This window comes from Bartonella sp. TT121SHDZB, from assembly GCF_042193415.1.
Lineage (GTDB): Bacteria > Pseudomonadota > Alphaproteobacteria > Rhizobiales > Rhizobiaceae > Bartonella.
Genome location: NZ_JBHILR010000005.1, coordinates 57672 through 115342, shown reverse-complemented (window position 1 = coordinate 115342; position 57671 = coordinate 57672). Strand labels below are relative to the sequence as shown.

47 protein-coding genes (2 of these 47 cut by a window edge) are annotated in these 57671 nt (G+C 37.2%); 25 read left to right on the top strand and 22 right to left on the bottom strand.

From position 1 onward, the window contains the following. The 3 genes in view from recO to panB are tightly spaced (at most 43 nt apart) and all read left to right on the top strand, a layout consistent with a single transcriptional unit that may run on beyond the window. Positions 1 to 33, top strand: the 3' end of a protein-coding gene (gene recO, locus ACFIKI_RS04690) for a DNA repair protein RecO (protein WP_375665924.1). The gene continues 699 nt to the left of window position 1, outside the view; only the last 33 of its 732 coding nucleotides appear in the window; its start codon lies beyond the left edge, outside the window; it ends in the stop codon at positions 31 to 33. Between the two features lie 43 nt (positions 34 to 76). Continuing rightward, positions 77 to 937, top strand: coding sequence for a pantoate--beta-alanine ligase (gene panC, locus ACFIKI_RS04685; RefSeq protein ID WP_375665922.1), 861 nt, complete (start codon positions 77 to 79; stop codon positions 935 to 937). After that, on the top strand, positions 934 to 1749 hold the full coding sequence (panB, locus tag ACFIKI_RS04680; RefSeq protein ID WP_375665920.1) for a 3-methyl-2-oxobutanoate hydroxymethyltransferase: 816 nt from the start codon (positions 934 to 936) through the stop codon (positions 1747 to 1749). The genes panC and panB overlap by 4 nt, the downstream gene beginning before the upstream one ends. Positions 1750 to 2116: 367 nt before the next feature. On the opposite strand, the gene ACFIKI_RS04675 is transcribed toward panB, so the two are convergent. Beyond that, positions 2117 to 2737, bottom strand: a complete 621-nt coding sequence (locus tag ACFIKI_RS04675; RefSeq protein ID WP_375665918.1) for a YfbR-like 5'-deoxynucleotidase — start codon at positions 2735 to 2737, stop codon at positions 2117 to 2119. Further along, positions 2730 to 3602: a YgfZ/GcvT domain-containing protein gene (locus ACFIKI_RS04670; protein ID WP_375665916.1), complete on the bottom strand. Its 873-nt coding sequence runs from the start codon at positions 3600 to 3602 to the stop codon at positions 2730 to 2732. Before ACFIKI_RS04670 ends, ACFIKI_RS04675 begins: the two co-directional genes overlap by 8 nt. Positions 3603 to 3666: 64 nt before the next feature. Here ACFIKI_RS04670 and ACFIKI_RS04665 point away from each other — a divergent pair, with 64 nt between their 5' ends. Then, the gene (locus tag ACFIKI_RS04665; RefSeq protein ID WP_375665914.1) at positions 3667 to 4995 is read left to right on the top strand and encodes a dihydroorotase; all 1329 of its coding nucleotides are present in this window, start codon (positions 3667 to 3669) and stop codon (positions 4993 to 4995) included. 409 nt (positions 4996 to 5404) lie between these two features. Here the strand turns inward: ACFIKI_RS04665 and ACFIKI_RS04660 are convergent, their stop codons facing one another. Further along, positions 5405 to 5773 (bottom strand): TIGR02301 family protein, encoded by a 369-nt coding sequence (locus ACFIKI_RS04660; protein ID WP_375665912.1) that lies wholly within the window; start codon positions 5771 to 5773, stop codon positions 5405 to 5407. 497 nt (positions 5774 to 6270) lie between these two features. Here ACFIKI_RS04660 and cysS point away from each other — a divergent pair, with 497 nt between their 5' ends. The 5 genes from cysS to pssA all read left to right on the top strand — a co-directional run bounded on the left by cysS (position 6271) and on the right by pssA (position 12152). Beyond that, on the top strand, positions 6271 to 7779 hold the full coding sequence (gene cysS / locus ACFIKI_RS04655; RefSeq protein ID WP_375665910.1) for a cysteine--tRNA ligase: 1509 nt from the start codon (positions 6271 to 6273) through the stop codon (positions 7777 to 7779). 39 nt (positions 7780 to 7818) lie between these two features. Next, positions 7819 to 8490 carry a DUF421 domain-containing protein gene (locus ACFIKI_RS04650; protein WP_375613046.1) on the top strand — a complete coding sequence of 224 codons (672 nt, stop codon included), beginning with the start codon at positions 7819 to 7821 and terminating at the stop codon, positions 8488 to 8490. Positions 8491 to 8604: 114 nt separating this feature from the next. Beyond that, entirely contained in the window at positions 8605 to 10527 is a 1923-nt protein-coding gene (locus tag ACFIKI_RS04645) for an ABCB family ABC transporter ATP-binding protein/permease (RefSeq protein WP_375665909.1), read from the top strand. A 78-nt stretch (positions 10528 to 10605) separates the two neighbouring features. Continuing rightward, a complete protein-coding gene (locus ACFIKI_RS04640; protein ID WP_375665908.1) occupies positions 10606 to 11304 on the top strand; it encodes a phosphatidylserine decarboxylase in 699 nt (232 codons plus the stop codon). A gap of 8 nt (positions 11305 to 11312) precedes the next feature. After that, on the top strand, positions 11313 to 12152 hold the full coding sequence (gene pssA, locus ACFIKI_RS04635; protein WP_375665905.1) for a CDP-diacylglycerol--serine O-phosphatidyltransferase: 840 nt from the start codon (positions 11313 to 11315) through the stop codon (positions 12150 to 12152). A 63-nt stretch (positions 12153 to 12215) separates the two neighbouring features. Here the strand turns inward: pssA and ACFIKI_RS04630 are convergent, their stop codons facing one another. The 9 genes from ACFIKI_RS04630 to rpsF all read right to left on the bottom strand — a co-directional run bounded on the left by ACFIKI_RS04630 (position 12216) and on the right by rpsF (position 21136). Continuing rightward, a complete protein-coding gene (locus ACFIKI_RS04630) occupies positions 12216 to 12965 on the bottom strand; it encodes an SDR family NAD(P)-dependent oxidoreductase (protein ID WP_375665988.1) in 750 nt (249 codons plus the stop codon). Between the two features lie 2 nt (positions 12966 to 12967). Further along, positions 12968 to 14458, bottom strand: a complete 1491-nt coding sequence (gene purF / locus ACFIKI_RS04625; RefSeq protein ID WP_375665903.1) for an amidophosphoribosyltransferase — start codon at positions 14456 to 14458, stop codon at positions 12968 to 12970. Positions 14459 to 14543: 85 nt separating this feature from the next. Continuing rightward, positions 14544 to 15119, bottom strand: coding sequence for a CvpA family protein (locus ACFIKI_RS04620; RefSeq protein ID WP_375665902.1), 576 nt, complete (start codon positions 15117 to 15119; stop codon positions 14544 to 14546). Between the two features lie 120 nt (positions 15120 to 15239). After that, positions 15240 to 16637: a DNA repair protein RadA gene (radA, locus tag ACFIKI_RS04615; RefSeq protein ID WP_375665900.1), complete on the bottom strand. Its 1398-nt coding sequence runs from the start codon at positions 16635 to 16637 to the stop codon at positions 15240 to 15242. A gap of 6 nt (positions 16638 to 16643) precedes the next feature. Then, positions 16644 to 18134, bottom strand: coding sequence for a replicative DNA helicase (locus ACFIKI_RS04610; protein ID WP_375665898.1), 1491 nt, complete (start codon positions 18132 to 18134; stop codon positions 16644 to 16646). Positions 18135 to 18729: 595 nt separating this feature from the next. Next, positions 18730 to 19326 carry a 50S ribosomal protein L9 gene (gene rplI / locus ACFIKI_RS04605; RefSeq protein ID WP_375665896.1) on the bottom strand — a complete coding sequence of 199 codons (597 nt, stop codon included), beginning with the start codon at positions 19324 to 19326 and terminating at the stop codon, positions 18730 to 18732. A gap of 25 nt (positions 19327 to 19351) precedes the next feature. Further along, on the bottom strand, positions 19352 to 20332 hold the full coding sequence (locus ACFIKI_RS04600) for a hypothetical protein (protein WP_375665894.1): 981 nt from the start codon (positions 20330 to 20332) through the stop codon (positions 19352 to 19354). Between the two features lie 148 nt (positions 20333 to 20480). Beyond that, entirely contained in the window at positions 20481 to 20729 is a 249-nt protein-coding gene (gene rpsR / locus ACFIKI_RS04595; RefSeq protein ID WP_375665986.1) for a 30S ribosomal protein S18, read from the bottom strand. After that, positions 20729 to 21136, bottom strand: a complete 408-nt coding sequence (rpsF, locus tag ACFIKI_RS04590) for a 30S ribosomal protein S6 (RefSeq protein WP_375665892.1) — start codon at positions 21134 to 21136, stop codon at positions 20729 to 20731. The genes rpsR and rpsF overlap by 1 nt, the downstream gene beginning before the upstream one ends. Positions 21137 to 21480: 344 nt before the next feature. Here rpsF and ACFIKI_RS04585 point away from each other — a divergent pair, with 344 nt between their 5' ends. From ACFIKI_RS04585 to gmk, 7 genes are all read left to right on the top strand, one after another. Beyond that, positions 21481 to 22068 carry an undecaprenyl-diphosphatase gene (locus ACFIKI_RS04585; protein ID WP_375665889.1) on the top strand — a complete coding sequence of 196 codons (588 nt, stop codon included), beginning with the start codon at positions 21481 to 21483 and terminating at the stop codon, positions 22066 to 22068. Between the two features lie 77 nt (positions 22069 to 22145). Further along, on the top strand, positions 22146 to 23090 hold the full coding sequence (gene fabD, locus ACFIKI_RS04580; RefSeq protein ID WP_375665886.1) for an ACP S-malonyltransferase: 945 nt from the start codon (positions 22146 to 22148) through the stop codon (positions 23088 to 23090). An 18-nt stretch (positions 23091 to 23108) separates the two neighbouring features. Further along, positions 23109 to 23846, top strand: a complete 738-nt coding sequence (gene fabG, locus ACFIKI_RS04575) for a 3-oxoacyl-[acyl-carrier-protein] reductase (protein ID WP_375665885.1) — start codon at positions 23109 to 23111, stop codon at positions 23844 to 23846. Between the two features lie 264 nt (positions 23847 to 24110). Then, positions 24111 to 24347: an acyl carrier protein gene (locus ACFIKI_RS04570; RefSeq protein WP_375665883.1), complete on the top strand. Its 237-nt coding sequence runs from the start codon at positions 24111 to 24113 to the stop codon at positions 24345 to 24347. 101 nt (positions 24348 to 24448) lie between these two features. Continuing rightward, a complete protein-coding gene (gene fabF / locus ACFIKI_RS04565; protein ID WP_375665880.1) occupies positions 24449 to 25711 on the top strand; it encodes a beta-ketoacyl-ACP synthase II in 1263 nt (420 codons plus the stop codon). A 97-nt stretch (positions 25712 to 25808) separates the two neighbouring features. Further along, positions 25809 to 26918 (top strand): endolytic transglycosylase MltG, encoded by a 1110-nt coding sequence (gene mltG, locus ACFIKI_RS04560; RefSeq protein ID WP_375665878.1) that lies wholly within the window; start codon positions 25809 to 25811, stop codon positions 26916 to 26918. Positions 26919 to 27218: 300 nt separating this feature from the next. Further along, positions 27219 to 27896, top strand: a complete 678-nt coding sequence (gmk, locus tag ACFIKI_RS04555) for a guanylate kinase (RefSeq protein ID WP_375665876.1) — start codon at positions 27219 to 27221, stop codon at positions 27894 to 27896. Between the two features lie 29 nt (positions 27897 to 27925). Here the strand turns inward: gmk and rsmA are convergent, their stop codons facing one another. The 6 genes from rsmA to lptF all read right to left on the bottom strand — a co-directional run bounded on the left by rsmA (position 27926) and on the right by lptF (position 35467). Beyond that, a complete protein-coding gene (gene rsmA, locus ACFIKI_RS04550; RefSeq protein ID WP_375665874.1) occupies positions 27926 to 28756 on the bottom strand; it encodes a 16S rRNA (adenine(1518)-N(6)/adenine(1519)-N(6))-dimethyltransferase RsmA in 831 nt (276 codons plus the stop codon). Further along, positions 28747 to 29760 (bottom strand): 4-hydroxythreonine-4-phosphate dehydrogenase PdxA, encoded by a 1014-nt coding sequence (gene pdxA, locus ACFIKI_RS04545; RefSeq protein ID WP_375665872.1) that lies wholly within the window; start codon positions 29758 to 29760, stop codon positions 28747 to 28749. Before pdxA ends, rsmA begins: the two co-directional genes overlap by 10 nt. Continuing rightward, a complete protein-coding gene (locus ACFIKI_RS04540; protein ID WP_375665869.1) occupies positions 29760 to 30716 on the bottom strand; it encodes a SurA N-terminal domain-containing protein in 957 nt (318 codons plus the stop codon). The genes pdxA and ACFIKI_RS04540 overlap by 1 nt, the downstream gene beginning before the upstream one ends. A gap of 102 nt (positions 30717 to 30818) precedes the next feature. Further along, positions 30819 to 33188 carry an LPS-assembly protein LptD gene (locus tag ACFIKI_RS04535; protein ID WP_375665867.1) on the bottom strand — a complete coding sequence of 790 codons (2370 nt, stop codon included), beginning with the start codon at positions 33186 to 33188 and terminating at the stop codon, positions 30819 to 30821. After that, complete coding sequence (gene lptG / locus ACFIKI_RS04530; RefSeq protein WP_375665865.1) at positions 33189 to 34280, bottom strand: LPS export ABC transporter permease LptG; 1092 nt, start codon at positions 34278 to 34280, stop codon at positions 33189 to 33191. It lies immediately after the preceding gene. Next, positions 34277 to 35467, bottom strand: coding sequence for an LPS export ABC transporter permease LptF (gene lptF / locus ACFIKI_RS04525; RefSeq protein ID WP_375665863.1), 1191 nt, complete (start codon positions 35465 to 35467; stop codon positions 34277 to 34279). Before lptF ends, lptG begins: the two co-directional genes overlap by 4 nt. A 405-nt stretch (positions 35468 to 35872) precedes the next feature. Between lptF and ACFIKI_RS04520 the strand changes: the two genes are divergently transcribed. Genes ACFIKI_RS04520 through ACFIKI_RS04510 form a run of 3 tightly spaced genes read left to right on the top strand, consistent with a single transcriptional unit; the run spans position 35873 to position 36748 of the window. Then, the gene (locus ACFIKI_RS04520; RefSeq protein WP_375622184.1) at positions 35873 to 36319 is read left to right on the top strand and encodes a DNA polymerase III subunit chi; all 447 of its coding nucleotides are present in this window, start codon (positions 35873 to 35875) and stop codon (positions 36317 to 36319) included. Then, a complete protein-coding gene (locus ACFIKI_RS04515) occupies positions 36319 to 36495 on the top strand; it encodes a hypothetical protein (RefSeq protein WP_375665861.1) in 177 nt (58 codons plus the stop codon). The genes ACFIKI_RS04520 and ACFIKI_RS04515 overlap by 1 nt, the downstream gene beginning before the upstream one ends. Then, positions 36485 to 36748 (top strand): hypothetical protein, encoded by a 264-nt coding sequence (locus ACFIKI_RS04510; protein ID WP_375665984.1) that lies wholly within the window; start codon positions 36485 to 36487, stop codon positions 36746 to 36748. The genes ACFIKI_RS04515 and ACFIKI_RS04510 overlap by 11 nt, the downstream gene beginning before the upstream one ends. On the opposite strand, the gene ACFIKI_RS04505 is transcribed toward ACFIKI_RS04510, so the two are convergent. Further along, positions 36745 to 38034 (bottom strand): MFS transporter, encoded by a 1290-nt coding sequence (locus tag ACFIKI_RS04505; RefSeq protein WP_375665860.1) that lies wholly within the window; start codon positions 38032 to 38034, stop codon positions 36745 to 36747. The genes ACFIKI_RS04510 and ACFIKI_RS04505 overlap by 4 nt on opposite strands. Before the next feature lie 572 nt (positions 38035 to 38606). On the opposite strand from ACFIKI_RS04505, the gene bafA (ACFIKI_RS04500) reads away from it, so the two are divergent. The 4 genes from bafA (ACFIKI_RS04500) (at position 38607) to ndk (ending at position 51181) form a co-directional block, all read left to right on the top strand. Further along, a complete protein-coding gene (gene bafA, locus ACFIKI_RS04500; RefSeq protein ID WP_375665858.1) occupies positions 38607 to 44123 on the top strand; it encodes a BafA family autotransporter in 5517 nt (1838 codons plus the stop codon). 362 nt (positions 44124 to 44485) lie between these two features. Then, a complete protein-coding gene (gene bafA, locus ACFIKI_RS04495) occupies positions 44486 to 47050 on the top strand; it encodes a BafA family autotransporter (RefSeq protein WP_375665857.1) in 2565 nt (854 codons plus the stop codon). A gap of 831 nt (positions 47051 to 47881) precedes the next feature. Beyond that, positions 47882 to 50356 carry a BafA family autotransporter gene (bafA, locus tag ACFIKI_RS04490; protein ID WP_375665856.1) on the top strand — a complete coding sequence of 825 codons (2475 nt, stop codon included), beginning with the start codon at positions 47882 to 47884 and terminating at the stop codon, positions 50354 to 50356. 402 nt (positions 50357 to 50758) lie between these two features. Beyond that, the gene (ndk, locus tag ACFIKI_RS04485) at positions 50759 to 51181 is read left to right on the top strand and encodes a nucleoside-diphosphate kinase (RefSeq protein WP_375622178.1); all 423 of its coding nucleotides are present in this window, start codon (positions 50759 to 50761) and stop codon (positions 51179 to 51181) included. A 327-nt stretch (positions 51182 to 51508) separates the two neighbouring features. Here ndk and pgsA read toward each other — a convergent pair whose 3' ends face one another. The 3 genes from pgsA to ACFIKI_RS04470 all read right to left on the bottom strand — a co-directional run bounded on the left by pgsA (position 51509) and on the right by ACFIKI_RS04470 (position 55401). Beyond that, entirely contained in the window at positions 51509 to 52090 is a 582-nt protein-coding gene (pgsA, locus tag ACFIKI_RS04480) for a CDP-diacylglycerol--glycerol-3-phosphate 3-phosphatidyltransferase (protein ID WP_375622177.1), read from the bottom strand. A gap of 72 nt (positions 52091 to 52162) precedes the next feature. Continuing rightward, complete coding sequence (uvrC, locus tag ACFIKI_RS04475) at positions 52163 to 54142, bottom strand: excinuclease ABC subunit UvrC (RefSeq protein ID WP_375665855.1); 1980 nt, start codon at positions 54140 to 54142, stop codon at positions 52163 to 52165. Positions 54143 to 54537: 395 nt separating this feature from the next. Beyond that, the gene (locus tag ACFIKI_RS04470; protein ID WP_375665854.1) at positions 54538 to 55401 is read right to left on the bottom strand and encodes a 23S rRNA (adenine(2030)-N(6))-methyltransferase RlmJ; all 864 of its coding nucleotides are present in this window, start codon (positions 55399 to 55401) and stop codon (positions 54538 to 54540) included. 1639 nt (positions 55402 to 57040) lie between these two features. Here ACFIKI_RS04470 and tatA point away from each other — a divergent pair. Beyond that, entirely contained in the window at positions 57041 to 57343 is a 303-nt protein-coding gene (gene tatA / locus ACFIKI_RS04465) for a twin-arginine translocase TatA/TatE family subunit (RefSeq protein ID WP_375665852.1), read from the top strand. Between the two features lie 56 nt (positions 57344 to 57399). Then, positions 57400 to 57671, top strand: partial view of a twin-arginine translocase subunit TatB gene (locus ACFIKI_RS04460; protein ID WP_375665851.1) — the 5' portion only. It continues 169 nt past the right edge of the window; the window shows 272 of its 441 coding nt (coding positions 1-272); the start codon lies at positions 57400 to 57402; its stop codon lies off the right edge, out of view.

The window sequence follows — 57671 nt, the reverse complement described above, 5'->3', positions numbered from 1 at the left end:
ATACAATTGTTTAAGCGACGATTTGGTATGTAAGCGGTAATTTGTTGATCTGATAATAATTGAATAGAATGGAAAAATGAAAATTTTAAAGACAATTGCTGAAGTTCGCCGATATACTTCAGAGGCGCGACGTTTAGGTCTTTCGATTGGTTTTGTTCCAACAATGGGGGCGTTACATGACGGTCATCTTGCATTAGTACAGTGTGCAAGGGCAGAGTGTGATCGCGTATTGGTGTCTATTTTTGTCAATCCGAAGCAATTTGGACCGCATGAAGATTTTTCTCAATATCCAAGAGATTTGCAAGGCGATTGTGCTTTGTTAAAAGAAGCTGGTGTTGAATGGGTTTTTGCTCCTTCTGTCGATGAAATGTGGCCACTGGGGAATGATACAATTGTACAAGTGAAAAAATTATCACGTATTTTGATGGGAAAATTACGTCCGGGGCATTTTTGTGGTGTAACAAGCGTTGTTGCTAAACTTTTTAACATTGTCCAACCAGATAAGGCTTTTTTTGGGGAAAAGGATTTTCAACAAATTTTAATTATTCGGCGTATGGTTGAAGATTTGGCTTTTCCTATTGAAATCGTTGGAGTTCCTATTCTACGGGAGTCAGATGGTGTAGCGTGTTCTTCACGCAATCAGCTTTTAACATTAGAAGATCGTAAAGCTGCCAAAATTATTCCTGAAAGTGGAAAAGCTGCTGAAAAGCTTTATCATGAAGGTGAACGGTCGGTTGATAAATTATGCAAAACTGTTCGTGATATTTTACAACAAGAAACGCGTGCAATCATTGAAGCGATAGATTTACGGGATATGGAAACTTTATGCGTGGTTAAAGGAACATTGAATAAACCGGCGGTTTTACTCCTTACTGTCCGCTTTGGTGAGGTAAGGCTGATTGATCAATATATATTGCAAGAGAAGGGTGGAAAATGAGTGTACATAAAACCGTAAAGCGTATAACATCTTCCGAAATACGTGCACGAAAGGGACAACAGCCAATTGTTTCTTTAACAGCTTATCAAGCTTATACTGCGCGGATTGCTGATCCATATTGCGATATCCTTTTGGTTGGTGATAGCGTTGGGATGGTTGTGTATGGGTTTGAGACAACGCTTCCTGTTAATTTAGATATGATGATTTTACACGGGAAAGCCGTGGTGCGAGGGTCTCAAAAAGCTCTTGTTGTTATTGATATGCCTTTTGGGTCTTATGAGGAAAGTCCAGAGCAGGCTTTTTTAAATGCATCGCGCATTCTTGCACAAACGGGGTGTGGTGCAGTTAAGCTTGAAGGTGGTGTTTATATAGCGGAAACAATAGATTTTTTGTGTAAACGTGGCATTCCAGTGATGGGGCATATTGGTCTCACACCCCAGGCAATGAATCGTTTTGGTGGTTTCAAAACACAAGGACGCAAGGAGAGTGATTGGCAAAGAATTGAAGCAGATGGAGCAGCGATTGAAGAGGCAGGTGCTTTTGCTGTTGTTTTAGAAGCAATGGTTGAACCTTTAGCGGTGAAACTGACAGATAAGCTTTCTATCCCTACGATCGGTATAGGGGCGTCCAATCAATGTGATGGGCAAGTATTGGTTATGGAAGATATGTTAGGTTATGGTGCCCATGTACCAAAATTTGTACGCCGTTATGGAGACCTTGAACAAACCATGGAAACTGCAATCAAGAATTATGCAGAGGATGTTACATCTCGTGCTTTCCCAGCAGATAATGAGGTTTATAAACTAAAATAAATTTCAGTTTAAGATGAAAAATTTGAAAAGAAAATATGAGTTGTTTTGATAATGAACGTGCATGATTCCATATATTTTTGTATGTAATTTGAATGCTGTTTTTTTCATTACTTTTATACGTTATGAGCGCATAAATACATATTTTTTGAGGTTTCCGCTGAGAGTATGTTGTAGTAAATCTTTGGGATCGATAATATTTTTGTAAGTTACAGGTTGTAAGAATAGTAATTGTAGAAGTGCAAATTTCATAGAATAATAATAAAAAAGGCGCTGGCTTTATTTTTGTATAAATATATTTGAGCCATGAATGGGGAAAAGCCGCTCTATATTCAATTGTAATGACAAGAAATAGATAATGCGAGGAATCTTAATATGATCTTTGAGTATCTAGCTCATTAAAGCGAATTAAAAATTCTTTTTCAATTTGTTGTGTGGAATAGGGGTATAAATTGAGGTCATCGGGTAAAATATTATTAGGGGGGCCAAAATAACGAAGAGCTTCTTCTGTATTAAATCCGGCAAGCGTGATTGCTTCATAATAGGCAGCAATACGGTCGGCTTGTTTGATTTTTTTTAAAAGTTTTTGAGAAAGATCAACGGGAAGAGAAAAACGCATGTGGATGGCATCTTGGATGCGTTTTTCAGTGTGCTCATATTGTTTTCCTATGACAGCTTTAAAGGGTGAAATCATATCGCCGATGACATATTCCGGTGCATCATGAAGAAGAGCATAAAGACATTCGTTGCACTGTGATTGCGGGAAAAGTTTTTGAAATATTTGTTCAACCACAATTGAATGTTGTGCAACAGAATAAGTGTGTTCTCCACGTGTTTGACCGTTCCAACGTGCCATGCGGGCAAGTCCATGGGCAATATCTTCAATTTCAACATCAAAAGGAGAAGGATTAAGAAGATCAAGTCGCCGTCCAGAAAGCATTCTCTGCCAAGCGCGTGCTTCTCCACTTTTTAATAATTCAGCTTTAGCCATGAGCGTTTTCTATGGTATTTTCAGGAAAGGTAAAATTCATATTTTCAGCAATACTTATAGTGATAGGAATGTTTTTTACAGTAAAGAGGATGTTATGATCCATAGCATCTTTAACGTGGTCAATACGCATTAAAGCAAGAGCCTCATTTTCTACACATGTTCCCAAGTATCCAAGCACTTTTGTTCCTGCTACAATGCTAGATTGAGGAGTTAATTTACACTGACCTTTTACAATCAAAATACGGCGACGTGCTGCCCGGCGGTGGTGCATACGTGAAACAACTTCTTGTCCAATATAACACCCCTTGTTGAATGCAAGTCCATTGATTTGATCGTAATTAATATCATGAGGAAAGACTTTGCCGACTTCATAATCTTGACCACTTTCTGCAATTGCATAACGGATACGCAATTGATTCCATATGTTATGATATTCTGAAGCCAAAAAAGACATTTTACCATAGATTCGTATTATTTTTTCTTTTTCTGGGAAGCGTTTATCAACAAAACTTGAATCAAAATTTAAAGTATCTGATTCATTCTTCCAAGAAACTGTAACAAGCTCTTGGAATGGTTGTGTAATTTCTATTTTTTTACGCAGCTTATAGAGCAACAGGCGCTTGTAGAGCATATCAGCTAAAGGCATCATAATATCAATCAGATAACCATCTTCTTTTTTGCCGATAAGAAAATCAGCAAGAACTTTTCCTTGTGGCGATAAGAGGGCTCCAGGGAAAATTTCTTGTGGGCTGATTTTTTTTACATCTGTCGTTATCAGGGATTGCAGAAAATCTGTTGCTTCTTCACCTGTAATTTGAATAATTCCGCGGTTTTTTAAGCAAATGGCATTTTGTTTTTCAATCATGGTTCTTGCCTTTCTGCTCAAAGTTACATAATCGATAAGTGAGGAATATGTAAGGAGCGTGGCTATGTTTAAAACATTTGATACAATTTTTAAAGGTGCAACACTTGTGAATCATGATGGAAAAAGCAAACGTGATATTGGTATTACAAATGGACGTATTGCTGAAATTGGCAACCTTACATGCGCATCAGCTGGTGAGGTGATTGATTGTACCGGGCTTCATATTTTTCCGGGAATTATTGATAGTCAAGTGCATTTTCGCGAGCCAGGCAATGCATATAAGGAGGATTTGGAAAGTGGCTCGTATTCTGCTGTGTTAGGGGGGGTTACAGCAGTTTTTGAAATGCCTAATACCAATCCATTGACAACATCAGAAGCTACATTAAGCGATAAGGTTAAACGCGCATTTCATCGAATGCATTGTGATTTTGCATTTTGGGTTGGAGGAACACGTGAAAATGCTCATGAATTATCTGAGCTAGAAAGACTTCCTGGTGCGGCTGGAATTAAAGTCTTTATGGGGTCCTCTACCGGTGATCTTTTGGTCGATGATGATGAAAGTGTACGTCTTATTTTGGAAAATACACGCCGTCGTGCAGCTTTTCATTCTGAAGATGAGGCAAGGCTCAAAGAGCGTAAAATACTGCGTATTGAAGGGGATGCATCATCACATCCGATTTGGCGTGATGAAGTTGCGGCATTAAAATGTACGCAGCGTTTGGTAAAAATTGCGCATGAGACGAAGGCACGGATTCATGTTTTACATCTTTCGACAGAAGAAGAAATTGATTTTCTAAAAAAACATAAAGATGTCGCAACAATTGAAGTGACACACCATCATTTGACGCTCACAGCTGATGATTATAAGAAGTTTGGTACATTAATTCAGATGAATCCGCCTATTCGTGAGTCGCGCCACCGTGAAGCTCTTTGGTACGGTGTTCAGCAGGGGGTTATTGATGTTTTAGGCTCAGATCATGCGCCTCATACTTTGGAAGAAAAGCTTCAACCGTATCCCTCTTCACCTTCAGGAATGACAGGTGTGCAAACGACAGCAGCAATTATGTTGACTCATGTGAATGCAGGAAAAATATCCCTTGAGCGTTTTGTTGATCTCACGTCACATGGACCTAGTCGTATTTTTGGTATAAGCTGTAAAGGACGCCTTGCTGTTGGATACGATGCTGATTTAACCATTGTTGATCTTAAACGGGAAGAAATTATTACGAATGGCTTAATTGGTTCGCGTGCCGGTTGGACACCTTATGATGGTCAAAAGGTTAAAGGTTGGCCTGTTGGAACGATTATCCGTGGTATGCGTGTGATGTGGGAAGGTGAAATTGTCACCCCTTCACAAGGAGAGCCTGTTAAATTTATAGAAACTTTGGTGTAAACAGATTAAGCTTTATAGGTTTTATTCTCTTATGCCATAAAACATCGTTTTTTAGAGTGGGGATATAGGGCATGTTAGCTTCCTTGGTACATAATTGTTTTTTTAAGTGCGTGGTGAATATTTTCAAGCTTGTCCGTCGAGCCTTTAGTTAAGTAGATCAAATGAGTGAGGAGCCAAGAAGAATCCGTTCAACAAGAACCCAAACGATTTGCAAATCAGCTTTGCGGAGGGGGAAAAAGCCAAAGAACGATTTTGTATGAGGAAAAGACGCTATAAGAATAAAAGCGTATCGAGGCTTATTCTTTAAAAGTTTCTCTATTTTCAAAGTTGATTTATTGCTCCCTTTATTTGTGAAGGGATTATCATTGATATCGCTAAAATTGAAGGAGATACTTTTTGTATAGATTAATTATTTATAATGCATGAAGAGGTTTTCGGATAAAGTTCTTCCTTCCTCAATGTATCTTTGGTTGGCTTCAATGGCTGCTTGTGTACAATGATGATAATTTTCTGAGAAAGCACGATACGCTTCATTAAACGCTTCATAAAAATAAGCGCGTCTTTGTGGAATGGGGTGTTCTGCTGCAATCAATGCATTCATATAGTCATACCATTGGTTTGTTGGAGGCTTGCAAAGATTTTGGAGAGAATGCAATGATCCCAAAATTTCTGCTAGTCGGAGTAATTTTTTTTCATAAGGTGGAGATTGTTGTGCAAAGGTTGGCATTGAAATGACAAGAAATATTAAAATAATGATGTTCATCAATCTATTACGCATTATTTTTATTGCTTTCTTTGAATAAAACTCTGTAAAGATAAAATAATTTTGTCATGAGAACGGTGTAAAAATAGAGTTAATTGCTACATTATTCTCAATTATTGATTATAAAATATAGTGCGTAAGAGACAGTAAGGAACCCATTATAGAATATTGAAAATACTGACGAAGCTTTGTGTAGTTTAAAATTTAAGATTTTCTTTCTGTAAACTATCTATTTTTCACATAGATTTATATTGTATTACCTATAGAATTTTTTCTAAGCTCGTTTTCTTTAAGGAGGGAAAGCATTTCTAATGATAGAACGCTTTTGTCCAATCAAATAAAATGGATTATTTTTATGATAAATGATGGATACAGCCGTGAATACAATGGGAAAATGGTAAGAAGAATTTACTATAAGATAAAAGTTTTTAGCCTAAACAGCGTAATACAATAATTTGAGATAAGATACATCTAAAAGGATCGGTGCATAATATCATCCATGGAGTCAATAAATGAAAGAGTTGCGATTTTATAATACGCTGACACGTAAAAAAGAAAATTTTACACCAATAGATGCGACAAGAGTACGTCTTTATGTTTGTGGACCGACAGTTTATGATTATGCGCATATAGGAAATGCACGCCCTGTCATTGTTTTTGATATTTTATTTCGTTTATTGCGTCATGTTTATGGTAATGAGCATGTTCTATATGCACGTAATATTACAGATGTTGATGATAAAATTAATGCACGAGCAGCTTGCGAATATCCAAACTTGTCATTGAATGATGCTATTCGTCAATTAACAGAACGTACATATTCTCAGTTTCAACAAGATACCATAGCACTTGGTTGTCTGTTGCCAACCAGTCAGCCACGCGCCACTGAGCATTTAGAGGAGATGCGCTCTTTAATTGAAAGGTTGCTTGAAAAGGGGCACGCTTATGAAGCGGAAAATCATATATTATTTTCTGTAAGTAGTATAAAAAATCCTCCCCATTATGGGGCTTTTGCAAATCGTTCTTTAGATGAAATGAGGGCGGGGGCACGTATTGATGTTGCCGCTTATAAAAGGGAGGAGATGGATTTTGTTTTATGGAAGCCTTCTGTGGAAGGAGAACCAGGTTGGAAATCACCGGGCGGAATTCCTGTTTTAGGTCGTCCAGGTTGGCATATTGAATGTTCTGCAATGTCAATGGCAAAGTTATTAGCGCCCTATGGCGGTGGTTTAATCTGTGATGATCCGACCGCCAATGTTTTTGATATCCATGGTGGTGGAATTGATTTAATTTTTCCTCATCATGAAAATGAGATTGCTCAAAGTTGTTCAGCTTTTGGGACGGAGCGAATGGCTAATTTTTGGATGCATAATGGTTTTTTACAAGTTGAAGGCAAAAAGATGTCGAAAAGTTTTGGCAATTTCATAACTATTCGTTCTGTTTTAGAGAATAATTTTTTGGAGTTTAATGGTATTTTAACCGATGAAATGAAGCAAAATTGGGCTGGTTTGTCTGCGCGTTTTTCGATGTTGCAAACGCATTATCGTGAACCATTAAATTGGACTGCGCAGCGTTTAATACAATCGAGCAGCGAACTGTATCGTTGGTATGAATGGCTTCGCAGCAAAAAGAGTGAGATGAAAAACAATGAAGCAATTGATGATACTTTGATAGATGCACTTAGTGATGATCTTAATACTCCAAAAGCACTGACTCTTTTGCGAAAATTTTATAAAGAAGGAAATGCTTTGGCTCTTGTGAATGGGATGAATTTATTAGGACTGTTACGACAAGAATGGATTAAAGGAATAGACTGCCCATTATTTATGAGAAAAACTTTTCTTGATACAAAATTTATTGATCAGCGCATTGCCGAAAGACTAAGACTTATCCATAATAAAGAGTGGGAAGCTGCGGATACAATTCGTGATGAGCTTGCAGCCGAGGGGGTTCTTTTAAAAGACAGTAAGGATCCGCAGAGTGGTGAGCGCATAACTGTGTGGGAAATAAAGCGACACTAATGTCTCTATTCCAGCAGCTCCATAAAAAAGGAGAATATGATGGAGTTTTTATATCATTATGGATATATCGCGCTTAAGCTGGCTGTAGGTCTTGTTGCCTTCTTATTTATTTTAAGAACGACGGGGCGGGGGAGTCTTAGTCAAATGACACCAGTTGATTTGGTCAGTAATTTTGTCATGGGAGGTATTATTGGAGGCGTTATTTATAATCAGAATATTAGTAGCATTCAATTATTGCTTGTTTTACTCATCTGGCAAACCTTGATTACATCTTTTAATTTTATTGCACGTTATTCAGTTTTTTTTCGTCGTCTTATTGCAGGGCGGAATGTCACATTAGTTTTAGATGGAGTTTTCCAAATGGATAAGATTAAGAACTTAGGGATCAATATTAATGATCTCATTACGATGTTACGTCTTAAAGGGTGTCACTTACATGAAGCTGCTTTTGTTCGTTTGGAAACCAATGGTGATTGCACTGTCATTAAAAAGGAAGAGGGAAAGAAATCGACGATTTTAATAGAAAATGGTGAAGTTATTGATGATGGACTTAAAGAGATTGGTAAAACAAAAAAGTGGCTTCAGGCCGAATTGAAAAAAAAACATGTAAAAGTTGAAAGTTTATTCGCAGCAGAGTGGTATGAAAATACAGATCAAAATAATAAATTGTATAGTGGATTATTTCTTGTTCCTTTTTCAAAAACAGTCTAACTTCAAAAAACGGGTAGGTATAGCTTATTGGAAGTATAATAAAGAGATAAATCTATAAATAACCACAGAGGGTATTTTGCCTGTTTGTGCGGATGATAGAGAAGTAAGGACTTTATGAAACGCAATGAAATGACAAAAACTGTATCATCAGATACAGGGAAGACTCTGCACACACTTTACAATTTATGGCCCTATATGTGGCCAGTAGGTCGGTGTGATCTAAAAATGCGTGTGCTATGGGCAATATTTTATCTTGTTTTGGCCAAATTCGTTCTCATATCTGTACCGTATTTATTTAAATATTCTACGAATGTTCTTGATTCAAGCTTTCAGCTACCTGAATGGTTTCCATCCAGTTGGATTATTCCCATCATGCTCGTTTTGGCATACAATGTCGCGCGTATTATGCAGGCTGGATTAAATCAATTACGCGATTCCCTGTTTGCCACTGTTGGGCAATATGCTGTTCGTCAATTAGCTTATAAAACCTTTGTACATATTCATGAGCTATCTTTGCGATTTCATTTAGAACGCCGAACTGGTGGGCTTTCTCGTGTAATTGAGCGTGGAACAAAAGGAATTGAAGCGATCGTAAGGTTTTCAATTCTTAATACAGTACCGACAGTTTTAGAATTTATATTAACAGCACTGGTATTTTACATAAGTTACGGGTGGTCTTATCTTCTCATCGTTGTTGTAACGGTTGGATTATATACTTTGTTCACCATTAAGGCGAGTGATTGGCGCATTCGTATTCGGCAACAAATGAATACAGCGGATACTGAGGCGAATACGCGCGCTGTTGATTCTCTTTTGAATTTTGAAACGGTTAAATATTTTGGCAATGAAACTCTAGAAGCCGATCGTTTCGATGCTTCTATGGTATGTTATGAAAAAGCCGCAACAAAGATTTGGACATCGTTAAGTTGGCTTAATTTTGGTCAGGCTCTTATCTTTGGTATTGGAATGACGATCATGATGCTGATGTCAGCTTATGAAGTTTATTATAAGACACAAACTTTAGGAGATTTTGTTTTTATTAATGCACTTTTAATGCAACTTTCCATTCCACTGAATTTTATTGGTTCAATTTATCGTGATGTTCGACAAGGTTTAACGGATATTGAAGCGATGTTCGATCTTTTAGATGTTCAGCAGGAGATCGTTGATAAATCGGATGCCAAACCGTTAGAGATAAACGAAGGGACCATTCGTTTTCATCGGGTAAAGTTTTCCTATGATTCGACACGTCAGATTCTCAAAGATATTGATTTTGAAGTTCCTGGAGGAAAAACAGTTGCCATTGTCGGTCCATCGGGTGCCGGTAAATCCACTATTTCTCGGTTGCTTTTTCGGTTTTATGATGTTGATGCGGGCTCTATCACAATTGACGGGCAGGATATTCGTGACGTAACACAAAAGAGTTTGCGTGAAGCGATTGGCATGGTCCCACAAGATACGGTGTTATTTAATGATACAATTGCCTATAATATTTGCTATGGGCGTCCAAGTGCTACAGATGAAGAGATGCGCAAAGCTGCTGAAATGGCACAAATATCAAAATTTATTGAAATTTTACCGGAAGGTTTTCAGTCTATGGTAGGAGAGCGAGGTCTCAAATTATCAGGTGGTGAAAAACAACGCGTGGCTATTGCACGGACGCTTTTAAAAGCTCCCCCACTTCTTATTCTAGATGAAGCAACGGCGGCTCTTGATACGGCGACGGAACAGGAAATTCAACAAGCATTGGATATTGTAAGCCGTGGACGGACAACATTGATTATTGCTCACCGTCTTTCTACTGTTATCAATGCTGATGAAATCTTAGTTCTTAAAAGTGGTCGTATTATTGAAAATGGGACGCATACAGAGCTTTTACACAAGAAAGGTCTTTATGCTTCAATGTGGAATAAGCAGCTTGAAGCATCGCAAGCTGAAGAGAAATTACGTAAAATGCGTGAAGAAGATGAGACGAGTATTGTTAATCGTAAAAAAATAAGTAGGGCAAAATGTAATCTATATCTTTATATAGAGTGATTAATTAAATACATAAAAGACACAAGAGGAGCAAAAAGATTTATTGCTTGTTTAAGTTTACGCTGAATAGGAAATTATATGAGTATTCTACAGTCTGTCCATAATAGCTTTGTACCGATTCATAAAGAAGGTTATCCTTTTATTGTAGCGTTTTTTGTTATTTCACTCATTCTTGGTTGGATATGGAGTCCATTGTTTTGGTGTGGTCTTGTTCTTACGGTGTGGTGTATATACTTTTTCCGTGATCCAGATCGTGTGATCCCTTTGAATTCAAATTGGGTTATATCACCTGCAGATGGGCGTATTTCCTTTGTGGAATCATGTGTTCCACCTGAAGAATTAGGATTAGGGAAAGATGAAATGATCCGTATTTCCATTTTTATGGATGTTTTTTCATGCCACATCAACCGTATTCCTATAAATGGTACGGTAGAGTCTATTGTTTATCATCCAGGTCGGTTTACTAATGCTGACTTTGATAAAGCTAGTCAGTTTAATGAGCGTAATGGGGTGGTAATTGATAGCAAACATGGTAAAATTGGTATCGTACAAATAGCGGGGATGGTTGCCCGTAGGATTGTTTGTTGGTCAAAAGAAAACGATGCTGTTATCACTGGTGAGCGATTTGGATTGATTCGTTTTGGTTCTCGCCTTGATATTTATATACCAACTGAAATGAAGTTGCGTGTTGCAGTGGGGCAGACAGCAATTGCTGGAGAGACAGTTTTGGGTTCTTTTGATGATAAGAATGCCACAACAGACTTCAGATATGATTAGGACACACAATGAAAAATTTTTCGCCGTTTTCTTCATTTAATCCTGAGGGGCTGCATGATGATGTTGCAAATCGCCGGCGTTCACCTACACCAATGCGGTATGTCATTCCCAATATCATTACTATTTTAGCAATTTGCGCAGGGATGAGCAGTATTCGTTTGGCTTTTGAGCATCGCTATGAGGCTGCTATTTTAATGGTGCTTTTGGCCGCAGTTTTAGATGGTGCAGATGGTCGCATTGCACGTTTAATAGATGGTAGCTCGTCTTTTGGGGCACAGATGGATTCTCTTGCTGATGTTATAAATTTTGGTGTTACTCCTGCACTTATTGTTTATTCCTTTATCTTGAATCAAGCGTATCATATTGGTTGGGTTGCAGCCCTTGTTTATTGTGTTGCTTGTTGTTTGCGATTAGCACGTTTTAATGTGATGTTGGATAACACCAATATACCTAAGTGGCAGAAAAATTATTTTATTGGTGTTCCAGCACCAGCAGGAGCATTATTACTTTTATTTCCTACGTATTTAGGAGCTCTTGGTTTGGTACCCAATTGGGGGTGGGCATTATTTTTTAGTCTTTATACTGTAATTATTGCTTTTCTTTTGATTAGTCGTTTACCAGTATGGAATGCAAAAACAATTGATCAAAATTTGAGGCGTGATATTGTTATACCCTGCATGTTGGTCATTGTTATTTATGTCGGTTTTCTTGCCACTTACACATGGAAAACTTTATTGATTACAGCTGTTAGCTATATGATTTTTCTCCCCTGTAGTTTTATTGCTTATAATAAACGCGCGGCTCTAGAAGAGAAAAAGGCTGACACTAAAGCTATCCAAGAATCATAAAATGTTAAATTTTTTTGAGTAGCAAAAAAAGAGAGATCCAAACTATTTACCTCTCAGATGTGATCAATCAGGTATATGATAATCTACAAACCGATTTTTATGGACATTAAAGAGTTTTCCAGTTTCCTGTAAATCAGGTGATAGCAAATGGATTATTTTTTTTGCAACCTCTTGTGGTGAAGGAAGAGTTTGTGGATCTTCACCAGGCATAGCTTCAGCGCGCATGGCAGTGCGTGTAGCACCAGGGTTGACACAATTAATCTTAATAGGAGTTTGTTTAAGTTCTTCTGCCCAACAGCGGGCAATCATCTCTAAAGCAGCTTTAGAGGCGGCATAAGCTCCCCAGAAAGGACGTGCAACGTGTGCAACGCTTGAGGATAATAGGATGGCTCGTCCCGCATCAGATTCACGTAATAAAGGCTCAACGGCTTTCATTAAGCGCCATTGGCTGATAAGGTTTATTTGAAAAACATCTTCAAATACCGTATTCTCTATATGTGCTATTGGTGAAAGTGTTCCAAGGATTCCTGCATTAGCAACGATAATATCGAGTTTTTTCCAGCGTTTAGCAATTGAGATAGCAAGGGTATCGATGTTTTCCATATGATGCAAATCAAGGGGAACAAGGGTTGCGTGAGCACCTTTTTCTCGGATTTGATTGTCCAATTCAGTAAGTCCACTGACTGTTCGTGCAAGGGCAATAATATCAGCACCATATGCCGCGAGCTCGAGTGCTAAATAGTAGCCAATCCCTCTTGATGCACCTGTAATAAGTGCAACACGCCCATGGAGACTAAAGTCGCGTTTTCCCATCATTAATCTCTTGTTTTAAGAACAGATGATTGATGAATTTTGGAGAGATTTTTTTGATCAACCAGATGCGTAGGGTAATATCCAGTAAAATAATGATCAGTAAATTGTGGATCGGCGTTATTTCGTTTTTCTCCTGCTACAGCAAAATATAATCCATCCGTTGAAAGAAATTCTAATGAATCCGCTGCAATAAAATCACACATAGATTTTAAATCTGGATATTGATTTGCTAAAAGACTTTCAATTTTAGGTGTATCAATACCATAAAAGTCAGGATAAAAAATCATAGGGCTAGCAATGCGCATATGAACTTCTTTTGCTCCTGCATCGCGAAGCATTCGTACAATTTTAAGGGATGTTGTTCCACGTACAATAGAGTCATCAACCAGAATAACACGTTTTCCTTCAATCACAGGACGGTTTGCCGAATGTTTTAACTTGACGCCAAAAGCGCGAATTTGTTGTGTTGGTTCGATAAAAGTACGACCAACATAATGGTTACGAATAATACCAAGCTCGAAGGGAATTCCAATTTCTTGTGCATAGCCAATTGCGGCAGGTGTTCCTCCGTCAGGAACAGGAACCACAACATCACCCTTACAAGGGGCTTCCTGTGCTAAACGGATCCCCATGTTTTTGCGTGTTGTATAAACACTACGCCCCCCAACGATTGAATCAGGACGGGCAAAATAAACATATTCAAATAAGCAAAGTTTTTCTGGTTTTTCATTTTCTGGTTTTATAACTTTTTTAGTAATTTCGCCATTTTTTTGTATTTCACATATGATGATTTCTCCATTTTTAACATCACGGACATATTTTGCTCCAATAATATCAAGTGCACAAGTTTCAGAACAAAAGATAGGCTTGCCATCAAGTTCTCCCATCACGAGGGGTCTAATCCCTGTTGGATCGCGTGCAGCAATAAGCTTTGTACGTGTGAGCGCTAACATAGCATACCCACCTTCTACTTGCCGAATCGCATCAACAAAACGATCAGAGGACGATTCATAACGTGAGCGGGCAATGAGATGGAGAAAAACTTCTGAATCTGATGTTGATTGACAGATGGCACCAGAAGCGATGAGTTCACGACGCAATGTCAGACCATTGGTAAGATTACCATTATGAGCAATAGCAATGCCTCCAGCTTTCAATTCAGCAAAAAGGGGTTGAACATTGCGTAATGCTATTTCTCCAGTTGTTGAATAACGGGTATGTCCAATGGAGCGATTTCCTGGTAAACGCGCAAGTGTTGCAGGGTTTGTATAGTGATCACCAACAAGACCTAAATGCTTTTCTTGATGAAATACTTTATTATGATAAGAAACAATCCCAGCTGCTTCTTGTCCACGATGCTGAAGTGCATGGAGTCCAAGAGCTGTTAATGTTGCGGCATCTTCATGCCCAAGAATGCCAAAAACCCCACATTCTTCATGAAGGGTATCATCATCTAATGAAAAATCTTGACAGGAAATATCACTTTTTATCATCGTATTCTTTCAGTTGTGATATGAAGGAGTCATTAATATCAAATTTTATATCATTTAGTTCTCTTTCCTCATGAAAAGCTATTCTCTATTTTTTGAAAATCATCTTTTCATGAGAGTGTTGTTCATGCGTATGTTTATCCTTGTCTTTAAACAAATTTTCTGCTTTTTCGAGAACAGATCCAATATCTTTGGGGAGTATTTCCCAAACTTTTTGTCCCAACGAATCTAAAATAGGCCTTGTTTTTGCATTTTTTAACCAGTCTGCTTGGTGCTCAGGTTTAATTAGTGCATTAATCAGCAACATACCAATAACCATGATAAGTAAACCACGAAGTGCTCCAAAAATAAAACCAATGGCACGGTCAAGGATACCAATTCGACTATCAATAATAAAATCGGAGATCTTCATTGTAATAATTGAAGTAATAATGAGAACAATAATAAAAATTGTGACCAATGTTGCGATCAATGCAATCATTTTATTAGAGAGATATTGTTCAAAGAAAGGTAAGACAGGCTTGAATAAAAACAGTGTGGTAACAGCAGCAACTGCCCAAGAAATCAACGATAACACTTCACGTGAAAATCCTCGAAGCATAGCAAGAAAAGCGGACAACAGGATGATTACTACGACAATTCCATCAAGGATTGTTATGATCATTTGTTTGTTCCTTATACATAAAGTTGTGTTCTTTTAAGATAGTATGCAAATATATTTTTGTTATGCCATTTTTTGTTCTTATAGCAAGAATATTTTGTATTTTATAGAGTTTTTTCTATATTACTCTGCCTGTGGTGCAGACCATTTTTTACTTGCAGTAAGAGCGGCAACAAGTTCGGGAAGGTCGGAGAAAGTTTTTTGTTGAAAATTGAGAGATTTTATCATTTCGGTTGTTGTCGTGGGATGAAATGCTCCCTGAAAGCCAAGTTTTTTTGCTTCATTGATGCGTTGTGCTGAATGTGCAACAGCACGGGTAGCTCCTGAAAGACTGACTTCACCAAAATAGACATAATCCGTTGGCAAAGGGATATTGGCAAGAGAGGATACCAAAGCAGCGGCTACAGCTAAATCAGCAGCGGGTTCAGATATACGATATCCACCAGCCACATTTAGATAGACATCATGCTGTCCAAAACGAATGCCACAATGAGCTTCTAAAACGGCAAGAATCATTGAAAGACGATTTCCATCCCATCCAACAACAGCACGTCGTGGTGTTCCAAGGGAAGAAGGAGCAACAAGCGCTTGAATTTCTACGAGTATTGGGCGTGTTCCTTCCATTCCTGCAAAAACAGCAGCGCCCGGTGCTTTTTCATTCCTTTCACCCAAAAAAAGTTCAGATGGATTAATCACCTCCCGTAATCCTTTATCAGACATTTCAAAGACACCAATTTCATCTGTTGGTCCGAAACGATTTTTTACAGTTCTAAGAATGCGATAATGATGCCCTCCTTCACCCTCAAAATAGAGAACGCCATCAACCATATGTTCAACGACTCGGGGACCAGCAATTTGTCCATCTTTTGTAACATGACCAACAAGAACAACAGCGGTTCCTGTTTTCTTGGCAAAGCGAATCATTTCTTGAGCACCAATACGTACTTGTGTAACAGTGCCAGGTGATGAATCTGCTGTATCTGACCATAGAGTTTGAATCGAATCGATAATCACCATATCAAGTTTTTTATGTTCGCTTAAGGTTGCCAGAATATCTTCAACATTGGTTTCAGCAGCAAGTTTCACCTTTGTATTGTTAGCTTCAAGCCTTTGTGCGCGCAGACAAATTTGCGCAATAGCCTCTTCACCTGAAACATAGATGACATTATATCCTTTACGTGATAAAGCAGCAGCTGTTTGTGTTAGCAATGTTGATTTACCAATACCTGGATCACCTCCAACAAGGAGTGCCGATCCACGGACAAAGCCCCCTCCGGTAACACGATCAAGTTCAGCAATACCGGAATGAATACGTGGAGCATCTTCGATATCTCCAGAAAGAGATGTGAGTGTGACAATGCGTCCTTTACGAGCATTTTGCTTAGGACCACTTCCTATGCCATTATTTATAGTTTCTTCGATAAGGGAATTCCATTCTCCACAGGCGCTACATTTCCCTGCCCATCGGGAATGGACGGTTCCACAATTTTGACAGATAAATTGAATACGATTACGTGCCATGGTGGTTTAGCCAATTTGCTCTGGAAGATAATTGCTATCAGCCAGATCGCTAAAGCGTGTGAAATCAGATTGAAAGGCAAGCGGAACGATTCCTGTTGGTCCATGACGTTGTTTCGCAACAATAACATCAGCTTTTCCCATAATTTTATCCATTTCATCTTGCCATTTTTGATGTTCCAAGCTACCTAACTTGGGTTCTTCATTTTTGAGATAATATTCTTCACGATAAACAAAAAGGACGATGTCGGCATCTTGCTCAATTGAACCAGACTCACGTAAATCTGAGAGTTGTGGGCGTTTATCTGTTCTATTTTCTACTTGACGTGAAAGTTGAGAGAGAGCGATGATAGGAATATTCAATTCTTTGGCTAAAGCTTTGAGTCCCGTAGTAATTTCTGTGATCTCTTGAACACGGTTTTCAGATGAACGTTTTGATTTACTTGTCATGAGTTGGATATAGTCAATAAACAAGATATCTAAACCATGTTGTCGCTTGAGACGCCGCGCACGGGCAGCTAGTTGGGTAATTGATATTCCCCCAGTTTGATCAATATAAAGGGGTGCCTTTTGTAGTTGGTTCACTGCACGAATAATTTTTGAAAATTGTTCATCTGAAATATTACCACGCCGAATATCAGAAGAAGAGACTTCTGTTTGTTCAGAAATAATACGGGTTGCAAGCTGTTCTGAGGACATTTCAAGTGAGAAGAATCCTACAATGCCGCCTTCATTTTCTTGGATATTGGCATTACGATTATAAGCATTAGCAATATTAAAGGCAATATTGGTAGCTAGTGAGGTTTTACCCATACCAGGGCGTCCCGCAAGGATAATTAAGTCAGATGCTTGTAATCCTCCCATTTTTTCATCAAGTGTTTTAATATGGGTGGCTATCCCTGATAATTGTGAAGAGCGTTTTTTCGCAGCACTTGCCATATCGATAGCTTTTTTGATAGCCTCATTAAAATTTTCAAATCCACCTCCATATTTTCCTTTTTCTGCTAGCTCAAATAACTGATTTTCAACAGTTTCAATTTGTTGGGCCGGCGTAAGCTCTACAGGAGCATCAAAGGCTGTATTGACAACTTGAGTTCCAAGGTTAATCAAAGACCGGCGGATAAAAAGATCGTAAATGACGCGTCCATAATCTTCAGCGTTAATAATAGTGACTGCCTCTGTGGCTAAGCGAACAACATATTGGTATACAGTAATATCTCCAATTTTTTCTTCCATTTGGATATAGGGTTTGATTGTAACTGGATCTACACGTTTTCCTGTTTTAATAAGGTGAGATAAAACATGATAAATTTTTTGATGCAATGGTTCAAAAAAATGTTCTGGTTTTAGAAAATCTGAAACGCGATCAAGAGAATCATTATTGATAAAGATGGCACCAAGCAATGCTTGTTCAGCTTCAATATTATACGGAAGTTGCCGAAAAGAAGGAGAATCTTCTTTTTTTGAGGAGCTGACATTAACAATGTTAGTTTCTTCCATAATATTTTTCCACTAAAATTTCAAGTCTAGCTATTTTAGGCGATAAATTGAAAGCCGTATATTAAAAAGAATAGAGCTACAAATCTTCATTTTAAGTTAAAATCATATAATTTTTAAAAACACCCTTTGAGTGCCTCATTTAGCATGAGTACATGAGTAATATCTATTTACTATGTTTGAATTTATAATATATGATTCTTTAAGTAGCGATTTGACACTCTAAATTTAAGTATTTTGAACTTACGTGATCCTAAAATTCCAATATCGGTGTAAGTAGAATTACTTTTTTATAATTGAAATTATTTTAGATAATGTGAGGATATAATCAACTTATCGCTCATGTAAACTTTACCCTTAAGGGTAAAACTTTAAATTAGTTTTGCTTCTATGCCGGGTAAAATAAGAAGCATTTTCTCTGCTTGATATTATCATTTCTGGCATGTAATGCCTTTGTATAATATGCTTATAACTTCTTCATAAAAATTAGATTCTTTATGTATGACAGCCATAAAATACTCACTTCTTAAAACTGAGTATTTTATGACCAATATTTTAAATGGAATAAAAAATACAAAACAGAGAGTAAAAATAGAAATTAACCTTCTTGATGAGTATTGTTTATATCGTTGTCATTAATTTCCTCTGCTAATAATTCTTCCTGACTTTCTTCTAATATTTCTGCTTGAATATTATATATTTCTTCAGCAGAAGTGAGAGTTTCACCTTCTGCTTGGCGTTGTGCTTCACTAGTGGAACGTGCAACGTTAATAACCACAGAAACTTGAACTTCAGGATGTAAGCTAAGAGTGATAGTGTGAAGACCGATCATTTTTATTGGATGGTTAAGTTCAATTTGATTTCGCCCAATAGAAAAGCCTTCATCTGTTATGATTTCAGAAATATCACGCGTTGATACAGATCCATAAAGTTGTCCTGTTTCACCAGCAGAACGAATGACAATAAATGATTGACCATCAAGTTTTTCAGCAATTTTTTGCGCCTCGCTTTTGCGTTCAAGATTACGTGCTTCAAGTTGTGCACGTTGTATCTCAAAATGTTTTTTATTAGCTTCATTTGCACGTAAAGCTTTACCTTGAGGCAAGAGAAAATTACGTGCATAACCATTTTTCACTGAGACAATATCACCCATCTGACCAAGACGAGGAATGCGCTCAAGCAGAATAATATCCATAGTTTTTCCTTTCGAACAAATAAATTTAGTGAAGTTTTTTGTGTGATTGAAAGTTATATTGAATAGCAGCCCAAATACCCATCAAAAGCATCATGAAAGAGATAGGTGGAGAAAAAACGACAGTTAAAATAGCAATATAAACAAGAGAAAGTATAATAATCCGACCGTTTACCCCTTTTGTAATATTGTGAAGATACGCTAGACCGCTAATTGATATAATGACAGTATAGGCAGAGCTAAAGACACGTGTACCCAAATTAAGAGAAGTGCTTAATTCAACCATTGACGCGATAGAAACAACAATGAAAATAACAATTCCAGAAATTGGAAGGCGAAGTGTTTTGCTCCAATCATCTCGAGGTCTTTTTAGCCACTTCATATATTTGGCGGTTATCATTGAAAAATAAAGATTACCAATGAGAAAAATCAAACTATAAATTGTCAGAGTGATAGCTGCTAAAGTTGCAGCATGTGCCATTAAAAATTCACGAACAGCAAGGATATTAGCTTCTTTTAATGACTGTGATTGTTGTAGAGTTTGTACTATGTTTGCAGTGACTTTTTTTGCAACGAGAGTGGTATCTGGATGGGCTTTTATATAGAGTCCAATGAAGGTCACTATAAGAGCAATAAAGTTGGTTAAATGAAAAATAACGGATGATAATGGGTACCATATCAGTGTGTTTTCTTTTTGCGCTGGTCGTGCAAGTCCAAGAAGCCAAGAGGCATAAACAGCAGGAAGAAAAGATAACAACATAAGACCAAGAGCAATATAGATATCAGTAACTATAACAAGAATAACAGTAGCACTTATTAAGGCAACGAAGCTAGCAAATGTTCCTTGTCCGAATGCAACAATAAAAATTGGCAATGAAAGAAAGCAACCAAGAAAAAGAGAAAAAGAGGGCGCGATATTTGCAACGCTGATAATGGACATTCCTACCACAACAGCAAACAATCCCGCTAAAACGCCGGTCAATATTTCATAAGTACGATTTTTTTCCATTTATTGCTGTCCTGCTTTCTGCAGTTAGAGGTATGCCAATACCCCAACTTTGATATTTTACAGCTTTAATACACAATAAGCTATTTTTCTAAACCATACAAGAAAAGCAACTGGAGTGATTCTCCAGTTGCTAGAGCGTATTGATAGTTTACTTTATAACATATGGAAGTAAGCCTAAAAAACGAGCACGTTTGATAGCGCTAGCTAATTCACGCTGTTTTTTCTGACTAACAGCTGTAATCCGTGAAGGAACAATTTTTCCACGTTCGGAGATATAACGTTGTAATAATTTGATATCTTTATAATCAATTTTCGGCGCATTAGCTCCTGAAAAAGGACATGTTTTGCGACGGCGATGAAAGGGGCGACGTGCAGAGTTTTGATTAGTATCAGTCATCATTCTACCTCTTCTATAACATTTTCACGTTGACGACGTGGAAAACGAGGACGCTCCTCATCATGACCAATGTGACTATTGCGATCAAGATGTGAAAGCATAGCAGATTTTTCTTTTTCATGTTTTTCTACACGAACGGTCATATAACGCAAAATATCCTCATTGATGCGCATCTGACGCTCCATTTCAGCAATTGCTGTAGCTGGTGCATCAATATTGACCAATACATAATAAGCCTTACGGTTTTTTCGAATACGGTAAGCAAGAGGACGAAGTCCCCAATTTTCTACACGCCCAACTTTTCCACCTTGCGCTTCAATGACACCTTTGTAGAGACTCAAAAGTTCATCAACTTGCTGCGGTGCAATGTCTTGTCGGGCAAGGAACATATGTTCATAAAGAGCCATTGTTTTGCCTTTCTTCAATTAAATTTCACCGGTTTTAGCGCAAAGCCTCTGCGACTTGTCTTTTTTGGAAATCCAAAGAAGAAAGGACGCGTTTACAATTCGAGACATCTCAGAGCGGAGACACGGGAGGCCGGAAACATTGTATTTCCTACTGATTTTACAGCCCTCCGTTCAACCTCCGGCTAAAGTGCCGGCAACGAACACTTCATATCTACAAGTTATCTTTTAAAATAGCAAGTTTACGTACATAAAAAAATTGATTTATTAAATCTTGATATATTTTCAATATATTCTCTCTTCTACAAAGAGATGGTGCTGTACACTATAAGAATAAGGAGAGAAAAATGGGCTTTTTAAACCAGATTGATGTTACACTCTTTGAAATGTTTGTCGGCAATCATCAATCTTGGTTGATTTTAGTTTTGTTTAGTATTTTTTGTGCAAAGTTTTTAATTTATATTATTCCTCTCCATCTCTGTGCGTTGTGGTTTTGTGGTGGGGAGAGGGAGCGATGTGTCGTGCTAAGCATTTGCATGAGCATTTGTGCGTCTCTTTTCATAGGTTATCTCATTTCTCTTTTTTATTTCCATCCTCGCCCATTTGTGGTAGGGTTGACGACACCGCTTATTCAACATCGTGCAACAGCTTCTTTTCCTAGTAATCATGCCTTGACCATTGCATCTTATGCAGCTAATTTTTATTTTTACCGATACAAAGTTGCTTTTAGATTTGCCGTAGTGTTTTTATGTTTAATCTGTTGGGCGCGCATCTTTGTAGGTGTACATTATCCTTTTGATATTTTAGCAGGTATAACTTTAGGAAGTCTCATAAGTTTGAGTGTTATTCAGTTTATAGCACCATATTTTCCTAAGTATTTATATCAAATTCCGCCCTTAAAATATAATTTTAAGAGAGATATTCGTTCTAAATAAAGGACTTTGTCTTGATTTGTGCGGATGAATAAGGTCAAAAGAAAATAATTTAATTGCACAATATTAGGAGTCGATTAATGGGTGCAGCTTTTATTTTTCCAGGACAGGGGAGTCAACTTGTTGGTATGGGGAAGGCGCTTGCAGAGCAGTTTGTTGCGGCGCGGATGGTTTTTGAGGAAGTTAATGATGCGTTGGGTGAGAAATTATCAGAGATCATTTTTGAAGGACCAGCAGATGTTTTAACATTAACAACAAATGCACAACCAGCATTAATGGCTGTATCCATGGCTGTCATTCGTGTGATGGAGCAATTAGGGCTTCATATAGAAAAAAAAGTAAAGTTTGTTGCTGGTCATTCTTTAGGCGAATATTCAGCTCTTTGTGCTGTTGGTACGTTTAGTCTCACAGACACAGCAAGGCTTTTGCGTATTCGTGGCAATGCCATGCAGGCTGCTGTCGCGGTGGGTGAAGGTTCTATGGCAGCACTTATCGGTTTGGAAGAACACGTTGTAGAAGAAATTTGCGAGACTGTTTCTGGAGAAGGACTATGCCAGATTGCCAATGATAATGGTGGTGGGCAAATTGTTATTTCGGGTGAAGCAAAAGCGGTTGAGACAGCAGTAGAGATTGCATCAACAAAAGGTGCAAAACGTGCACTTCTTCTTCCGGTTTCTGCACCTTTTCATTCGTCTTTAATGCAGCCTGCTGCTGATGCCATGAAGAAAGCGCTTTTGACTGTTAATAAAATGGATCCTATTGTTCCTTTAATTGCCAATGTTTCTGTTACACCAGAAAACGATCCAGAACGTATTGCTACTCTTCTTGTCCAACAAGTGACGGGGAGGGTGAGGTGGCGTGAAACAATAGAATGGATTGGGGCTAATGGGGTTGATACGCTTTTTGAAGTTGGTTCTGGAAAAGTATTAACAGGTTTAACGCGTCGTATTAACAAGGATATAAAAGGGGTAACCATTGGAACAGTTGATGAAATAGAATCAGCGCTAGGTATGCTTGGCGTTTAATCTATAAGGAGTTTAAAAATGTTTAAATTAACAGGGCGTAAAGCTCTTATAACGGGGGCATCAGGAGGAATTGGTGAGGCAATTGCACGCTGCTTTCATGCACAAGGAGCCATTGTTGGACTTCATGGAACACGTGAAGAAAAGCTTAGAGAAGTGGCAGCAGAATTAGGGCAGAATGTTTTTGTATTTCCCGCTAATCTTTCTGAACGCCAATCGATTAAACAATTGGTTGAAGTTTCAGAAAGAGAAATGGATGGCGTCGATATTTTGGTTAACAATGCGGGAATCACTAAGGATGGTCTTTTTGTGCGTATGCAAGATAAAGATTGGGATGATGTTTTAGAAGTTAACCTAACCGCTGCTTCTCTTTTGACGCGTGAATTAATATATTCTATGATGCGCCGCCGTTATGGAAGGATTATTAACATTACATCTGTTGTTGGTGTTGTGGGAAATCCTGGACAAACGAATTATTGTGCTGCAAAAGCAGGCTTGATAGGTTTTTCTAAAGCATTGGCACAGGAAATTGCTTCGCGAAACATCACTGTCAATTGTATTGCTCCAGGATTTATTAAATCTGCAATGACAGACAAGCTTAATGAAAAGCAAAAAGAAGCCATTATGGCTGCGATTCCAATGAAGCGTATGGGAAGTGGGCAAGAAATAGCCGCTGCTGCTGTTTATTTAGCGAGCGATGAAGCAGCCTATATGACAGGTCAAACACTCCATATCAACGGCGGAATGGCAATGATTTAAGTATTTTCTTTATTCCACATTGATTTATAAGCCGTATTATTTTAGATAGTAACGATTGAAATGGAAAGATGCATCTATTTCTTTAAGATGATCGTTGATCAATTGAAGGTGAAATGTCAGATTGGTTCATTTTGTAGGGGATATCCACAGGATGTTTTAAATCATTGCTGAAATCTTTTAAAGTAATGCATCTATTGCTTGATTAGATGAGCCGATATCGTTAACCAAATTATAGGAAAAATATAAATTCGAGGATTTCAAAACATGAGTGATACAGTAGAGCGCGTTAGGAAAATTATTGTGGAACATCTTGGGGTTAATGCTGATAAAGTCGTAGAAAATGCGAGCTTTATCGATGATCTAGGAGCGGATAGCCTTGATACGGTTGAACTCGTTATGGCTTTTGAAGAAGAATTTGGTGTAGAAATCCCAGATGAAGTTGCAGAAACGATTTTTACAGTTGGTGATGCAGTCAAGTTCATTGATAAAGCTTCTGTATAATTACTAAAGGGCAAAGGCATAAATTGCTTTTGCCTGTGTTCTTCTGAGCTCTTTTGCAAAGAGAGTTTTGAGAGGTAAAGTTCAGTTCAAGGTTAGAAGTTATGAGACGTGTTGTTGTTACTGGTTTGGGATTAGTATCTCCATTAGCTGGTAATATTGAATATAGTTGGAAACGACTTCTTGAAGGAAGAAGTGGTGTCCGGCGTATCACTGAATTTGATGTGTTAGATTTGCCATGCCAGATTGCTGCGCGTATCCCCTTAGGGGATGGAACAGAGGGGACCTATAATGCTGATTTATATATGGAACCTAAAGAGCAACGTAAGGTTGATGCATTTATTGTTTATGCAATGGCTGCGGCTAACCAAGCGCTTGCAGATGCTGAATGGTTTCCTAAGAGTGATGAAGATCAGATTTGTACAGGTGTATTAATTGGTTCGGGGATTGGGGGAATTGAGGGCATTGTTGAAGCTGGTTATACGCTTCGTGATAAAGGTCCACGTCGTGTTTCTCCTTTTTTTATACCAGGTCGTTTGATTAATCTTGCTTCTGGTTATGTGTCTATTCAATATGGTTTACGTGGTCCTAATCATTCGGTTGTAACAGCTTGTTCGACAGGGGCACATGCGATTGGTGATGCAGCACGTTTGATTATGTTCGGTGATGCAGATGTCATGGTGGCAGGAGGGGCAGAATCTCCGATAAATCGGATATCTCTTGCAGGTTTTTCTGCTTGTAGAGCTCTTTCTACTTGTCGCAATGATGATCCTGAACGGGCGTCACGTCCTTATGATGCTGATCGTGATGGTTTTGTGATGGGAGAGGGAGCGGCGGTTGTTGTTTTGGAAGAGCTGGAACATGCAAAAAAACGAGGAGCACGTATTTATGCTGAGGTTATTGGCTATGGTTTATCTGGTGATGCTTACCACATTACAGCGCCTTCAGAAAGTGGTGAAGGTGCGCAGCGTAGTATGATAGCTGCTCTTAAGCGTGCACAAGTGAATGCGAGTGAACTTGATTATATTAATGCTCATGGTACATCAACGATGGCTGATTCCATAGAGCTAGCAGCTGTTGAACGTGTTTTAGGGAATTATGCATCACAAGTTTCTATGTCATCAACGAAGTCATCTATCGGGCATTTACTGGGTGCTGCCGGTGCTGCTGAGGCTATTTTTTGTATTTTAGCTATACGGGATAATATAGCTCCAGCGACACTTAATCTTGACAGTCCATCGATTGAAACGAAAATTGATCTTGTTCCACACAAACCACGTGAACGAAAGATTGATACGGTTCTTTCCAATTCTTTTGGATTTGGTGGAACAAATGCATCTTTGGTAATGCGACGTTTTAGAGGGTAATAAGTGTTTTTATTTAATTTTTTCTTCTGAGTTTTCTAGTTTATTATAAGGTGAATAAGAAGTTTATAGTATTGTGCTTAATCGCTATTGAGGGGTTATGTCTAATGTGAAAAATAGAAAACCACTAAAGGAGGTAAGTGATTCTTTTTCGAGTCATTTAGCAGATAATTATGACATGTTGACACATAAAAAGCGAAAAAAATCATCTATTGTACGTAATCCGTTGGTTATTCTCGGTCATTTTTTTCTCATGCTGATTGTGGTTATTATTTTCGGCGTAAGTATTCCTCTTTATATTGGAAAAAATATTTTTGAAGAAAAGGGGAAAATTGAGGAAGAACAAGTTATTCTTATCCATCCTGGCACAGGAATTCGTGAAATTGCTTCAATGTTAGAAAAACGAGGTTTCATTCGATCATCAGATATTTTTGTTTATGGGGTTGGCTATTACCAAAAAACAACGCATCTGAAGGCTGGTGAATATTTAATTCCAGCACATGCTTCGATGCAGGATATTATGGATATTCTTGTGAAAGGAAAATCTATAGAGTATACATTCACAGTACCAGAAGGTTTAACAGTTCAACAAGTTTTTGATCGATTAGAGACAAATGAAATTTTGATTGGGGATCTTCCAAAAACTTTGCCTCCAGAGGGCTGTTTGATGACGGATACGGTTCGTTTTATTCGGGGGACAACGCGTAAAGAAATTGTAAACAGATTGCGTGAAGGACAGACAAAATTAATTCACGCTATATGGGCTACGCGTTCACCTGATTTACCCATTAAATCAATTGATGAATTTGTTATATTGGCCTCAATTGTTGAGAAAGAAACAGGAATTTCAGCAGAAAGACCAATGGTTGCTGCAGTGTTTTATAACCGTCTTGCAAAGCATATGCGTCTTCAATCAGATCCAACGGTAATTTATGGTCTCTTTGGAGGAAAAGGAAAGCCACCTGGTCGTGCAATTTACCGTTCAGATCTTGAGAAGGAAACACCCTATAATACTTATAAAATTAATGGTTTGCCACCAACAGCTATTGCGAATCCAGGTCGAGATTCTTTGAAAGCAGTGGCACATCCACCAAGCAGTGATGCACTTTATTTTGTTGCTGATGGTTCAGGAGGGCATATTTTTTCTCGAACCTTAGAGGAACATAATATAAATGTTCGAAAGTGGCGAGAATTAAAAGCAAGGCATTGATTTATAATAATAACACATCTTTTTACATCGTAAAATGAGAACCAAAAATATAGTAATATTTTTTTATTTAAACTTTTATAAGAATGATAAAAAATAATTTTCTTGTATGTTACAAGTGCGATGAGCACAGGGATAAAAAATATTTAAGAAGGAAGTAAGTATACTGCTGATAAATTATTTCAATGGAAGAGCAGAATAATATTGAGATCTGCTAAAGCAAACACATTGATTGGAGAAAGATTGAGATAATGTGTTATTCAAATTTTGAAGAAAAATTTATGAACAAAGTAAAGTGGTGTTATGATAGTCTTTGAGAGTACATTGAATGTTATAAAAACAAATCAACGCCGTGGTTTTTTGTTTATTCTCTCTTCACCTTCAGGTGCAGGTAAATCAACAATTTCTCGATTACTTCTAAAAGATGGACAATTAGAGCTTTCTGTCAGTGTAACCACAAGGAAGAGGCGTCCTAGTGAAGTAGATGGACTCCATTATCACTTTATTTCAAAGGAAGAGTTTGAATATAAGCGTGATAGAGATGAATTTATTGAATGGGCAGAAGTTCACGGGAATTATTATGGCACTTTACGTGAAACTGTTGAAAACACATTGAGTATCGGCCGTGATATGTTATTTGATATTGATTATCAAGGTACCGAGCAGCTGCAAAAAAAGATGCGAGGAGACACTGTATCTGTTTTTATTCTTCCCCCATCAATGAAAGAGCTTGTTTTGCGTTTACATCGTCGAGCAGAGGATAGTCAAGATATCATCAATTTGCGATTGGAAAATGCACGAACCGAGTTAAAGCACTGGCGTTCTTATGATTATGTTGTGATTAACGAAGATTTAGATCAGTCTTTATCTTTTGTTAAGTCGATTTATTTAGCTGAAACCGCAAAACGTGAGCGCTGTTCTTTTCTTGGCTCTTTTGTTGATGGACTTATTGCTGAAAAGATTGATAAATACCTTTATTAAAAAAGAATGCATAACAAAAAGTGCAGTTTTTAGAGCACTAGATGCGCTAAAGTTACAAATTCGGAAACGGAGAGCGTTTCAGCACGGCGTGTTCCATCAATTCCAGCTTTTTCTAACAGCACTTCACCTCCAAGTGTTTTAAGATTTTGACGAAGCATTTTTCGTCTTTGTCCAAAAGCGATTTTTGTGACGAGGCTTAGTTTTTGTGCAGAACAGGCAAGAGGTTGTGTTCGCGGAATAATATGAACAACGGAAGAAGTTACTTTAGGCGCTGGTATGAAAGCTTGAGGAGGCACATCAAAAGCAATTTTAGCAGCGGTACGCCAGCCAGTTAAGACACTAAGACGTCCATAGTGAGCAGATTGAGGTTTAGCTGTAATCCGTTTGGCAACTTCACGTTGAAACATCAATGTCATTGATTCATAAAAAGGAGGCCATGGTTCAGCCAAAAGCCAATTTAATAAGAGTTGTGTTCCAATATTATAGGGAAGATTTGCAATAATGCGAGGTTTTTCTAGGCTTGTTTCAAAGAGTTTTGAGAAATCTTGCTTCAGAGCATCATTACAAATAAGTTTTAATTTTTGAGGATAATGTTTTTCTATTTCTAAGAGAGCCGGTATACAGCGCTCATCGCGTTCTATTGCTGTTACAATGGCACCCTTTGCTAGCAAGGCACGTGTGAGACCTCCAGGACCTGGGCCAACTTCAATAACAGGTTTTCCTTCTATATTTCCTGCTTGATGAGCAATTTTAGAGGTTAAATTAAGATCAAAAAGGAAATTTTGCCCCAAAGATTTATGCGCTTGTAATCCATATATATCAATGATCTCACGCAGAGGAGGAAGATTATCTATTGGCATGGTATCAAGTTATTTTTTGCAAGTTGATTTGCAAGTTTAAGAGCAGCAATAAAGCTTTCTGGAGAAGCTAACCCTTTATCAGCAATGTCAAAAGCAGTTCCGTGATCTGGAGATGTGCGAATAAAAGGTAAACCTAACGTGACATTAACAGTGGTGTCAAAGTCTAATGTTTTAACAGGGATAAGGGCTTGATCATGATACATGCAAAGAGCAGCATCATATGTTTTTCTTGCACATTCGTGAAACATTGTATCGGCAGGAAGCGGTCCTGTAATATTGAGTCCTTTTTGTTTAAGATATTCAATAGTGGGCGTGATAACTTCAATATCTTCTTTTCCCATTGCTCCTCCTTCTCCAGCATGAGGATTAAGACCTGCAACAGCTAGTCGGGGTGACGTTATTTTAAACCGTGTTTTTAAGTCACGTTCAGTAATCAATGCTGCTTGAATGATTAAATGACGGGTAAGCTGTGAAGGAACATCTTTGAATGGAATATGCACAGTAATTGGTACTGTTTTTAATCGAGGTCCTACTAACATCATAACTGGATGATAACATTTATGAAAAGCTTTATGGGCTAAATCGGCTAAAAATTCTGTATGGCCTGGAAATTGAAAACCGGCATCATAAAGATTCTTTTTTGTAATAGGACAAGTGATAAGTGCACATGCATGTCCACTTTGAATCAATTGAACACTGCGTTTAATTGCTTCAATGATCCCAGCAGCATTATTCGATGAAGGTATACCTACTTGATCACTTTGTTTGTTTTTTAACGGTATGATAGGAAAAGCATTTTGAAAGTTTTTTACGGGATTACTGATTAAAACAGATTCCACCTCAACATCAATCTGTAAAAAACGAGCGCGTGAACGAATAACATCTGGATCAGCGAGAAGTACAAAAGGTGGAACTTGGCGCGTAACACGCAAACTCCACGCTTTTAGTGCTATTTCAGGACCAATCCCGGCAGGATCACCACCGCTAACAACAAGAGCAGTCATTATGAATTTTGAATATGCGCTACGCGCCGTAATTCTTCTAAATATTTTTCACTTAATTCTTCAAGTTTCTGCGGGCTACTTTTTTTACTGTCTTGAAGAGAAAATATCAACCGAGCAACATAATCATCAGAAACTCTTTTTATTTTGCAGACAGCGATTGCTTCGATTCCATCAGATGTTTCTTGTAATTTTGTCATTTTTCCAGCAGGTGTTGCAAGAATAGCTTGTTCCCATGCACTGGGAAGTTGGGGCTCCAGAAACTTTCCTAAGTGGCGGATAGTAACGTCTAAAATACCTCTTGCTTGATTGTGAGCATTTGCACATCCACGGAAATGTGCGCGGAAATTGCTTGCTTCTCTTTGGCGTCTTTCAACGATTTCTGAACGACGATGTGCAGGAATGACAAAAACAATTCGCTGTAATGTATATTCGTTGGTTGAAGGTTTGACACCACCATTTTTTAATATTCTGCGCACGGCTTCTTGTTCAGTAATCATACCAGTTTGAGCTTGATAGCGTGCGTTAACAAGACGTCCCCATCCTATTTGTCCACGGATGTAATCTTTAAAGTGTTGCACAGAGATATCACTTTGGATCAGAATCTGGTTGAGCTGATCAATCGTCATATTATTTTGTGTTGCAAAATTTTCAAAAGCTCTATCGACTTCATCATTGCTTACTTCAATATTACGGCGTTTTATTTCAATATCTTTCAGCTTTTCGTCAATAAGCTCTTTTTTAGCCTGTGCCACCAAATTGCCTTGCTTTTGTTGCAGCCTGAGAAAAGCAATACGCCTCTGTATGTCATAATTTGTGATAGGGTTGCCATTAACTGTAACAACAATAGCAGTCTGTGCAAAGACGGATGGAATCAAAAATTCATTTATTAGCAGGCTGCTTACGCTCAAAGATGCAATACAAAATAAAGCAAGAACACGCTTTTTCAATTTATTCATGTAAATAGGCTTTCACATTGTTTATTAATTCTCATCAACAACTTAAAATATACCTTTTCTTTCATAAAAACAACGATAAGTTAAATCACTGATACATTCTCATTATAAATTTGGATCTATCTTTTTTCCGATATCTGCAATTGTACGCAATGAAAGAGAAAAATTAAAGTTTTGCAAGGGGGCTTTTCTCCCTGGATTCATTACCTGTTGATAACCGAATGTTAGCCCGAAACATTCATCTGTATAATTCAAGCTAATTCCTCGTTTTATAAATGTACCGGATACTAAATCATAACCGGCGTTGCTATTAATGGACCAATAGTCTGCTAGTTTAAGTCCCGTTTGAAAAGAAATTTCTTGGCGCTCTTTTAGATATTCATAAGATGGTTGGCTTGCGATATAAGCATATTGTATAGATGCCCAAAAAATTTTCCATTTTTGTGATGCTTCGATTTCACTACGGCGGATTTTACCTGTTTTTTTGTCAAAGCGTCCACGCGTTTCTAAGGAAAAACCACTTTTATGGGTTGCACCAAACAGTGCAACATAGTCTGAACGTTTTTCCTCTAAGCCAGAATGGATACCTACATTAACAAAGTCTTTTTCTGCAAAAGAATTTTTTCCTGCCAGATGAAAGGATTGTCCAATGAGACCATAAAGAGACCAATTGTCATTAAAGCTTCCAGAATATCTTAAACCTATATTGGCTCTTGTGCCGCCTTCTACACGATCATAACCAGAAAATTTATCCCGTTGAAAGAGAGTGGTTGCATCAAATACAAAGCTTTGAGCATCTTCATTAGGAATTTGTCCGATATATTGTTCATTATTGCGTATGAAAATTTGTGCGGTTGGTTCTATGATATGTGTAGAATGATCAGCTGTAATGAGAAAGGGATAGCGTAGTTCCAGCCCTGCTGTTGCCATGCCACGAATTGCTGAACCACGAACTTCTGATAACACATTGTTTTCTATAGAAGAATCATGATTCTTTCGTACATCGGTTGTAATGATATCGGCTCGTAGAGAGAGGAGGGGGGTTAAGATGAGTCCATTGTGCGTGTTGAAGCGCTTTTTCCACTGAAGCTCGTTTGTTAACCGCAAACTATTTCCAGCCATACCAGAAAGTCTTACTATGTTGAGAGAATTTGCGTTCTTGTCGGGTGAACTGAAATCAGCGTGACGACGATAAATTGATTGCATATTACTATGGAAGGTGAGCTCTCCATTATAAATGGGTTCATCTGGTGTGAAAGTATAATCGATGCGTGGTAGAACCCACGCTTGCCGAGAGTGACGTTCATAATGAGGATCATTCAATATCAAGTCTTGAACTTTAAAATGATAAAAACGCATATCAAAATGGTTTTTTCCTGCAAGACCATTCAGATAGATCTGAGAAAGTTGTGTAGGATTGTTATAGTTTTCAAGTTTATAGGCACGACTAAAATGCCGATCGGATTGTGCAAGAATATCCCATCCATAAGTCCAGTGTGAATTAATACGAAAATCCCCCTTTGTTGCCAGCATATAGCGGTTTTTATGTTGGGCATCAATCGTATCATTATCAAATCTATGCGGTTTCATTTGATATATATGAGCAAAGCGAATGTTATAACGTCCTGTTTTAAAACGCTGACGCCATTCCCCTTCGGTTAAAAGCCCTTGTTGGGTATAAATGGTGGAAGAAAGGGTAAAATCATAATGGGGGGCGAGATTCCAGAAATAAGAATTCTTTATCCCCATACCGAGATAATCAGTATAAAAAAAATGAGGAGTAAGCAGACCGCTAGCACGCCTAACAGTTGGATCATAGATCTCAAAATTTGGAAATTTTATAATCGGTACACCAAAAACTTCAAAACTGCTATTTTCAAACCGAATTTTTTTGACGCTATTATTCCATATGATCTTTCTTGCTTTAATTTTCCATAGGACGTTTCGATCTGGTTTATAGGAGCAAGGTTCACAGGCTGTATAGGTTGCATTTTCAAAGATTGTTATGTGATTGTGTTTGCGTGTAGCATTTTGGGCTGAAAAGTGAACATTGTTGGCTGTATCAATACGTAAGGCGTTTACAAAACCCTCGCCAAGATCTTTGGTCATATCAATTTGGTTGGAATAAATTTTATTACCATCCTTTTGAGTAATTTCAACGTTCCCTAGTGCTATAAGCCGTCCTGTTTTTTGATTGTAAATAATTTTTTGAGCGATAACTTTATTGCCATCATATTCGATTTGGACATTACCGTGTGCAGAAACAGTATTTTCATCACGATTGTAGATGAGTTCATCCGCAGAAAGCAAAAGAGGAGGTTCCGGATTTTGAATGCGACTTTGAGAAGGAGATAGAAGGCTTTGAGCGTGCGCACAATAAGACAAAGCACCTCCTAACATAACTCCCATAACACTTTTAAAAGCGAGAGCACTTAATTTTGTTAAAATAGTTTTTTTTAGTGTTAATGCTTTCACTTAGCCATCCTCTTTATGAAGTAAAAAAGAGATTCCTAAGAATAACGCAATAACAACGGGTGTCCAAGCTGCAATAATTGGTGGAATATATCCAGCATTACCAAAAGCTTGAACAAGTACGGAAATAACATAAAGCATAAACCCAGCTATTATGCCACCAAGAATCAACATTCTAGATTGCCCAAAACGTGTAAAATTTAAAGATACAGTTGCTGCAATGAGGGTCATTGCCACAAGCAATGCCGGTAATGCAATCAAAGATTGGAAATACATATCAAAATTATGAGCAGAATAGCCAAATGAACGTGCAATCATAATTTTTTTTGGCAATTGATAAAATGGAATAGTTGCGGGATTCACTAAACGTTCCGTTAAAAATTCAGGTTTTAGATTGGTTTTTATTTTCAACACGGTAAATTTTTCAGGAGGACGCCCTATTTTATAGATTGTTCCATTTGTTAATAGCCAAAATCCATTAGTCAAGGTTGCTTTTGGGGCGTTAATCCAATTTTTGACGGTTGCATTGTCATTGTATTGTACAAAGGTTGCATCGAGAAGAGAAAGTCCTTGATCGGTGATAGATTTGGCACCAATGGTTGTTCTGCCTAAATTTGTACGCTGTGTTAACCAGTGAATACTTGTATTGTGAAGAGGTGTTAGTACATTGTTATTGCGCCATTCAGTCATCTTTTTTTCTGCTTGAGAAAATCCCCATGCAGCAAGTGGATTAATGAGAAGAATTGAAAATAATCCCAAAAGAAAAGCTCCAAAACAAGCTGGCATAAGAAATTGCCATGCAGAAACACCGATTGAACGAGTCACCACAAGTTCAAGTTTTTTGTTGAGAGAGATAAGCGTAGCCATTGCAGAAAAGAGTGCAATGAAAGGGATAAGTTGTTGCATGATAAAAGGGATGCGTAAAACAGAGAGGAAAAATGCATCTTTTGCTGTATAATGCGGAAGGGAAGATAGCCTACCGGAATTCTCTGTGAAATCGATTAAAAGAGCAAGAATAAAAATGCTTCCCCAGAAATAACAAGTTATTTTAAGATAACGTATAAAAAAATATCGTCCAAGTGTCCACCCAATCATGATATTTCATCCGAGGAATCTTGAGATTTTCGCTGTTCAAATTTATTTATTATTTTTTGAAAAGCAATTTGAAGTATCTCATTAACTTTTGTGGGAAGCCCAATTTTATGATTCGTTAAAAGCATACAAAAGACAAATGCACTTGTTCCTATAGGTATAATATAAAGGAGAGGAACGTATGCAAGATCGCTTTTTGCTTTTTCTGCGAAAAAATATCCTATCCAATACACTAGAAAAGAAAGGGCAATTGCCGAGACATTTGCGGAATGATGAGCTTGTCGATGGGAGCGTACGTCCCCTACCGCTGCTAATGCAATAAGTGAAAAAACAATAGGGTAGAGCCATTGTGTTAATCTGCGGTGAAATTCAGCTTTATATTGGAGTGGTTTTCGTTGATAGTAGGGATCTTGTGGATCAGGGTTTTGTAAATAAGAAAGAGACCGATCTTTTGGATAAAGAGTAGGTGTTTTATCACTGGGGATAAACTCCCCTAGGCTAAAGGTGTATGAGCTAAATTGAACGATTGAAACGCTGTTATTTTGATGGTTGACTCTTTCTATTTCACCGTTATTGAGAACCAGAAAACTGCCATTTTTATTGCTCACAATGGATGCGTCTGTTGCATAATAAAAAAGATCAGTCGTAGGATCACGTTGGTCGGCAATGAAAAGGCGTTCAAGTGTTCCATTTGGATTTCGTTCTCCAATTTCTATGTAAAGGTTATTGGCAAGTTTTTGAAAGCTCCCTTCACTAATGAATAGATTAATAAGATCAAAATGAGCACTTGCTAGCATTTGTCGCATATGAAGACGCGCTTGAGGAACAACAAAATTAGCTATAGAAAAGGAGATACAGGATGCAACAATAGCAAGAAGAAGGATAGGTTTCCAAACAGTACTTTTAGGAAAACCAGAGGCATTGATGACAGCAAGTTCTGAGTCTTGATGCATTGCTGAGAGGATAGTTGTAACTGCGATCACTAATGCAAATGGAATGACAAGAAAAATAACAGAAGGAACCAATGAGAGTGAAAATTGTAAGACTGTGAGGAGTGTTTGTTTACTTGTTGTGAGAAAGTTTATCCGTGCAAGAATTTGTATAGTCCAACTAACGCCCACTGCTGCAATCATGACAGAACTAAATAAAACAAGGACACGTTTCAGGATGTAGAACTCAATAATACGCATAAATTGGGAAAAATCCTCAGTCTTTAATTCGATAGCAAATATTTTTACTGCTTTCGGTTAAAATGTAATAAAGTTCGAAAAAATATCCTTTCATGAATTGGATATTTTTACCAAATAAATAATATAAAATTTTCTATGAGGTCCTCTTTAAATTTTCCGTACATTATATTTTATTTTCAACTATAGTCTACAAAGAATCTAGAAGAATTTAGAAAATAACTTAAAAAACTTTTTTATTAACGTTGAAAATAAAAATTTTTGTCTTTTAAAGACATGTGCGAAAAAAGAATGCAGCTTAACCAAAAGAGATTTATATCTTGAACCGTTTCCTTTGTATTAGGGATATAGAAGGTTTTTAAAAAAAGATGTTAGCTTTTTTATAAAAAGTGATGAGGGCTTAAGAGGTTGGATATTTTATTCTATCATTTGACGCAGTCAACGCTGAAAGATATTTTGCCGACGCTTGTGGAGCGTGCAGTGGCTCATTTTGGTAAAGTAACAATACAATGTGTGAGTAAAGAGCAACGCGATTCTATAGATATACATTTATGGGTTTATGCTGATGAATCATTTATTGGACATGGAACTGAGTGTGATCAATATTCAAACTTTCAGCCTGTATTTCTTACGACAGGACAAGAAAATCCAAATAATTCAAAGATTCGTTTTCTCATAGAGGGAGCGGTTTGTTCGGACATTGATGCTTATCAACGGCTTGTCGTGATATTTGATGGTAGAAGTGAAGAGCAGTTGAATCTCGTTCGTGCACAGTGGAAGAAATATAAAATGGAAAATCATAATTTAACGTATTGGCAACAGACTGAAGATCGTCGCTGGGAAAAACAGGTTTAATGCGTCTCGTATCTGTTATTCTGATTTTTATAGGATTGGTGGGAATAGTAAATCCAGCACTTTTTATTGCGGAAGGATCAGGGGGAGGGCGTTGGGTTTTTATTGTGATTTTTCTTTTAGGCATGCTAAAGATATGGACTATAATAAAAAAAATGAAACGCCATGATGATTATTGATCGAATTTTGCTTGTTTTATGGGCTGTGATGTTGGCCTTCTTTTGCGTTTCGTGGTTGGGGACAACGCATATCTTATCAAAAATATTTGCTGTTGCTTATATGAGTAATATTGCAGATTTTTTATTTTTCTTTTTGAGTGCATTGTTTACGGGAATATTGTGGTGGAAAATACCTCAACCTCTATCTTTAAAAACAAAACTGGCAGCATTTTTGCCGCCAGTCCTTATTTTGTTCTTCGTTATTATATTTTAGTTGGATATTTCATCATCTGTAAATCCGACGAAGCAAATCAGTGAAATAAAAGAAGCAAGAAGCAAATAATAACCGATATAAGATGTATCGAGATGTTGCACCAGATATTCTGCAATATAAGGCGCGAGAGATGCTCCTATGATAGCAGATAAATTGAAAGTGATAGAAGAACCGGTATATCGAATTTCTGTTGGGTATGGTGAAGCCAAAACAGCACCAAGAGGACTGTATATCATTCCCATGAGAGACAAACCGATGACAGACATTGCAAGGACTCCCATAACTCCAGAATTTAAGAAATAAGGAATTGTGAAAGAATAAATACCGGTGATGATTGTAATCCAAATCATCAAAGTTCTACGTCTAATACGATCAGCGAGTTTTCCAGTGATGACAGTAAAAATTCCACAGAAAACAGCACCGACAATTTCGACTTGAAGGGCTTGATGAAATGGCAATTGCAAATGGTTTGTTGAATAGCTTAACAAATACGTAGTGACCAAGTAAAATAAAACAAAAGTTGCCATACCAGAAAATATTCCAAGAAATAGGATTCGTGGACATTTTAAAAAGACATCTATGATAGGAACTTTGACATGTTCTTTACTTTCAAGAGTTTTTTTGAATTGAGCAGTTTCATTGATTGAAAGACGAACCCATAATCCTATAATCATAAAAACAACTGAAGCAATAAAAGGAATGCGCCATCCCCAAGCTAAAAGTTCAGCGCGATCAAGGAAATGCAACAGACCTAGATAAACCGCAATAGATAAAAACAAACCGATTGAAACGCCCAATTGGGGAAACATCGCATACCAGCCGCGCTTTTCTGGAGGGGCATTTTCTGTTGCGAGCAAAACAGCGCCTCCCCATTCTCCTCCTAATCCCATTCCCTGTCCAATACGGCATAAGGTTAAAAGGAAAGGGGCAACCCACCCAGCTGTTTCATAAGTAGGAAGGAAACCAATAATGACTGTTGAGAGACCCATTGTGAGAAGAGAAGCGATAAGTGTTGCTTTTCTTCCAATTTTATCTCCAAAATGTCCAAAAACAACTGATCCAAAGGGGCGGGCAAAAAAGGCCGCTCCAAAGATTAGGAAAGACTGTAAAATGGCAATCTGATCATTTTGTGTTGGAAAAAACACATGAGGAAATATGAGAGCTGCGGCAGTGCCAAAGACATAGAAATCAAAGAATTCAATTGTTGGGCCAATAAGGCTTGCAAATAAAATCCGACGAGGGGAGTTTCTGTTGCTTGTAGCTTTCATTTCTGAGTTTATAGACATGAATAGAATGTCCCTTTCAGTATATGACAAATCAAATGACGAGTTAACTGACTATAACTATAGAAATTTCAAATCAGTGTCGAGTCAATATTATGACATTTCGTTATATATTAGAACAATGATTATGGACTGATGAGTATGAATAAGCGTTCTATATATTATCCAAATTGAATAAAATAAAGACACTGCTTTAAATGCTGTAGAAGATGGCAATAGGTGGCCATAAACGCAGCTCTCATTCACATTGCTGTTTCCTTTAAAGTTTAATGCCATTTTTATCTATTAAGAGATCAATCTTATTCGTAAATCAGTGTTTAGTGTTTCAAAATATTAAAAAATTTTTCATGCATGTAATTATAACACTTTTAAAGGGTATCTAAAGCAAATTAAATCTTTTAGTTGTGCGTGTATTTTAAAAACACATAGTGTATATTCCGTCTATCAGAGCTTAATCCATCGAATGATTTGCTATCTTAAAAGACATGAGGTTGAGCAATTATGTTGTGTTGTTTTTGTCTATGCACTTTTTTCTAAATGGGAGAATTTAAATTTGAAATTATGGAGTGTAAAGAATGCAACGCAAATTGAAATTAAGTTTTTATACACTAATGACCAGTGTTTTTTTTGTCAAGATTGCGAGTGCAGATGGAGTAGCTACATTAAGAGAAAAGTTATTAACACCAGTAAGTATCAGTGAACACCTAGAAGAGACAAGAAAGTTGTTATCGGAAGTAAGGGGATTAAAAGAAAAAAAAGGGGGATCAAAAAGGATAGAGAATAAACAGACAGTAGAAGGAAGTCATCCTTCAGAAGAGGAGAGGGAGAGATTAGAAAACCTATTCTTTGAAGTACTCACAAATTCAATAATTTATGATGATATTGCCGTTTATATTACTGACCGTGATTCTGAGAGCTCTGGTAAAAAAGTAAATAGCTTTAATTATAAAGACGCCGGATATTCTATCAATAATACGATTCAGGAGGGTGGAAAACTTTACATTGATGCAGCAAGTATTAGCAGGGATACGACAATTGAGCATGGTGGGATTGAGTTTGTCCAAAACTTGAGCATTTCAGAATATGCTACTGTTAAAAAAGGTGGTACACAAATTGTTGAGAGTGGTGCAAATGCAGAAGGTACTAAAATTTATGGTGGTGAGCAGATTATTTTTGGTAAGGGGTTTCTTGGGGATGGTTTGTCGCGTGAAGATAAGGCAAGTAGTGCTTATGGCACTGAAATTCATGCTGCAGATGGAATGCTAGGAATACAAAGTGTCTATAGTGGGGGGATGGCTGTTGACACAAAGATTATGAGAGGCGGTGTCCAGAATCTTGATGGTGAAGAGAATTTTCATAACGGCTTCTCAGAAGATGCTGATACAGCCGATACAGAAGATGAAGATTTTACAATTAATGAGGGGGCTTTTGCACTGAGTACAGAACTTTTTAAAAATGGTGCGCAGAATATCTTTGCAGGAGGGAATGCGAGCGAAGTTACTTTATATGATAATGCTACTCAGAAGATATATGATTCTGGATATGCGGATAATCTAACAATTAATCATCAAGCACAATCATGGGTTTTTGCTGGTGCAATATTAGATAAGGATACAAATGTTCATGATTTTGGTAGTCTTTATCTTTATGCTGGGAATGGTGAAGCTGTTACGGAAGTAGAAAATCTTAATTTAAATGGAGAAGATAGCAAACTATACATTATTGCGTCTGAAGATAACGGCAAAAAACATGAGATTAATGTTAAGAATTTAAAAGGAAGTGGCAGAGTTATTTTTACGTCTTTAGGGACGAATAAGCTCTATTCTCAACTTAATATTGATGATCTTTCAGGTTCTTTACATTTCGATTTTAATATCAATTTTGCCAAGCAGCTTAGTGATTATCTTGTGATTAAAAAAAGGGGCTCTGGTTCTCACACAATAAGTGTGGCTGATTCTGGGCGTGAAATTACAAATTCTTCTTACAAAAAGCTTAAATTAATTACTGATCGCAGCGGAAATGCCCATTTTACTCTGACAAACACTTTTGGTGAAAAAATCGGAACTGTTGATGCCGGAACCTATCGGTACAGTTTGAAACATAGAAACAATAAGGGTACTGGTAAAATTTGGTATTTAGATGCGAATTATGCTCTTGATGAGACAAATACCTCTTTATTTTCTGATTTTAGCTTGCAACCATCTGCTATAGCTTCATTATCGAATGATCTCACAGAACGCACAATTGAAAAGGGAATGATTGTTACGATTGCTGATCCTAGCTTTGATAGTAACAGTGAGAAAGTTGAAAGCACTGGAGAAACTTCGATTAGTAATACAGTTAAAGACAGCGGAAAGATCTCCGTTTATCACGGTGGTTTTAGCTTGTATACGACAATTCAAAGAGGTGGCACTGAGCTTATTAAAACACAGGGTCTTTCACAGGATACTATTGTTCATAAAGGTGGGCAACAAAAGGTTAAAGAGGGGGGAAAAGCTGAAGGGGCTAAAATTTACGGTGGTGAGCAGTTTGTTTCAGGAAAGTCTGATATCAAAGGTGAGATGGTAAGAAGCAGCGCTTATGACACTATCGTTTCTGGTGAGAATGGAGTGCTAGGATACCAGAATGTGTACGATGATGGAGAGGTTTTTAACACAAAGATCATGGAAGGAGGGATACAAAATCTTTATGGAGAAGAGGATCTAAACGATTATAGCAGTTTTGCATTTGATACGAAGGTCTTTTCTGGTGGACAGCAACATGTTTTAGCGGGAGGAATCGCGATTGGCGTTCTTTTACAAGGGAATGCTTTCCAAGCAATAGATTTAGGAGGCTATGTAAAAGATTTAATCATTAAGGATCAAGCACAATCGTGGTTACATCATGGTGCAACATTGGAAGGAAAGACAACGGTTAATGATTCTGGACGGATTTATCTTTATGCTGGTGCAGAGCAGTCTCGTACTGAAGTAGAAAAAATTGTTTTAAATGGCAGAGATACAAAATTGTACGCGATTGCTTCCAAGATGGATGGTGAAAGTTCTTTGATTGAGAATCTGAGTGGGAATGGTCGTGTTATTTTTACTTCTACCGTGTTTAATCCACATTACTCCAAACTTGAGATCAATGATCTTTCAGGGAGTTTACATTTTAGGTTGCATACTAATTTTGCAGAACAGCGCGGTGATTATCTTCTGATAAAACAAGGATCAGGTAATCACACCATAAGTGTTATCGATTCTGGTGTTGAAATTACCAATTCTCCTCTACAAGATCAGAATTTAGTTTTGGAGCTTGATTTAATTCATGTTCAAAGCGGAAATGCGCATTTTACTCTGACAGATTTTTCTGGTGAAGAGACGAGTACGATTGATGGTGGAGCCTACATGTATGGCTTAAAGACAAAAGATGATAATGGGGGAAAGACTTGGTCTTTGACTACATCACAAATAACTTCTGCTCCTGTAATTCCTTCACCGCATGTGGAGTCGCCTATAGATAAGCTTCCTGAAAAAGAAGAAAATATGACATCGTCAAAAGATTTTAGTATCTCTGATGTAATTCATTACAGCATTGGGGAAGGAGGAGGAATTCTACAAAGCTCTTTGCTCGGTGATGATAACGTAGTTTATGTCTCTGATGATGGAGAGCAAGGTGTTCTTAAGAAGTCTATTAATAATACAATTCAGGGATCAGGAAGACTTTATGTTGAAGCTGGTGGTTTCAGTAAAAATACAACCATTGAAAATGGTGGTACTGAGATTGTAGGGGAACAGGGGATCTCAGAATCTACGATTATTTACGAGGGTGGAAAACAAAAAGTGGAGGGGGGAGGCTCTGCATTGAGAGCTAAAATTTATGGTGGGGAGCAGCTTGTTTTTGGAGATGGGTATGTGGACGGTGGAATTGTTGGGAGCAGTGCTTATGATACGACAATTTATGGTCAAGGTGACACACTGGGACAGCAGAATGTATACGATGATGGAATGGTTGTCAGAACAAAAGTGATGAGTGGAGGAATACAAACTCTTGCTAAATGGTTTCCTAATGATGATAACTTTGCAGAAAAAGCCGGCGGTTTAGCTGTAAATGCTGAAATCTTTTCAGAGGGTGTGCAGCGTGTTTTAGCAGGAGGTGAAGCAAATACAGTCATTTTACGCACTGGTGGTGTTCAAGAAGTCTATGCAGGTGGAATTGTAAAGAATCTAACGATTGAAGGTAATGCTAATTCATGGATTTCTCCTGGTGCAATATTAGGAGGAGAAATAAAAGTTCAGGATTTTGGTGGGCTCTATCTTGATGCTGGAGACGATGGTCAACAAACTATAGTAGAAAACATTGAATTAAACGGAGAAGACGCTCAATTATACTCCGTTGCTCGTGGGTTTGACGACAAAAGTACACGCATTCAGCAGTTAAGCGGTGTAGGAAAAGTCATTTTTACCTCTTTTGAAGATGATTTATATTACTCTCAGCTTTACATTGATAATCTAGCAGGGAGTCTACATTTTAACTTTAATGTTAGCCTTGCAGAAGAAAAAGGTGATTATCTCTTTATCAAAAATGGCCGTGGTTCTCACACAATAAGTATTTTAGATTCCGGTATTGAAATTGTTGATCCTTCTTCAACAGAACTTGATTTAATTTTTGATCAAAGTGGTGGCGCACATTTTACCCTGAGAAGCTTTTCTGGTGCAAATGTTAAAACTATTGATGGCGGAACCTATACGTATGGTTTAAAACAGAGAATTGATGAGGATGGGGGTGAAAAAGTTTGGTATTTATCTGCAGTATTTATTGATAATGTTTCATTTCTCAACAGTTTACCACGTAGTAGAAGCAGATCTGTGCGGCATTTAAATCAAAATCAATCAGTTTCTTCTCTTTCAACGATTGCAGCACCACAAGCGCATGTTATTAAATTGCTACGTCGAAGAAAAAACCGCCAAAACTTGAGTCAAAGATCTCCAGCTTTTGTTTCTCCAACTGTTTTCTCTCTTGAAAGTCACGTTATTGAAGTCTTGGGTTCAGGAAGTTCTCATCCTCTTTCTGATGTAAAACAACAAACTGCTGTTTCAACCTCTTCTCAATCTTTAGTCGATCAAATGATTTTGCGTCCAGTTCATAAAGAACAACCTTTTCCACAATTGAGTGAGGCGCTTTCAGTTTCTCACTTTTTGACCACTCCCTCTACAGATGCGGTATTGTCTATGTCTGTAGCTCCGGCGATGGTTTTTCACAATGAAATGCAAACCGTGCGTACGGGCAGAGGAATTTTAGATAAAAGTAAAAAGAATACGGCTTTATGGACTTATGTGATCAAGTCTAAAGAGAGTGTTGCTGCAGAGCATATAGATTTTAAGTTGGATCAGACCGGTATTGTCCTAGGGATCAATGGTTTAAGCGAATGGGACAATGGAGATTTTTATATAGGTGGTTTTGGCAGTTATGATCGTGCTCGTGTTGTACATGCACGGGGTGGTACCAGTGGTATTAATACTTATGGTATTGGTGCTTATGTCACGTATTTGGATCATAGTGGATGGTATCTCGACGGTGTTTTAAAATATAATCATTATCAAAATAGTTTAAAAGCCGTTTCAACGAATGGTTTAGGGATTGAAGGCAGTTATACACAATGGGCAGTGGGGAGCTCCTTTGAAGCTGGTTATCGACTTCAGATGTCACAGAGCAGTTGGCTTCAGCCTTATGGACAATTTTCTTGGTTGCGTGTTGAGGGTAAAGCAATCAAGTTATCGAATGACATGACAGGAGATATGGATCCTTTCACTTCATTACGCAGTGAGGTTGGCTTATCTTTAGGGTATGAATTTGGTTCACACATGGATTCCTCATCGCTTGCGTATATTACAGCAGCATGGTTGCGTGAGAATAAAGATGACAATCAAACGTTAATTAATCAACGGCATCCATTTACCACTGACTTATCGGGGAATGCAGGTAAATTAGGAATAGGTTTAAGCAGTTTGGTAAGTGAGAAGTTGAAGTTATATGGTGAGGCCCATTATGTCAAAGGGCGTAAAACAAAGCAGTCTCTTCAGGGGATTATCGGGGTACGCTATAGTTTCTAACGATATGGTTATTTTTTAGTTATCTTTAAATGTATGATTAGTTTTTTAAAGTTTTTAATGCAGCATCAGAGAACAATTTTTCAGAGCACGCAGCTTCGTTGTTCATGATAAACTGTATACCCTTATATACTTGATTATCCATTACTTTTTATCTTTGATAAGAAAACTCCGAGAAAATGCTAAAGAAGCACTATAAAAGCGCTCTTATATTCTTGATCAAAAAAGTATTTAAAAACTATAAAGAACGGTTTTTTATGAGATAAGGGGGATTTTTAAGAAGGATTATTGCAACCTAAGATTGAAAATATGTTTTGTAGAGCTAATTACGTTTAGTGTCTATGCAGGCGTGAAGGGGGGAGGATATGGCTCTACAATATAAATGGAAACGACATTGTTGGATACTCATGTTGAGCAGCTGTTTTGTGCAAATTGCTGCTGCAAATGAGGGGAGAACAGCACTTTTTTGTCAATCTTCAAGTTATGAAAATGATAAAGTATTTCAAGATCAATACAATGAGGATATGAAAACAGGCAGATGCATACTTGGAGCCTCTAATGATGTCATGGTAAGAACGCGCAATGAATTAGACTTTTTGAAAAAAACTAGCGATTTTGTCATGGATAAGGGTGCTAGAGTGTTTGCGAGTCAACAGGAGCTTGACAGCAGTCATCGTGACAATGCTGGATATAATGCACAAGAACAAAATATTGCGTTTCTTAAAAAGCCTGAACTTATTTCCATTAAAGATGGGGCAATGTTAGAAAATTATATCCTTGATAATGAAGGTAAAGCATACATTTCAAATGATGGTGAGATTGATAGTCCAGGGCGATCCATTAATAACACTGTAAGGAATGGTGCAGAGCTTTATGTGTATGCAGGAGGACTCAGTGAGAATAGTAAAATTGAACATGGTGGAATTGAAAATGTTCAGGCTTTAAAGGGAAAACAAGGTTTTTCGAAAAATGCTGTTGTTAAAGAAGGCGGGCACCAAAGTGTTGGAAATGGAGGGAAAGTAGAGGGGACTAAAATTTATGGCGGTGAGCAGCTTGTTTTCGGCGAGGGGGATATTGGAGGAGAGATTAAAGGCAGTAGTGCTTCTCATACTATCATTTATGGTCAAGATGAAACACTAGGCCAACAAAAAGTATATGATGGCGGAAAAGTTTGGAATACAAAAGTTATGCAAGGGGGTGTCCAAGAAGTTGGACAAAAGTCTCAAAGTGCAAAAAATGGTGGTTTTGCATTTGACACAGAAGTTTTTGGTGGTGGTAAACAACGTATCTTAAAAGGCGGTCAGGCTATTGGAGTCACTTTAAATGAGAATGCTATTCAGGAAATAGATACTGATGGATCTGTAAAAAATCTCACAATGAATGATCAAACAAAATCATGGGTGCATGCTGGAGCAACATTAGAAAGCAAGACACAGGTAAACCATTCTGGGCAGATCCATCTTTATGCTGGGAATGATCAACAACGCACTACAGTAGAAGATATTATTTTAAATGGAAAAGATACAAAACTATACTCTATTACTGATGAGTTTGATGGAAAAAGTTCTTTGATACAAAAATTAAGTGGTGAAGGGAGTGTTATTTTTTCATTTACAGGTTCTGATCCATATTATTCTCAGCTTCATGTGAATAATCTTTCAGGAAATTTACATTTCGCGTTCAATACTACGATTGCCCATAACCGTGGTGATTATCTCTTGGTTGAGAAAGGCTCTGGGAAACATACAATAAGTGTTGCTGATTCTGGAGTTGAAATCACGGATCCTTTTTCAAATAAGCGTGATTTAATTACGGATCAAAGTGGTGGAGCGCATTTTACTCTGACAGATCTTAAGGGTGAAAAAATTAACGCCATTGATGGTGGAACTTATATGTATGGATTGAAAGAAAGAAAGGATGAAAATGGAAAAGTGTGGTTTTTATCGGCAGACCGCCTCAGTGGGCCAGAAACCTCTATTCCAGATCCAACAAATCCTTTTTTTCCTGGTGAAACATCAACGACCCCCTCTACAGATGCAGTGTTAACGTTGTCCGTAGTCCCTGGACTTATTTTTAACAATGAGTTGCAAATTATACGGAATGGTAGAAAAATTTGGGACAGAAATAAGAAAGATATCGAACTATGGACTTATGGGATTAAGAGCAAAGAACGTGTTGCGACAGGCCATACACACTTTAAGCTTGGGCAGACAGGTTTAGTTTTTGGTGCTGATCAGTTGAGTGAATTAAGGTATGGAGAGTTGTATGTTGGTGGTTTCGGGAGTTATGATCACGCACGTATTTCTCATGCACGAGGTGGTGATAGTAATCTGAGCTCTTATAGCATTGGAACTTACGCAACTTATTTTGATCATCGTGGATGGTATATGGATGGTGTTTTGAAATATAATTATTACCAGGATGATTTGAAAGCCATCTCAACAAATGGTTTAGCCATTCAAAGTCATTACAATCAGTGGGCGATAGGTGGATCATTTGAGATTGGCTGTTATTTTGAACCGGCACAGAATACTTGGATGCAGCCTTATATCAAGCTAACAGGTTTGCAGGTTGAAGGTAAAAAAATAAAACTTTCCAATGGAATGATAGGTGATCTAAGCCCATTAACTTCATTCCGCAGTGAAGTTGGATTGACTGCAGGACATGAATTTTTTGTGAGTTCAGAAACTTCATTAACAGCTTACATTATGGCAGCTTGGTTGCGTGAGAATATAAATAATAATTATACGACAATTAATAAGCAGTATAAATTTATTACAGATTTATCAGGCAGTGCGGGTAAATTGGGAATTGGTTTAAACGGTTCGGTCAAGGATAAACTAACACTTTATGCGGAAGCACATTATCTAAAAGGACATAAGATTAAGAATGCTCTTCAAGGTATTTTAGGATTACGCTATAGTTTCTAAATATGTGTGTACACGGCTGATTGATTTTACAAATGTAATTGTTTTGTAAGCAGATAATGCTCGGCTATGTTTTTTCGAGAGTGTAGGGACTTTCTCAAACAGTAGGAATGTCTTTATACTCTCTCTTTTAAAGGCAACATACTGAATTTATAATAATAATTCATTTCTATGCATGTTGAATGAGAGGCCCGAATATCATAGGATTCTCTTATTTCAAATTTGCTCTATGTTGAATTAATCAAAACCATTTTCTTGCACGTTACAAGCAGGGAAGCCTGGGTGGATAAAAATTGTACAAGAAAGAACTAAAAGTACCTCTTATAAACTGCCCCAAGCACCAAAGGGTGTCGCGTTGCAACATTTTAGGGCTGGAAAAGTGTGTGATGGTACCAATTTGCTTACGCCATAAGTGTAAAGATTGGGGGACAATGACTTTATACTATACCATTTACGGATGACATTGCGAAATGGGCTTGGGTGCGCTGAGAGATGTCTCTTTAAAACAAGCACGTGAATGTATAATCCAATGGCGTTCTGTGTTTCGTGAAGACGTGACCCCGTTAGGCACGAGTGTTTTTTTCATCGATAACTTCAAATATTGCCAATTATTCCTTGAATTTAAGTAAACATTTTGAATTTTATTCAGTTTTTCTGCTTTAAGTTAGAGTTTTTTAGTGGTTTATAGATAAACAACTTAAAGTTGCTTAATTAAAAAATACACTAAAAAATTGTATTTAGACATAAATAAAACACATTGTGATACAATCTAAAACGAGCTATCTATGTAGTCGCGGGGTATTTTTCTAAATAATTGAGAGTGGAGTGTGGATAATGCGGTATAAATACAAATTAAGTTTTTCAGTATTGATGATCAGTAGTTGTCTTTTGCAATCTGCAAGTGTAGTTGAGAGTAGGAATAGAGTGCTAACAAGAGCAACACATGTGGAAAATAGAGAAGAGGAAGAAAAAAAATTAGAACAGATTGCTAGTTTTTTCAAAAATAATATTACGATTGAATATGGTGATGTAGAGCTTGTTGAAAATGGAGAAACTTCTGTAGGTTCCACTATTAAAAAAGGAGGGATGCAAATAGTTACACGAGCAGGAATTGCAATGAACGCCAAAATTTTGGGAGGTCAGCAGTTTATTCATGAAGAGCCAAATATTGATCTTACAAGCGTGGAGAGAAAAAGTAGTGCATATAATTCCACAGTTACTGGGGATGGTGGAACAGTTGGACAGCAGAATGTGTATGATGGAGCGTGGGTTTGGTATACGAAAGTGAGAGATAACGGAGAACAAAATCTTTATGCAGGACAAAGAAAAGGGGGAGGGAAATCAATGTATGCTGAGGTTTCTGGGAATGGGAGACAGCATGTCTTAGCACTAGGGGAGTCTGTGAAAACTACTTTGAAGGATCAAGCTATTCAAGTTGTATATCCTAGAGGGATTGTGGATACTTTAACAATTACGGATTCTGCTAAATCGTGGTTCCATGTCGGTATACAAAATGTCGTTGGAGAAGTAAGGGTCAAAGGTGGTGGAGAGCTTTATTTATTCGCTGGTGATAGGACAAATCATACGACTAAGAAAAAAATTCCTATAGAAGGAAGAGTGGATGAAACAATATTTGAGGTTGGTGAACGGAATATGGGAGAAAAACCTCAGATTGAAATTGAAGATTTAGGGGGTAATGGAGGAACTGTTATTTTTTCTTCTATTCCGTATGATCCACGACATATTTCACTTCATGTTAAGAAACTTTCAGGGGATTTACATTTTCGATTCAATATTAGTGCTACGGGGAATTCGAGTGATTACTTGTTGATTGATGAGGGCGCAGGTAATCACAAAATAAGCGTTGCAGATTCTGGTCGTGAAATTACAGGTTCTCTCTCACAAAAGAATAGTTTGGTCACAGGGATTAATTTAATTACTGATAGGAGCCACAATGGAGGCGCTAATTTTACTCTGGCAGACCTTTCGGGGATGGACATTACAGCTGTTGATGGTGGAACATATCAGTATCGCTTGCTGAAGAGAGATAGATGTGCTGATTCTAGTGGTAGTGCTACAATTTGGTATTTAGGAAGAGCCTCTGAAGGTACGACACGTTCGAATACTGAGGTACAGTGTGTGAATAAGAAAACGAAGGTTCCTCTTGCATTGTCTGATCAAGGCGCTTCTTCTAGAGGAAAAAATACCGGTTCTCGTAAACCTACTACAAAACAACCAGCTAAATCACGACCTCCACGTCATTTAAGAGAGGCACAGAATGTGTCTAATATTTCAGAATTTTCTCACTCTTTAGCTGATCAGATGACTTTGCGGACAAGCACTCAGGAACAACCTTCTCCACAATTAAGCGAGACGCTTTCAGTTTCTCACTTTTTGACCACTCCCTCTACAGATGCGGTATTGTCTATGTCTGTAGCTCCGGCGATGGTTTTTCACAATGAAATGCAAACCGTGCGTACGGGCAGAGGAATTTTAGATAAAAGTAAAAAGAATACGGCTTTATGGACTTATGTGATCAAGTCTAAAGAGAGTGTTGCTGCAGAGCATATAGATTTTAAGTTGGATCAGACCGGTATTGTCCTAGGGATCAATGGTTTAAGCGAATGGGACAATGGAGATTTTTATATAGGTGGTTTTGGCAGTTATGATCGTGCTCGTGTTGTACATGCACGGGGTGGTACCAGTGGTATTAATACTTATGGTATTGGTGCTTATGTCACGTATTTGGATCATAGTGGATGGTATCTCGACGGTGTTTTAAAATATAATCATTATCAAAATAGTTTAAAAGCCGTTTCAACGAATGGTTTAGGGATTGAAGGCAGTTATACACAATGGGCAGTGGGGAGCTCCTTTGAAGCTGGTTATCGACTTCAGATGTCACAGAGCAGTTGGCTTCAGCCTTATGGACAATTTTCTTGGTTGCGTGTTGAGGGTAAAGCAATCAAGTTATCGAATGACATGACAGGAGATATGGATCCTTTCACTTCATTACGCAGTGAGGTTGGCTTATCTTTAGGGTATGAATTTGGTTCACACATGGATTCCTCATCGCTTGCGTATATTACAGCAGCATGGTTGCGTGAGAATAAAGATGACAATCAAACGTTAATTAATCAACGGCATCCATTTACCACTGACTTATCGGGGAATGCAGGTAAATTAGGAATAGGTTTAAGCAGTTTGGTAAGTGAGAAGTTGAAGTTATATGGTGAGGCCCATTATGTCAAAGGGCGTAAAACAAAGCAGTCTCTTCAGGGGATTATCGGGGTACGCTATAGTTTCTAACGATATGGTTATTTTTTAGTTATCTTTAAATGTATGAGGGGATTTTTGAACCTAGATATGAAATGTCTAGGTTCGTCTTCTTAAAAAAACAAAGCTTTCATAAAAGGTATATATATTTTGCATGTTGGATTTTTTTTATAATTTTTGATTGATCTCAATGATAATTTTGATGGAAAGCGTTGAGGAATATAAAAGAAGTTCAGCATTTGCTGAGGGTCGGTAGCGCATTTTTATGATGGGAGGAGCAATTATAGGTATTTTTATTTCTATTGAAGTCTTCTTTATAATTCATTCTATATTTTTGAGAATTTGTATAGATTTTTGCAGAGTCACTTGGCAAAGGGCTCCTTGCTCGCTATAGAAACAGTCAGAGAATATTATAAATGAAATAAAGGTGAGTAAATGGCTTTAGAGCGTACTTTTTCGATGATTAAACCAGACGCAACCCGTCGTAATTTGACTGGCGCAATTACTAAAATGCTTGAGGATGCGGAGCTACGTGTTATTGCGTCTAAACGTGTTTGGATGAGCAAACGTGAGGCTGAAAAATTTTATGCTGTTCATAAAGAACGCCCTTTTTTTAGTGAATTGGTTGAATTCATGTCTTCTGGTCCAACCGTTGTACAAGTTTTGGAAGGCGAAAATGCAATAGCTAAAAACCGTGAAGTAATGGGAGCTACGAATCCTAGTGATGCAGAAGAAGGGACAATTCGTAAGGTTCATGCTTTATCGATTGGCGAAAATTCTGTCCATGGATCCGATAGTGCTGAAACGGCAAAAACAGAAATCGCTTTTTGGTTTTCTGAGGTAGAAATTGTTGGTTAATAAAGCGTATATAAGAAGCAAAAATCCGAAATATTATGTTTCGGTTTTTTGCTTATAAGATTATAGATTTTTTTTGAAAGGATATGGAGTATTCATCGTTTTTTTCAGCTTTTAATGCTGTAACTGCTTTTGCGAGGAGACATAAAAAGCATGTTGAATCTTTTCATAAAGAGCTTTTATCTATACGCCAGCTTCGTTTGTGAAGTGCAAAAGAAGTGTTTTGATTGATTGATCGTGAATAGATTAAAAATAAGTGAGCTTCACGTGTTTTCTTCTTTCGTTTAAGGGCAAAAAGGTAAATTATCTTTATAAATCTTACATATTCTTTCACAAAATAACATGCTTTAAACCTGCACGAAAATAATCCCAACCAGTCCACAATGTAAGGAGGGCAGAAATCCACAGCATAGTAATGCCAAACTCTACTGTGTAAGGGAAAATTTTATTACCGGCTGGTCCAGCTAAAAGAAAGATAATAGCGATCATCTGTACAAAAGTTTTCCATTTTGCAAGACGGGAAACTGGAACGCTCACTTTTAATTCAGCCAAATATTCACGTAATCCTGATACAAGAATTTCTCGGCAAAGAATGATAATAGCTGCCCATAGTGTCCACCCAGCGATAGTACTGTCTGCGGCAAGCAAGAGCAAACAAGCAGAGACGAGAAGTTTATCGGCAATTGGATCTAACATGCGACCAATATTGGATGTTTGTTCCCAAATACGAGCAAGGTAACCGTCAAGAAAGTCAGTAATGGATGCAACGATAAAAATGGAAACAGCAATCCAGCGAGTGATATCACTTGATTGTAGTCGCCCTTCTAAAAAAAAGCATGCAACAACCATTGGGACTGCAACAATTCGTGCATAAGTTAAAATATTTGGAAAAGAAAAAGTATGATTTTTCATGGAGCCATTTTTAATTCTTGTGAAAGAGAATATATTTCCTAAACGTAACAAGGTGAAGGTTATGAAACAAGCCTATTTTTCATGAAAATGGTTATGAATTTTTTGTGCAATTGTCATAGAGATTCCCGTAACTTTTTTTAAATCTTCAAATGAGGCACTAGCAACAGCTTTGGCACTTCCAAAATGATGAAGCAATGCACGCTTTCTTATTGGACCGATATTTTCGATTTCATCAAGTGGGTTTTTGAATGTTGCTTTTTTTCGTTTTATCCTATGAGTTCCAATCGCAAAACGGTGTGCTTCATCACGCAGACGTTGCAAAAAATAGAGGATAGGGTCACGTGGAGGAAGTGTAAAGGGGGGAATATCTTTTATAAAAAATCTTTCACGTCCTGCATGACGGTCAACACCTTTGGCGATTCCAACAACTGTGAAGAGATCATTTAATTGTAACTCAGCAAGTATTGCATGTACGCTGTTGATTTGTCCTTCACCACCATCAATTAAGATAAGGTCAGGCCAAATGGGAAAAAGATCATCATCTTTTATGTTATGACTTCTATTTGGCAGATCATACTCTTTGATAAGGCGTGAAAATCTTCGTTTAATCACTTCTTTCATCATGCCAAAATCATCGCCAGGCGTGATATCTGTTGAGCGAATGTTGAATTTTCGATATTGATTTTTAATAAATCCCATTTGACCAGCAACAATCATAGCCCCTACAGCATTTGTTCCCATGATATGAGAATTGTCATAGACTTCTATCCGGCGTGGAGGAAAAGGTAGTTGGAATGTTTTAGCAAGACCTTGAAGCAATTTTGTATGGGTGGCTGTTTCAAAAAGCTTATGTTCAAGTGCTTCATGAGCATTGAGATAGGCATGATTAACAAGAGTTTTCCGTTCACCTTGTTTGGGTAAAGAGAGGGATACTTTGTGGTTTGCTTTGAGGCTAAATGCTTCTGTAAGAAGTGCCTTTTCTTCAATTTCTTCAGATAAAAGGATACTTTTGGGAAGTGGTTTATCATCGTAGAATTGGGCAAGAAAACTCGCTAAAATTTCAGTGCGGGAAAAAGAGGGATCTGCTTTAGGAAAATAGGCACGGTTTCCCCAATTTTGCCCCATGCGAAAAAAGAACACTTGAATACAGGTCATTCCTTCTTTTTGTGCAATTGCAAATACATCCGCTTCTTTTATCGTTTGAGGATTAATACCTTGATGACTTTGTATGTGAGAAAGGGCTGATAAGCGGTCACGATAGGAAGCTGCTTGTTCAAAATCAAGATTTTCTGCGGCTTTATGCATAGCTTGAACCATATCGCTTTTAATAGATTGATCTTTTCCCGAAAGGAACGCTTTTGCTCCTTTCACCAGTTCTTTATAATCACTGTCACTAATTTCATGAGTACAAGGTGCAGAACATCGCTTAATTTGATAAAGCAAACAGGGGCGTGTACGGTTTTCAAAAACTGAATCAGTACAGGTTCGTAATAAAAAGGCGCGTTGTAAAACATGAACTGTTTGTGTCACTGCACCAGCAGAAGCAAAAGGACCAAAATAGTGAGCTTTTCGTATTCGAGCACCACGATGTTTGTAAAGTGCAGGCACTCGATGATCATCTGTAATCATAATATAAGGGAAACTTTTATCATCACGCAGGAGTACATTAAAATGTGGATGCAATCTTTTGATGAGATTGGCTTCTAAAAGGAGTGCTTCTGTTTCTGTATGGGTGACGATAAATTCCATATGATATGTTGCACGAATCATGCGGGTAATACGATTATTGTGTCCTTGTTCACGTGTATAGTTTGAAACACGGTTTTTGAGATTACGGGCTTTGCCAACATAGAGAATATCACCATTTTCACCAATCATCCGGTAAACCCCTGGCTTATGCGGAAGGTGTCTAACAAACTCTTGTATGAATTTGATACCTTGGAATTGATTTTTCTCATTGCTTTGATCGGCATTATGCCATGTAATATTAGAGAGAAAAGAAAGATTTTCCCGTTCATTTTGCGGATAATTTGTATTATTTTTCAGGACCATTCCGTTTATTACGAATATGTTGTTTGTTTAATATATGAAATATTCTTTTTTATTAAATAATGATTATTTATGTCTTTATAATTTTTTTCTATAAATAATATCTTATAGCATAAGAGTATGATTTTAGAGAGCTGATCTTTCATGAAAAATATGAGAGTTGTTATTTAAAGTAGCTTTATAAACTCGCCCAATTTATTCATTAAAATGATTGGAATAGGAAATTCATGATGATAAGAGCATAGATTTTTTTAAAAGAGAAAACATTAATTCACGCTAATCGTTGTTCGCTTATTATTATATGTTGATATGATCCCAAAAATCAAAAAACTTTGTTAATTAGTGCTTTTGTGTCTTGCAATATGATATTTTAATGTAGGGAAAATACAGAGAAAAGTCTAACATAATAGATGTTCTTTTTGAAGCCACTTATGCGTTATTTGGGCATTTTCATCTTGTCCCAGACGGTTGATAAGAAAGGGGCTGAGTTTTTTCATTTCTTCTTCCAAAAGGTAGGGAGGGTTAATAATAATCATACCACTTCCATTCATTGTCGGTGGACTTGAACTTTTTCGGATACGCATTTCAAGCTGTAGAATCTTAGGAATTCCGGTTTGATAAAGCGCGTGAAGAAAACTTTCAATTTCTTTATCATATTTAACAGGATACCATAAAGCGTAGATTCCTCCAGAAAAGCGACGATAGGCTTTCGTTAATCCCTCAATAAGGCGGGAAAACTCTCCAGCTTTTTCAAAGGGAGGGTCAACAAGGATAAACCCACGTTTTTCTTTTGGTGGTACATGAGCATTTAAGGAAAGCCAACCATCTAAATGCAGAACTTTTGTCTGATAATCTCCTGCAAAGTTTTTTGCTAAAATATGATAATCTTCATTGTGCAATTCTATTGCGGTGAGGCGATCTTGTTTCCGTAATAATTGACGAATAAGAACAGGAGATCCAGGATAAAATACAATTTCTTTTTCCCCTTTATTGAGGGCATCAATGATGTCACACCATGGACAAAGGAGTGTTCCTAAATCTTCTGGGATAGGAGTTGAAAAAAGTCGTTGGACACCTTCGCGCCACTCTCCTGTTTTATGTGCTTCTAAAGAAGAAAGGTCATAAATACCGATTCCAGCATGCGTATCTATAACGCGAAAAGCTTTTTCTTTGCGTTTGAGATATTCTACAATGCGAGTGACAATAATGTGTTTAAAAACATCAGCAAAATTGCCAGCATGATAAATATGCCGATAATTCATGGAATAAACTCTATCATATGTATAACTGTACCGGATTATTAGCATAGAATAATAGAATTGATATCCATAAAAATACTCTTGTAGAAATCAAACAATACCCTCACTAGCAAATTATACACTATAGAAAAAATATTAATGTCATCGGAGCATTTATTCACAGGGCTATTTTTATATTATGAGATTAATCGTTAAAATTTTAATTTTTTTATATGAAAGATAGACAAGACGAGATCAAACATTTCAATAGAGATATTTATGTTGTAAGAGAAGTTTTTTATGATCGCGGACTCTTTCAGGAAAACTATAAAAAACAATCAATTAACGAGAATATTAGTAAAGTTTGTTGAAAAATTGAAGGGTATCTTTCAAATTCATTCATAAATTTGCTTGTTTAAAGATTAAAGAATTTCAAATTCTTGATAAAAACATTGTTACATTGATCAGTTTTTTTACGAGCGTAAAATTATGAATAGAGCAATAAAGTGCTGGTATTATAGTGGTATATTTTTGTAAAAGTATGAATGAATCTCATTGCTTTAAGCGGAGTCAAAGCTTTACATTATACACGCTAAAAGGCTTAGTTATTGTGTATAATGCTAAAATAAAACTTTTGAAAATTGATATGTGCTCTGTAAGCTATCTCAATAAAATGAGTTTTTTAAACTAAAGTAAATAGGTTTATTTATCTCTAACACTGTATTATCGAGCGGCTTTATAAGGTAATCTTATAAAAAAGGCTAGGATAAGAAATTCTTTTTACATGGATTATGCTTCGATGCCATGCTTTTGATTGAATGTAATTTTCTATTCATGCTCATTTTGTTTTCAATACTGAGATAGGTTAAGCACATGATATTATGAGAACGCATGCCCAGAATCCGGAGACTTGTAATAGTTATGGTATTCAGCGGCTCAGAGAGACGGTTATATGGAGGTATTTTACTGAATAAGGCGCAAGCTGGTACCATTTTTATTTTTTAGCAGTATTGCCATATCTCTTGGCACTTGAGCTGGTTCATAAAGTGCATTTTTACTCTTTCTGCTAATAGTTTTTATTTACACGCCAGATATTTAATTGAATGCTATGATGGCTCATATTTCGTATTGTATATGGAATAAGGGATGATAAAATTCCTACCCCAACGCAAAGAATAAATGTTGTGCGTAAGATGATCATTTTTCAAGAGATTGATGATGTGTTAAGAAAGTTTTTTAGAGATTTTTCTTTCTGAATTTTTTAATTGAATATGTAAAGTGTCTTATAGCATGTTATGAGTTTTATCGGTAACGGTAATTTGGCAGAAATGTTTGTAATGATATGTAAAGCATTGTTTAAAAGGAAAGACATTGGCTATAGTATTTACAGGAAGATGAGTAACCTAAGAGATCAGATGAAGTTATTTTAGAAAAGTTTTTAATCCTTTTGAATTTTGTATGAAGCGGTTTATCATTTTTGAATGGTTTGTGTTATAATACGCTAAAAAGGATGAGAGGATAAAAAGTTCTTTTGCAATAAAAGCGCGTGATTGCTTTTAAGTTAAGAAGAAAATATATAAGTAAGATATTATATTTGATACATTCTTCAGAGGAAGGATGAATAACTGAAATCAAATTTAAAAGCATAAAGTTAGAGAGAGTAATGGGTAATATTTTTTCACCAACGCATTTAATTATAATTTTATTGATTATCTTTGTGCTTTTCGGTCGCGGTAAAATTTCTGAATTAATGGGCGATGTTGCTAAGGGAATTAAAGCCTTCAAAAAAAATATGAAGGAAGAAGATGACAGCATTGAGGATAAAGTTGAAATGGCAACTACTTCCCAAATAATTGATGTAGAATCTCAACAATCTCAGCCGTTATCGGTAAAACAAGCAACAGTGCGTAGAAAGGTTTCTTCTGCTTCTAAAAAAAGCAAAACATCTGTTGCTAAAAAACAGTAACAAAAACAACAATCATCATTGTGCATTATTTTTTGATGAGAAAGTCGAATTAAGAGATGTTTGGGATTGATGGACCAGAGTTTGTCGTAATCTTACTTGTTCTCATCATTATCGTTGGACCAAAAGATTTACCTAAAATATTAAAGACAATAGCAAAGATAAGAGCGTATGTGTATTCAACAGCAAATGAATTTCGTCATCAGTTTGATGATGTAATAAAACAAATCGAGCGCGATGATTTGCAAAAAATATGTTCGGATATTAACGATTCAAGCAAGAAGTTGGCAGAAACTTTTGATCCCACTCAAAATATATTAGAGGATATCCA

Excerpts from the sequence above, each read along its gene's own strand:
- panC (WP_375665922.1), top strand. The coding sequence starts at position 77 with ATGAAAATTTTAAAGACAATTGCTGAAGTTCGCCGATATACTTCAGAG.
- panB (WP_375665920.1), top strand. The coding sequence starts at position 934 with ATGAGTGTACATAAAACCGTAAAGCGTATAACATCTTCCGAAATACGT.
- ACFIKI_RS04675 (WP_375665918.1), bottom strand. The coding sequence starts at position 2,737 with ATGGCTAAAGCTGAATTATTAAAAAGTGGAGAAGCACGCGCTTGGCAG.
- ACFIKI_RS04670 (WP_375665916.1), bottom strand. The coding sequence starts at position 3,602 with ATGATTGAAAAACAAAATGCCATTTGCTTAAAAAACCGCGGAATTATT.
- ACFIKI_RS04665 (WP_375665914.1), top strand. The coding sequence starts at position 3,667 with ATGTTTAAAACATTTGATACAATTTTTAAAGGTGCAACACTTGTGAAT.
- ACFIKI_RS04660 (WP_375665912.1), bottom strand. The coding sequence starts at position 5,773 with ATGCGTAATAGATTGATGAACATCATTATTTTAATATTTCTTGTCATT.
- cysS (WP_375665910.1), top strand. The coding sequence starts at position 6,271 with ATGAAAGAGTTGCGATTTTATAATACGCTGACACGTAAAAAAGAAAAT.
- ACFIKI_RS04650 (WP_375613046.1), top strand. The coding sequence starts at position 7,819 with ATGGAGTTTTTATATCATTATGGATATATCGCGCTTAAGCTGGCTGTA.
- ACFIKI_RS04645 (WP_375665909.1), top strand. The coding sequence starts at position 8,605 with ATGAAACGCAATGAAATGACAAAAACTGTATCATCAGATACAGGGAAG.
- ACFIKI_RS04640 (WP_375665908.1), top strand. The coding sequence starts at position 10,606 with ATGAGTATTCTACAGTCTGTCCATAATAGCTTTGTACCGATTCATAAA.
- pssA (WP_375665905.1), top strand. The coding sequence starts at position 11,313 with ATGAAAAATTTTTCGCCGTTTTCTTCATTTAATCCTGAGGGGCTGCAT.
- ACFIKI_RS04630 (WP_375665988.1), bottom strand. The coding sequence starts at position 12,965 with ATGGGAAAACGCGACTTTAGTCTCCATGGGCGTGTTGCACTTATTACA.
- purF (WP_375665903.1), bottom strand. The coding sequence starts at position 14,458 with ATGATAAAAAGTGATATTTCCTGTCAAGATTTTTCATTAGATGATGAT.
- ACFIKI_RS04620 (WP_375665902.1), bottom strand. The coding sequence starts at position 15,119 with ATGATCATAACAATCCTTGATGGAATTGTCGTAGTAATCATCCTGTTG.
- radA (WP_375665900.1), bottom strand. The coding sequence starts at position 16,637 with ATGGCACGTAATCGTATTCAATTTATCTGTCAAAATTGTGGAACCGTC.
- ACFIKI_RS04610 (WP_375665898.1), bottom strand. The coding sequence starts at position 18,134 with ATGGAAGAAACTAACATTGTTAATGTCAGCTCCTCAAAAAAAGAAGAT.
- rplI (WP_375665896.1), bottom strand. The coding sequence starts at position 19,326 with ATGGATATTATTCTGCTTGAGCGCATTCCTCGTCTTGGTCAGATGGGT.
- ACFIKI_RS04600 (WP_375665894.1), bottom strand. The coding sequence starts at position 20,332 with ATGGAAAAAAATCGTACTTATGAAATATTGACCGGCGTTTTAGCGGGA.
- rpsR (WP_375665986.1), bottom strand. The coding sequence starts at position 20,729 with ATGACTGATACTAATCAAAACTCTGCACGTCGCCCCTTTCATCGCCGT.
- rpsF (WP_375665892.1), bottom strand. The coding sequence starts at position 21,136 with ATGGCTCTTTATGAACATATGTTCCTTGCCCGACAAGACATTGCACCG.
- ACFIKI_RS04585 (WP_375665889.1), top strand. The coding sequence starts at position 21,481 with ATGGGCTTTTTAAACCAGATTGATGTTACACTCTTTGAAATGTTTGTC.
- fabD (WP_375665886.1), top strand. The coding sequence starts at position 22,146 with ATGGGTGCAGCTTTTATTTTTCCAGGACAGGGGAGTCAACTTGTTGGT.
- fabG (WP_375665885.1), top strand. The coding sequence starts at position 23,109 with ATGTTTAAATTAACAGGGCGTAAAGCTCTTATAACGGGGGCATCAGGA.
- ACFIKI_RS04570 (WP_375665883.1), top strand. The coding sequence starts at position 24,111 with ATGAGTGATACAGTAGAGCGCGTTAGGAAAATTATTGTGGAACATCTT.
- fabF (WP_375665880.1), top strand. The coding sequence starts at position 24,449 with ATGAGACGTGTTGTTGTTACTGGTTTGGGATTAGTATCTCCATTAGCT.
- mltG (WP_375665878.1), top strand. The coding sequence starts at position 25,809 with ATGTCTAATGTGAAAAATAGAAAACCACTAAAGGAGGTAAGTGATTCT.
- gmk (WP_375665876.1), top strand. The coding sequence starts at position 27,219 with ATGATAGTCTTTGAGAGTACATTGAATGTTATAAAAACAAATCAACGC.
- rsmA (WP_375665874.1), bottom strand. The coding sequence starts at position 28,756 with ATGCCAATAGATAATCTTCCTCCTCTGCGTGAGATCATTGATATATAT.
- pdxA (WP_375665872.1), bottom strand. The coding sequence starts at position 29,760 with ATGACTGCTCTTGTTGTTAGCGGTGGTGATCCTGCCGGGATTGGTCCT.
- ACFIKI_RS04540 (WP_375665869.1), bottom strand. The coding sequence starts at position 30,716 with ATGAATAAATTGAAAAAGCGTGTTCTTGCTTTATTTTGTATTGCATCT.
- lptG (WP_375665865.1), bottom strand. The coding sequence starts at position 34,280 with ATGATTGGGTGGACACTTGGACGATATTTTTTTATACGTTATCTTAAA.
- lptF (WP_375665863.1), bottom strand. The coding sequence starts at position 35,467 with ATGCGTATTATTGAGTTCTACATCCTGAAACGTGTCCTTGTTTTATTT.
- ACFIKI_RS04515 (WP_375665861.1), top strand. The coding sequence starts at position 36,319 with ATGCGTCTCGTATCTGTTATTCTGATTTTTATAGGATTGGTGGGAATA.
- ACFIKI_RS04510 (WP_375665984.1), top strand. The coding sequence starts at position 36,485 with ATGATTATTGATCGAATTTTGCTTGTTTTATGGGCTGTGATGTTGGCC.
- ACFIKI_RS04505 (WP_375665860.1), bottom strand. The coding sequence starts at position 38,034 with ATGTCTATAAACTCAGAAATGAAAGCTACAAGCAACAGAAACTCCCCT.
- bafA (WP_375665858.1), top strand. The coding sequence starts at position 38,607 with ATGCAACGCAAATTGAAATTAAGTTTTTATACACTAATGACCAGTGTT.
- bafA (WP_375665857.1), top strand. The coding sequence starts at position 44,486 with ATGGCTCTACAATATAAATGGAAACGACATTGTTGGATACTCATGTTG.
- bafA (WP_375665856.1), top strand. The coding sequence starts at position 47,882 with ATGCGGTATAAATACAAATTAAGTTTTTCAGTATTGATGATCAGTAGT.
- ndk (WP_375622178.1), top strand. The coding sequence starts at position 50,759 with ATGGCTTTAGAGCGTACTTTTTCGATGATTAAACCAGACGCAACCCGT.
- pgsA (WP_375622177.1), bottom strand. The coding sequence starts at position 52,090 with ATGAAAAATCATACTTTTTCTTTTCCAAATATTTTAACTTATGCACGA.
- uvrC (WP_375665855.1), bottom strand. The coding sequence starts at position 54,142 with ATGGTCCTGAAAAATAATACAAATTATCCGCAAAATGAACGGGAAAAT.
- ACFIKI_RS04470 (WP_375665854.1), bottom strand. The coding sequence starts at position 55,401 with ATGAATTATCGGCATATTTATCATGCTGGCAATTTTGCTGATGTTTTT.
- tatA (WP_375665852.1), top strand. The coding sequence starts at position 57,041 with ATGGGTAATATTTTTTCACCAACGCATTTAATTATAATTTTATTGATT.